The sequence below is a fragment of the Burkholderia sp. MSh2 genome (assembly GCF_000731655.1).
GTDB lineage: Bacteria > Pseudomonadota > Gammaproteobacteria > Burkholderiales > Burkholderiaceae > Burkholderia > Burkholderia paludis.
In genome coordinates, this window is sequence record NZ_JPGM01000009.1 from 1 (window position 1) to 56,855 (window position 56,855).

Below are 56,855 nucleotides of genomic sequence, written 5' to 3' on the forward strand. Positions count from 1 at the left end.
CTCAACGGCCGACCTCGTCAAACCCTCGGCTGGGATACGCCGGAGGAGGCAATGGCCAAGGAGCTGGAAATCAATGGACTTGCTAATCGTTGCACTTGATTTTTGAGACTGCCGTCTATCTATTTCTTACGAGCGGAGAGTCGATCAGTTCTTCAGGGAACCTTTTGGCGGCGTCGGACATTGAACGACTCAGGTCGAAATACGCTCACGAACTTCACCGTGGCGACCAGTCTGTCTGGCACCAGTCTTCGGATACACTACCCTATCCGAACCAGTGCTTGCCAAGCGACGGAACATTGCCGGCATCGTGACGGGAACCCATCATTCTGCGTACTCGATCAAGCTACGTTCGATTTGGCCAATGCGATAAATGCGGGGATCTCCATCTTGTCGCTTGCGAAGGCCGTGGAGTCTTTGCGCTCGGGGCGACGATGCGTTGCCGGCCGTTCCCAATGATGGAGCGCGGTAGCCATGTCATTTACTCTGCCATTCGTCGAATCTGCAGCGCTCGTTGAGCGCTTCAGTGCGGCGGCTCCGGGGAATGGCGGAAGACCGCTGAACCTGAATCGTTGAAAATCGGTGACGCGGAAAGTAGCGATCAATCTCGCAATTCAGACAAAGGGAACCTGGTGTGAGCTACGACTTGGGCTTCTTCACATACAGAGACGGCCAGACACTTCATGATGTCCGAACGGCATATCATGAGGCATGCGCTGGCGACTTGACCAACGAGGGCGTCACCGATGCCACGCTCGAGAGCTTCGTTGCTGCATTAGAGCGGCAGTATCCACAGCTTTCCGCACTGCAAGACGATCAACTGGATGACAGCCCATGGTCATGTGACTTCGACCTTGGAACTCACCATCTTGTAATCAGTATGACTTTCAGCAAAGCCGCGGAGGTGGGTGCTTTCATTCACCGCTTGCTAAGAGACCATTCGCTGGTAGTCTACGATCCGCAGTCGGATAGTGCATTCGTCGAGAATCAACCGTTGGTTTGAACTGATCCCCGGCGCCAGGAAAAGCGTCCGACGCAGCCGTCCGACATCATGGGACGTCTCGCACGATCCAGCTTTCAGGTCTGATTCCGAACTCCGACTCGGCTTCCCGTCTCGCAACCGCGGCATTTTCGTACCAGTGGTCGCCTTCGATTGACCCGCTCTCGTAGGCAAAATAGCGAATTAGCAAAACGCCCAACCCGCATCCCTCGATTTCGACTGCATCGAGATACGGGGAGTCAGCACAGCTGACTCGCGCAAAGTAGATGCGTCTTTGATCGTCGGGATTGAGCGCTTCCATCACAAGGGATATCAATACTGGTGTCCTGCAGGATATATGCTGCGTGGCAAGGCCTGCGCCTGACTATTACGCAGACGGTGCCCAAGACCCTGGGCGCGGTCGGCATTACCCACTGGTGCCCCTGACGGGGTGTCCTTCCCCACGCAGCGAAGACAGTATATCAACCTGGCGAAGCTGGCTGAATGGTTGGCTCGCACGGAACGAACGATCCGATTCGTTGCGCGTGATCGTCCGCTAACCAGTAAGCCAAGAGGCTCCTCCGGGTCGGCTGCGGTCTGCCACATCGGGCGGCAATCGGCCATGAAGAAACACACGGCATACCAAGTCGAACGACCGCTAGTCGCCCCCTCTCCCCACATCGGCTATCGACGCGCACGAACCACACGTGCCGCTCAATGACTCGCCAACGCAAGGCCGAACTCTCGCGACAAAATCGATCGACGGTCTTCCGTCGAAATCACGCGTTGCTCGGTTTGTCCGTTTCGGACGGTTTTCAAGGTGTCGCCGATCAGGACTTTTCGACCGCTCTCATTGTGGAGAATCACCAACATCTTTTGCACGAAGATCGCATCAGGGTGGGTCGAATTCATATAGTTGGCGGGAGCAAAATCGATCCACTCCTGCGGAGACAGGTCGAACGCGTATTGATTCGCCCATTGTCCGTCGACCAGCGCCTTCAGCAGATAATCCCGCTCGCTTATCTTGCTCAGCATGAACGTGTCGGCGTCCTGCCTGACTTCCACGTCGATTGCGTCGAGTCGAAGTGGAGCACGGATCCCATAGCTGCCGAAGCCGAGATCGCACAGCCAGCTTTCCCCATTCAAGGTCAGCACGATGGCCATATGGGTCCTGGGTCGTTTGACCGCATAGAACATCGGTCTTGCCGCGACGAACTGGTAGGTCAGCCCAAGCGCTTGCAGAGCCATCGCGAATATCCCGTTCACCTCGTAGCAGTACCCGCCCCGGTTTCGCTGAAGAATTTTCTCGACGATGTCTTCGGGAACGAGGGAGACAATCTTCTTGTCCTGCACGTCCAGATTCTCGAACGGGACAGAGAACAACTGCCGTCTCATCATTTCGGCGACGGTGGCGATATCGGCCCTCGACGAGGGTGCAAATCCGATCCGCTCGAAATATTGTTGCAGCGTGAAATTCTCGGCCTTCATGTCGTGGTGCCTCCGCAAAAAGAGCATTCATCGTGGCACGCCGACTGGCAACGGCCTATGCACAACACCGACGAATCTGTTACATAACAGATTTGCCTGAGTGGATGGTCACAATGCACGCTACAGAGTCCGCGTTACCTCGCTACCGGCAGCTCGCAAACAGCTTGTTGGACGGAATCGCGCAGGCCGGGCTCAAGGCCGGGAACCGGTTGCCGTCGGTCCGAATGCTCGCGGTGCAGCATGGTGTGAGTCTCACGACGGCGTTACAGGCGTTGCGCTGGCTGGAGACGCAAGGGAAGATCTATGCCCGCCCGCGTTCTGGCTATTTCGTGGCGCGGTCGGCCGCACGCCCGGCAGCGGGCAGGCGGAACACGTGGACCGCTCCTCAGCCGGAGCTGGATGCGCAAGCCAGGGATCATCTCGCCATGGTCGGTTCACCGTGCAGCGTCCAGCTCGACCTCGCGGCGGGCGAGCCGTCTCTCTACCCAATCGACCGGTTTAGCGTCCTGCTCCGGCGTTTCGCCTATCAACAAAACACCCTTGTCGGCTCCTATGTTCGGGGCACGGGTCATCCGGATCTTCGGCGCGAGATAGTCCGCCAGGCGATGCAGTACCCCTGTGACCTCGACCCGGAAGAAGTGGTGGTGACCAACGGATGTACCGAAGCGCTCAATCTTGCGCTCAGGGCGGTAACGCGTCCCGGCGACGTCGTGGCCGTCGAGTCGCCGACGTATTTCGTGCTCTTGCAAATGTTGCGGTCGCTGGAGTTGACCGCACTGCCGGTGCGTTGTCTGCCGAATACCGGCATGGATCTCGGCATGCTGGAAGAGGCGCTCGATCGGGCACCGGTCAAAGCGGTGGTCACCATCGCCAACGCCAACAATCCCGTAGGCAGCGTTGCATCCGACTCCGCCAAGCGTGCGCTCGTCAAACTGCTCAAGGACCGGAACGTTCCCCTGATCGAGGACGACATCTTCGGCGATGTCTGCTTTGGCGAAACCCGGCCACGGCCGGTACGCGCCTTCGACAGCAACGGCAACGTTCTTCTTTGCGGGGGATTCTCGAAAAGCCTGAGTCCGGGATTACGTTTGGGCTGGATCGCGGCAGGTCGATTCACCGAACGGGTAAAGGCGCTGAAGTACGCGACCAGCATGGCGACCGCCGAGCTGCAACAGGTCGCCGTTGCCGAAATGCTCGCGGGCGGCGGCTACGCGCTGCACCTCAGGCGGCTCAAGAAAGCGCTTCAGGATCAGCAAGCGCGTCTTCGCGACACGATTATGCGCAGCTTTCCGGCTGGCACTGAAGTGAGCCGCCCGGCCGGGGGGTTTGTGCTCTGGGTCCGGCTCCCGCAGATCGATGGAAACAGCGTCAGCACGCGGCCGCTGTTCGAACAGGCGCGCCGGGAAGGGATCGGGATCGCGCCCGGACATCTGTTTGGCGAGGGAACCGCTTATGACGATTGCCTTCGCGTGAATGCCGGCTATCGATGGACTAGCGAACTCGGGACGGCGATCGAGCGTCTTGGCACGCTCGCGAAGGCTGCCCGCCCTTCGGACATCGTGATCGACACATCTCGCGCCCGAGGCTGACGGTCGACCGTCTCGCCCCAACGGTGTGAATGAATCGCTCCGGGCCGGACGCCGGCTGGCTCGCGGTGGACCGGCCATTCATTCCGCATCGACAGGTTGAATCCGCCGTCAAAATGTGCCGTTCGACAACCGGTCCTGGATTGGCGACAATCCAGGACGCGTCGCTTCGAAACTAGGGAATGCGCCAACAATGTATCCAGGGATTGTTCGTCACATCACTCGAAGCCTGTTGCTGGCTATCGCCGCGAGCGCGATAGCGGCGTGCAGTTCACCGGCCACGATTGGCCCGCCGATCACGAACTCGCTTGGCGACGGTCGTAGCGGAATCGTGACGTTCGAATCGGTGACTCCCAGGAGCACCGGGGAATTTCTCTCGCATTCCGCCAGCAGCGAAAAGGCCGTCATCTCCGGGGAGTTGAGCATACCCGGCAATGGGCCGCACATCGTACCCGCGGTCATCATCCTGCATGGCAGTAGCGGCGTGAATCGGGGTGAACGGGTTTGGGCTCAGCGCATGAACGCCCTGGGCTATGCCAGCTTCGTCGTGGACAGTTTTACCGGGCGCGGTATCAGGAACACTGAAAAGGATCAGACGCAGCTTTCGATGACCGCCGATATCGCCGATGCCTACGCCGCCTTGCGTTTGCTGGCGACCGATCCTCGTATCGACAAGGAGCGGATCACGGTCATGGGCTTTTCGCGCGGCGGCGTGGCGGCGCTCTATTCATCGCTCGAGCCCTTCCGCCTGGCTGCGACTCAAGGCGATCTGCGGTTTGCTGCTCACGTCGCTTTCTATCCGTCCTGTGGCATCTCTTACGACGCGGCGCATCTGGACGGCTCTCCCGTCCTGATGCTTGTTGGCGGTAAGGACAACTATACGCCGGCAGGCCCTTGTATTGCCTATGCAGCAACGCTCCGTTCGAAAGGCGCGCAGGTCACGCTGAAAGAGTATCCGGATGCCTGGCATGGTTTCGACCGACCCACGCCGTTGCATTCAGTACCACTCGCGACGAGCGCGCGAGAATGCCACGGCTCCTATGATCTCGATCGCCGGAAGTTCACAATGGTTCGGGATGGCCAGACGCTATCCGGCGCCGCCGCCACCGCTGAGTCGAAGCGCTGCCTGACCACGGGCGTCACCCTGGGCGGCGACCCGGAGGCACAGGCGCAATCGCCTGCTGAAGTCGCGGCTTTCCTCAAAGCGGTACTCAAATAGGCGCAAGGCCGCTCAGGATGGCGTGCGGCCTGCCACATCGAGCGGTAGCCGCTCATCACGCGTCACTCGCGACAACCCGTCGAACCGCCGCTTCCGGGCGTGACGACAAAAGCGTCTGTAGCCAGAGCCACGCCGGCCGAAAATGAAACCGGCTGAGACATGCGAACGACGACAACGCCGGGGGCGGCAATCCATCCGGAGGCATCCTTGCCAGTACGGACACCCCGCCCCCTTACGGCGTCATGTCGGCCCCCGTCGGGACCGCCCCGACCATCGGATCGTCCCCTGCGTTTGCAACATTCGCGGCGCGTAGAACCAGCCACATCAAGTGGCCCATTTGTCGCTCGACAACCTTGCCCTTGGCAGTCTGATGAACCACGACCAGATCATTCGCCGGGTCGACCACGACATACTGTCCGTTGTGACCATCTGCCCAGAAGCCGCCTGGCGACAAGTTCATTACGCGGACTCGCCGATCCGGGAAACCGGTCCACCACATATAGCCGTACCCGGAGTGGAGATACGTTTCGGACCAGGCGGTCGTGCTCTCCTGGACCCATGACGCAGGTACCACCGGCGTATCGCGCCACCGCCCGGACCGCAAGAAAAGTAACCCGAATCGAGCCAAGTCGCGCGCAGTCATGCGGAACGGGTAGGCCGGATGCATCGAATCGGCGCCCCGGATATAGCGCCCGTCGCCGGGCCTGTAGTCCTGCATGCCGAGCGGCGTCGCGATACGTTGCTGGAAGCTGTCGAAGATCGAGGTGCCGGTGGCACGCTCGTAAATCGTGCCCAGCACGTTGAAATCCCAATTGTTGTAGTACCAGAAGGTGCCCGGTGCGTGGCTACCCCTGGCCGGCCGCCTTCGCTTTTCGCCTTCGGTCTCGTAGAGGGCGAGGTGATATACGCCGGATCGCGCCTGCAACAGTTGCCGGACAGTCGCTTGCTTTTCGGCATCCGTTAATCCCGGGGGATTGTCGTCGATCCCCAGCGACGCGAGCGTTGCGTCGAGCGTGATCTTTCCTTCCTTGACGGCAATGCCGATCAGCGCGCCAAGCAGGCTCTTGCGCATCGAGTGCAACTCGAGCCTGCGGTCGATATCGCCCCAGCTATCGATCACCACGCCATTCTGAACGACCATGAAGCTCGCGGTGCCAATGCTTGCGGAATAGCGCCTCGCCTCCGACATCAGTTCCGGATTCCAGCCCGCCTGCCCGGGCGTCGTCTGACTCCACTCAACTCCCGGCCAGGTTGGGCTGTCAGGCAATGAAGCGGCAAATAGAGGTGAGTAGCGTACCAGCCAACAGGCGGCCGGTAAGCTCAGGATCGCGCGGCGGCTCAACAAGATGAAATCCTCCGAAGCAGGAAGCGGGTAACCGGCCTGATGCACTGCGGCAAAACGAAGCCCTCCGTATCGTCTCTTGCGACCATCGGGCGTCCCGGCATATTCTGCGCCTGACACCTTCTTCGCTCACAACGACATGAGCCTCAGGAGCGTTGACCGAATATCAGCGCGGACGATGCCGCGTATGACGCCTTGCTCGCGCAGGCTCAGGCATCTCCGCAATACGCGCAGCTCGTCGATGCGGTTCACCGGGAAACCGTGAAATACTCCGGCGTGACCGACGATCACCTGCAGTGCATTAGCCGGGTATTTTGAGTCGGTCGTCAACTGGCGCACGAAAAAAACACATCCAGCCAGCGATTGGCATATCTCCGTCAACCCGATGCCCGGGGCTTCGAGGGGCGTGCTCCACTCAGTTGTAGATCAATGGCTTTTCCAGACCCACTGCTCGCCTGAACTCGGCGAGCGTCGAACATGGGGCCGCAAGAATGTCGTATCGTTTATGGTGGATGAAATCCTTGAAGCGCTTGGCGAACTGTCCGTCGATGAAGTGCATTCCTGTCCGCCGTTCCGGTATGAGTGCACGTGGCAGGATGTTGCTCTGTCATGCACACACGGACGCTGGCTTTTGCACTTCGGAATCAGCAACTAGCAGGTAAGAACAAGCGGCCGCGGAACGCAAGCGTTGGCTTTCGGACAGGCTACGGCGAGAGGCCGGGACTTCAAACCATTCATACATGACGATGACCCACACCAAAGACGTTGCCGCCTTGTGTTCCCGTTTGGACTCAATGACGGAAGGCAAAGCACGGGTCGTTGTGCTGATTGAACTGCTTGGGCGCAGTGGACACGAGCGGCACGAGGACATCGTGTTCGAGCTCGGTCTGATCGGTGATCCTGCCGCCGTAAGCGCAGTGGAGAAAGCGGCCGGAGAACCGTTTCCCTATCTCGAGGAGTGGGGCAATCTCCGCGAGTTCCAACGGAAGTGCGCGTACACACTTGCCCGCATCGGAACTGTCGAATCCCGGGCAGCGTTGGAACGGATGACCGGGCACGCTGACCCAAACCTGCGCGAGTATGGACAGGAGGGCTTGGCGCGCTGGCCTTTACCCTTCAAAGCTCGCTGACCGTCCGGTTTCGGGGAGCCCTTTTCCAGCCTCCTCGGACTCTTTCGGGTGGCGGATTCATCCGGCCACCCTGTCGATTTCGATTCCCGACGGAACAGGATGATGACGGCCGGCAAATTGGAATCGCGCAACGTCGGAAGCGCCTGCAACACACAGCGATAGATCGCCGGGAACATCGACGGAAACTCGAGGATAGCGAGACGAGCCGACGCGCTCTCCGGCCGCCATGACATTGCGGAATCACTGATGTGGCCGGGAAGCCTGCCCGCCCCGCATGAACCGTTTCGCCATTCCCTCGACAACCGCCTGATCGGCGAGGCTGGTCATCGTGGTCGCCGACTCCGACTGCTTTCCGTCTTCGCACACCACGTGCCCCAGTTGCTCCTGCATTGAACCGGCCTGATCGGGCAACTGTGCCGGCGGCTTCAACGGGCCACTGAAGACGACATCGCCATCGATGCCTGAATAGACGAAGTAGTCGATCGTCCAGTCCAGAGAGGCGCAGTCGATAACGCCATGCGTGGTCGTCTGCTGGTAGGTTTGTTTGGCGTATGCCTGACGATCCCTGAAAAGCATTCGCGTCCAGAGTCCGATCTTGCCGTCGGACAAATGACGGATGCTGCTTTTGTCATAGAGCAACGCATGCTCGGCGCCATCGGTCTGCCCCACGATGCGCCAATCCGCCTCGGCATGGACCTGTATCGAAGCGAGCATGGCAACCGTCAGAATGGCAATTTTCTTGTTCAATATATCCGTCCCGGAATGCGTTGATTCGATCAGGGCTGCCGGCAGCGACGAACCCGTTCGACTACCGCTGCACGCGCGTCACGGCAAATCCTGAAGTCCGTCGGCGCGAGGCGATCGCGGCAAAGCGCCTCGACCTGAGCTTTGCCCGGCGAGGCGTGGAAACCCGTGCATCATTGAAGTGGCGATGACACGCGCCGCAGTGGCCCGCGGCACTCACGAGATCGCGAAAAGCCGCGTGGCGGCCCGAGTGTACCAGCGGCGCACACGGGCTCGGGCGAGATTCACGTCCGCCCGTCGCACGCGCTCAATGCGCGAAGCTGATCGGCATGCCGTCGTGCGGATGCGCGACCGCGCCCATCGGATTACCGTAGATCGCACAGAGCATGTCGGCGCGCATCGGTTCGGCGAACGGGCCATGCGCGAGCATGGCTGCCGCTCTTGGGCGCGATGGGTTCGTCGCAGAAGCGGCTCGCCATGTTGATGTCGTGCGGCACCACCACCACGCCGATATGGCGCTCTGCGCTCAGCCGCTTCGACCGATAGCGGCACGGTCGGGCCGCGCACCATCCCGCTCCGCCGCAAGGTGCGTTGAAACAGCACCGATGAGACCGGTTTCCCGCCGCGCCGGCAATGCGTCGGCGCCCGACCAGCCGACGTTTCCATAAAGCGAACAGGATCCTTGTCATTAATTCGCTTTCTACGACGCGACGCCTCTTCTAACCTTGCCGAACCCGATCGCGAGCGGCCGACCCACGGCCAGCGCTCGCGCGGATAACGAGCACAATCGAAACGGAGACATTACGTGTCGCGCGTCAGCCCTCTTGCAACGGCCACGGATTCCCGGCCGACCGGAACCTTCGCGAACCTGCGGTCCATCTTCAGCGGATCGGTAGGCAATCTCATCGAGTATTACGACTGGTACGTCTATTCGGCGTTTTCGCTGTACTTCGCGAAAGCGTTCTTTCCGAACGGCAACCAGACCGCGCAGTTGCTGAACACGGCGGCCATCTTCGCGGTCGGCTTCATCATGCGCCCCATCGGCGGCTGGCTCGTCGGCATGTACGCCGATCGCAAGGGCCGCAAGGCCGCGCTGCTCGTATCGGTGCTGGCGATGTGCGCCGGCTCGCTGATCATCGGCCTGACGCCCGGCTACGACACGATCGGGATCGCCGCACCGGTCCTGCTGATCGTCGCGCGCCTGCTGCAAGGGCTCAGCCTCGGCGGCGAATACGCCAGCTCGGCCACCTATCTGAGCGAGATGGCCGACCCGTCCAGCCGCGGCTTCTATTCGAGCTTCCTGTTCGCGACGCTGTCGCTCGGCCAGTTGTTCGCGATGGGCGTGCTGGTGGTGCTGCAGCAGTGCTTCATGACCACCGCGCAGCTCGAAAGCTGGGGCTGGCGGGTGCCGTTCCTGCTCGGCTCGCTGCTGGCCTGCAGCGCGATCTTCCTGCGCAGCAACATGAAGGAAACGGAATCGTTCGAGCAGCATCGCCAGAGCAAGCGCCGTCACGCGTCGATCGCCGACCTGTTCCGCCACAAGCGCGAATGCGTGATCGTGGCCGGCCTGACGCTCGGCGGCACCGTCGCGTTCTACGCCTATACGACGTACATGCAGAAATTCCTCGTCAACAGCGCGGGGATGAGCAAGGCGGATGCGTCGATGGTCTCCGTGATCAGCCTGCTGGCGTTCGTCGTGATGCAGCCGATCTTCGGCAGCCTGTCCGACCGCATCGGCCGCCGTCCGCTGCTGATCGCGTTCGGCGTGCTCGGCACGCTCTGCACCGTGCCGATCTTCCAGGAACTCCGCGGGGTCCGGAGCACCGGCAGCGCGCTCGCGCTGATCGTCGTCGCGCTGCTGATCGTCAGCCTGTATTCGTCGGTCAGCGCGGTCGCGAAGGCCGAATTGTTTCCGGTCGGCGTGCGTGCGCTCGGCGTGGGCCTGCCTTATGCGATCACCGTCTCGCTGTTCGGCGGCACGGCCGAATATGTCGCGCTGTGGATGAAGAGCATCGGGCACGAAGCGTGGTTCTTCTACTACGTGTCGGCGTGCGTGCTCGTGTCGCTGGTCTGCTATCTGTGGATGCCCGATCCCAAGCGCGTGTCGCGCATCGACGAAGCGTGAGCATGGCGTCCGCTCCCGCCGCCGCCCCGCCCTGACACGGGGCGACGCCCATCCCGTCAGCGGAAATCCGCGTACTGGCGCACCAGCGACAGCATCGACGGAATCAGGCCGCGCACGTCGCCGCGCCGCCACTGGAACGCATAGGGAAGCGGCGTCAGCGGCGGTTCGCTCGTCAACTGCACGAGATCGCCGCCGAAACGCGCGCCGGCCCAGTCGACCGGCAGGAAGCCGATGCCGACGCCTTCGCGCAACATGCCGGCCACCGCGCTCCAGTTGTTGCAGGCGATCCGGCGCGGATGGTTGAGGCCGCTCGCGAGCAGCCAGTCGTCGAGAATGCGCGTCACGCCCGACCCGGACGGCAACAGCACGAGCGCATGACGGGCGACGAGCGCCGGCGTCAGCACCCGCTCGTCGCCGACCAGCGCCTCGGCCGCCATCCACGCGAACCGCGTTTCGGCCACCGGCTGCGACAGCACGCTGCTGCGCGACGAACGGCCCGCGATCACCGCGAAGTCCAGTTCGCCCGCATCCACTTTCTCCTCAAGCGCCGCGCCGACGTCGACGTACGGCTCCAGCGCCAGTTTCGGATGCAGTTTCTGCACGGCCGCGACGAAACGCGGCAGCCACGTCAGCGCCGACAGCTCGCCGACGCCGAACCGCAACCGGCCGCTCAATCCTTCGTCCTTCGCCACCGAATCCTGCAACGCCGCGACCGACTCGAGCACCCGCACGACCGCGGGCAGCAGCGCTTCGCCGTCGTCGGTCAGCACGGCGCGATGGCCGCTGCGATCGAACAGCGTGCGCTCGACAACCTGCTCGAGTTCGTTGATGCGCTTGGACAGCGATGAAACCGACAGATGCAGCCGCTGCGCCGCGGTCGAGAAGTTTGCGCAGGTCGCCGCCCAGTAGAAGGCGTCGAGTTGCTTGAGGGTCGGGGTCGCCATGGTTCTTCGCTTTTATCGAACAAATTCCTTGGAAGATTATCGCTTTTTATGGCGCTCGCGCCTGCATAAAATTCCCGCACCGATTCGAAACAAGGCTGTCGACATGAACTCATCCGCGTCATCCATTCCCGGGAAAAACGACACCGCGGCCGCGACGCGCAAGCCGCCGCGCGTGCTGCGCAAGATGCTGAGCCTGCACGATTTCGAAGCCGGGGCGCGCCGGGTGCTGCCGCGCCCGATCTTCGGCTACGTGAACGGCGCGGCGGAAGACAACCGCACGCGCGACGACAATCGCGCCGTGTTCGACGAATACGGTTTCGTGACGCGCGTGCTGCGCAACGTGTCGCAGCGGCAGCAGACGGTCGAGCTGTTCGGCCGGCGCTATGCATCGCCGTTCGGCATCGCGCCGATGGGCATCCATGCGCTGTCGGCCTATCGCGGCGACGTCGTGCTCGCGCGTGCCGCACGCCACGCGGGGATCGCGTCGATCATGAGCGGCTCGTCGCTGATTCCGCTGGAAGACGTCGCCGCCGCCGCACCGGGCACCTGGTTCCAGGCGTATCTGCCCGGCGACGACGCGCGCATCTCCGCATTGCTCGAACGCGTCGCACGCGCCGGCTACCGGACGCTGGTGATCACGGTCGACATCCCGGTGTCCGCGAATCGCGAGAACAACGTGCGCACCGGCTTCACCACGCCGCTGCGCCCCGGGCCGCGCCTGTTCTGGGACGGCATCACGCGGCCGCGCTGGCTGGCGGGCACCTTCGCGCGCACGTTGCTGACGCACGGCATGCCGCACTTCGAAAACTCCTTCGCCACGCGCGGCGCGCCGATCCTGTCGTCCAGCGTGTTGCGGGATTTCTCCGCGCGCGATCACCTCGACTGGCAGCACCTGGAGCGGATTCGCCGGATGTGGCAAGGCGAGCTGGTCATCAAGGGCATTCTCAGCGTCGACGATGCCGTGATCGCGCGCGACGTGGGCGCCGACGCGATCATCCTGTCCAATCACGGCGGCCGCCAGCTGGACGGCGCGGTCTCGCCGATGCGCATCCTGCCTGACGTGGTCGGCGCACTCGGCGCCGACTATCCGGTCATGATCGACAGCGGCTTTCGCCGCGGATCGGACGTGCTGAAAGCGGTGGCGATGGGCGCACGCATGGTGTTCGTCGGCCGGCCGTTCAACTACGCGGCCGCGGTGGCCGGCGAGGCCGGCGTGCTGCATGCGATCGGCCTGCTGCGCGACGAAGTCGACCGGAACATGGCGATGCTGGGCGTGGATCGCTGCAGTGGCCTGACGCCCGATGTGCTGATCCGGAACACGTGAGCGGCGATGTCCTGCCCTGCGCCGGAAAGCAGGATTGCGCTCGTCGGTGCATGCGCTTCCCGCCTTACCTCAGGCGTCATCGTTCGAGCCGTTGCGAATCGCCGGCTGGCTTGCTGCGCGAGGTCCGGGTGCCGCGCCGCATGTGAGCGGCGTCCACTCATGGATCGACGTGCTCGTTAAGACAACGGGCTGAGGCAACGCCGGTGCGTCGGGACGATCGCAAAGACCATCGCGCTCGCCTCGGGCGCGGCGACTCCACCGTGCTCAATCCACGTTGAAATGAACGCGTACGTCCTGCCGGCTCTCGACAGGACGACCGTCATCGGTCGCCGGAAAGAAGCGCCAGCGGCGCAGTGTCTCCAGCAGGATCTGATTGAGCCGGGGAATAGGCGTCGGCTTCACCAGGTCGATATCGAACGTGCCGTCCGCGTGAACGAGGAAGCGCGCGACCGCGACCGCCTGATAGCCCTCTTCGCGAAGATCGTCGGGCAGCACGGGCAGCGGTTGCGACAGCAGGCGGGCCTGGGCGCTGCCCGACCCGGAAGGATGCGCGGCCGCCGACCCCGCATGCGCGCCCGACGCCGCCCTCACCTCGTCGGGTGCCGGATGCGCCGCTTGCGATTGCGTCGGCGCGACCGGCTGACGGACCGGTTGCGCGTCATGCGGTTGCGCCGCCGTGCGCCCCTTCGCCGGTGCCGCAGGCCGCACCGTCGGCATCGCCCGACGTACCGGGGCCGGCTTCGGCGCAACGCTGTGCACTGGCGCAGGCGGAGCCGCTCGCACGGGTGCAGGCATTTCGACCCACTGCATCTGGAGCGTCTCCGGCGCGTGCGGCATCGGGCCGTCGCCCCGGAACAGCCGCATCGCGTCGACGAGGAACGCGCTCCAGAGTGCGGCGGCACACACGACCGCCACCGCGAACCTGCGCATGGGTCGCTGCGGCCCGGCGTACAGTGGCGAGCCGCGTCTAGTCACGATGGACCGCGACGAGAAAATGCTCGGCCCCGGCCCGCTTCGCTTCAAGCATCGCCTGGACGACGACGCCATGCGCCGCGCCGTCGTCCGCCGCGATGACGACGTCGCGATGGTGTCCGAGCCCATGCGCGACGGCGTCGCCGACGCGCGCGAGCGGCACCGGCTGCCGATCGACGAAGATCTGGTTCGCCCGGTTCACCGCCAGCGTCACGGGCCGGTCCGCCTGCAACTGCCGTGCACGCCCGCGCGGCAGGTCGATGCCGACCGCATCGAGGTGCTGCATCGCGAGCGACGTCAGCATGAACGTCGCGAGCAGGAAGAACATGACGTCGATCATCGGGATGATCTCGATGCGGCCGCGTTTCGACGCGCGCGAGCGACGCAGTTTCATGACGCCGCTCCGGCCCGCTCGCGCGCCAGGCGCAGTTCGGCGAGCCGTTCGTTCGCGAGCGCTTCGAGCTCGTCCATCAGCCCGTCGACGCGACGCGAGAAATAATTGAACGCAAACAACGCGGCCAGCGCAATCACGAGGCCGATCGCGGTCGCGACGAGCGCCTGCGCGACGCCGCCGGACACGCCCGCGGGGCTCACGAGCCCGTCGCCGCCGATCAGCCGGAACGACCGCATCATGCCGACGATCGTGCCGAGCAATCCGAGCAACGGCGCGGCGGTGACGATCGTCTCGAGCAGCCACAGGCCGCGGCTCATGTCGCGCTCGATCTGCTGCGCGGCCGCCTCGACCTTCGCCTCGACGTGCCATAGCGGCGCGTCGCCGTCGTCGAGGATCGCGGCGAGCCGCTGCACCGCATGCCCGCCCGGCAGGTCATGCGACGTGGCGCCCCGCCCGCCCCTGCCGAAGCGCCAGAACACGTACGCACGATCCAGCATGATCGCGAGCGCGACGATCGCAAGCACGCTCAACGGATAGACGACCCAGCCGCCGACGCGCAACGCATCGGCGAAACCTTCCCATTCATTCATCGTGTGTCCTTTCCCGCGCCGGCAACCGGCGGTCAGAAGTGTTTCGACAATCCCGCATAGATCGCGCGCCGCGGGCCGAACTGCGGTGCGCCGACGCCGATCCCCGAGCCGTCGCGCAATTCGTAGACGCGGCCGAACGTGTTGACGACCGACACGCGCGCGTCGAACCGGCCGACGATCGGCTCGTCGAAGCGCTCGACCACGCCGAGATTGACCTGCGTGTACCACGGCAGGCGGTCGGTGTTCGCGAAGCCCCGCCGCAAGCCGCTGCCGACGATGCCGTCGGCGCTGAACGTCGTCCTGCCGAGCGTGTACGCGCCGCCGAACGACGCGGTGATGCGCTGGTCGTGATCGAGGTAGACCCAGTTGTTCGCGATGTACGCGAGTTCGCCGGGCGTGAAGTTGAACTGCGCGGATTCGATGTTCCTGCCCTGCGCGCGGCTGTACGCGACGTTCAGGTATGCGGATACGTCGGCATGCCTGTAGCTCGACGTGAACTCGAGGCCGTACACGCGCCCGTCCTGATAGTTGAACGGCGTGAAGATCAGCGCGTTGCCGAACTGGCCTTCGTCGAGCAGGTCGGACACCTTCTTGTAGTACGCGTCGAGCCCGACCGTCACCGAGGGCGTGAGCCGCTGCGTGATGCCGATGTCGAAATAGTGACTGCGTTCGGGCTTGACCGGATCGTTCTGCGCGCTCGGACTCTGGTTCGTCGTCCCCGCGAAATTGCCGATCGTCGAATCGGATACGAGCTCGAACGCCGGCGGCGTGAAATAGCGCGCATAGCCCGCGTGCAGCACGGTCGACCCGGTCGCCTGATAGACGACGCCGATGCGCGGGCTCAACTGGCCGGCCTGCACGTACTCGTCCATGCGGTCGTAGCGCAGCCCGTAGTTCAGCGTCAGCTTCGGCGTGATCTTCCACTCGTCCTGCGCGTAGAGGCTGAACAGGTAGCCGGACTGGTCGTGCGAATCCGGAATCGTGGTCGGCACGTCCGATAGCTGGTTGCCGTTCGCATCGACGGGAAAGACCGTGACATCGTCGTCGAACACCGCATGCTCGCGCTCGAACATCAGGCCCGCGCGCAACGTGTGGCGATCGTTCAGGCGATACGTGAAGTCGGTCTGCACGCCGTTCGCGCGATTGCTGTGGAAATCGTCGGATGCGACGCCGTTGAAGATCAGGTCGCCCACCGGATCGGCGTTGAATTTCGTGCGCGTGTAGCGCGTGAACAGCGCGACCTGGTAATCGAGGGCGCCGCCGTTCGTACCCTGCAGCGCAAGCACCGCGAAGTTGTTCAGTTCCGCCTGCGTCTCGTCGAGCGCGGCGGAATCGAATGTCGACTGGCCGGCCAGCGTGTATGCCGGCGCGATGCCCGGCGTGTTCGGGATCTCGAATCGATTGCTCGTCGTGCCGAACATCACGCTTGCCCGCGTGAGCGGATTCAGCAGCAACGACATGTAGCCGAACGCGTTGCCCTGCCGCGTGTGGTCGTGCAGCGGATTGCCGTTCGAGGTCGGGGCTTCTATGCCGAGGTTGTTCTCGCCGAGCGTGCCCGAGAAGTAGTAGCTGAACGGGCCGTTCGAGCCGAATACGTCCGCGCTCGTCTGGAGTGTCTGATGGCTGCCCCCGTAGACGTCGATCGTGCCGCCGTTGCCGGTGTCGCCCGATTTCGTGCGGATGTCGACCACACCGGCCGTGCGGTAGCCATATTGCGCGGGTAGCGCGCCGGTCACGAGATTCATCTGCTCGATGATGCGCGAGTCGAGCGACTGGCCGAAGCCGCTGATCGGCTCGGGGATGATGATGCCGTTCAGCCGGTATTGCAGGTTCGCGTGATCGCCGCGTACGTGGAGCTGGCCGAACGAATCGTAGGCAACGCCCGGTGCCTGCAGCAGCACCTGGTTGAGCGGCGTGTTGTCGCCTTGCGGCAACGTGTCGATATCGGCCTGCGAGAACCGGTAGACGCTCGCGCCGGTCTCGGGCTGCAGCCCGTTGCGCGCACGATCGAGCCGTTTCGCGCTGACGGTGACCTCCATCACGTCGGCGCCGCCGAGCCTGACGTCCAGCGCCTCGGGCGCTTGCCCTTCGGCAACCGTTGCGATGCGCGTGTCCGTCGCATAACCGCGCACATCGACCACCGCCGCGTACGTGCCGGGGGCAAGGTGCTCGATCCGGAAGCGGCCGTCGGCGCCCGACTCGGCGCGCGCCACCGCGTGGCCGCCGGCATCCTGAAGCACGATCCGGGCGCCGGCGAGCGCATGGCCGTGGGTATCCGCCACGGTGCCGGCCAGCGTCGCGCCGGCGTCGGCGGCGAATGCACCACCATGACCGGCCGCGGCAAATGCCAGCATGGCGACCTGTGAAAGCAGCGAACGATTGATTTTCATTGTGCGGTTTGGGGTGGAGATCGCGTGTTCTCGCAGAAGCGCATCCAAAAATGCCGCCTCACCGCAATTGATATGATATAACATATCACTTACAGTGCACTCTTTGCCGTCGACGGCAAGGCTGCTGCCGGCACGAGCACGCGGAATGACGGCGCATCGCGCCGGATTCGAGATGATATAACATTGCATTTCTCGTGCACAACCGCCCTGTCGATGGCCGGGAAATGGGCGTCGATCGCGCGTGCGCGCGTCGTCGAAATCCCCGTTTTGCGTGTACTAGACTGTCCTCACGGGCTGGCACCCTGCAGATCGAGGAGATACGCATGAGCACGTGCAACGAACCCCATCATGCCCACCACGACCATCAGCATGGTCCGGGCTGCGGTCACACCGCCATCCGGCATGGCGACCACGTCGACTACCTGCACGACGGCCATCTGCACCATCCGCACGGCGATCACATCGACGAACACAGGATCGAGGTCAGCGCGCAAAACCCGGACCGGTGTACGCCGGGCTGCGGTGGCCACGAGGCAGGTCACGTCCATGGGCCCGGTTGCGGGCACGAAGCGGTACCGCATGGCGATCACGTCGACTATCTGGTCGACGGACACCTTCATCATCCGCATGGCGATCATTGCGACGATCACGGGCCGGTGGAAGTGGCCTGACGGCGTTTTCAACCCGCCGGCGACAGGCCGCGCAGTCCGTGCGATGCGCACAGTGAAGCGGGCAGGCGCGTGAGTTCGCGCGCCGACGCTGTTTAACCGGCACAGCGCGATCGCGCCATCCGCCCGCATCTCGACCCAACACAACCACGCGACACTCGGTCTGACGCGAGAATCGTCGGCGATCGCAGACGCAACCCAAGGCGCTCGAAGCAACCGCGGTACACGGTCAATTTGAAAACAGGTTGATTATTCGAATCAATATTGACGGTTCCCGCGTGAATTTACACAATTTCTCATGGCCATCTTGATGGAATGAGGATTGCGAATGGATCAGCCCAAAGCCTGCATGGTCGCCGCCGATGCGACACCGCGCACCAAGCCCTCAAACTACCCGGAGCCGTTCGCGTCGCGCATGAAGGGACGGCAGAAGCAACCGCTCGGCGATCCGTTCGGCTTGAGCCAGTTTGGTGTGAACCTGACGACATTGAGCCCCGGCGCGGTGTCTGCCCTCCACCATCGGCACTCGAAGCAGGACGAGTGGGTGTATGTCCTCAGCGGCGAGGTCACGCTCCATGTCGGGGAGGAAAGCTATCTGATGCGGCCTGGCATGTGCGCGGGGTTTCACGCGAACGGCATGCCGCACCACCTGCAAAACAACTCGACAGGCGATGCCACGATCATCGAGGTCGGCAGTCGGGTATCTGGCGACGCCGTGAGCTATGCAGCGGACGATCTCGTTGCCGTGATGGGCTCAAACGGGCAGTGGGTCTTCGAGCACAAGAACGGCGAATCCTATTGATCCCGATGCCTGCTTCCGGGGAGTTGCGCGTCCCGAACGGATGCCCAGTATGTGAGTCGGGATGCCGGACAATTGCGCCAGCCACAATGGATATTCGATAATCCACTTGATAAGCGCCCCCGTTTTCGAACAGGAGATCGTCCGTGTCCATGCAGCACATTGCGTCGCTTCCATTCGCGTTCGCGAGCAGCGGCTATTTCGGTGCCGCGGGCACGCTTTTCTTCTACGCGCTGGTCGCCGCCGGTCTTGTCACGACACTGTTCAAAATCGCCAACTTTGCGGGTGTGGGAACGCAGACCGGAACGGCCAGCGTCATGACAAAGCGCGTCGTGCCGGCTCATTGGGCATGGCGACCCACCGGACAGTCTCCGATCGGCGCCTATATCGAAGAGCACGAAATCCTGGATTTGATTATCAAAGACAGGAAGCTGACGTATCGACCGATTCCGTGGATCATGGAGCGCACCACGGCAAATACGACGGAGCCGATTCAGTTCAAGGTCGGTCGATTCAACGGCGCCATCCAGGTCACCAAATTCAAATACCTCTAGTATGGTCCGGCAGGACGCTCCGCCTCAACGATCGTGCCTGCACCGCGCGGGGCGGTAGCCGGCCTGGAAGGCGCATTGGACTCGGCCAACAAAAGCGCCGAAAACAACCCCTTCGACATGACAGGCACCTGCAAGTGTCGCTCGCCGATGCGACCTTGCCCGAGGATGTCGATGACGCCGGCCAATCTGGCCCGGTCTTGCATCGGGCACGCGAGTCAACAGCCGGACGTCCGCCATCGGCGGCAGCGCCGACTGGCCGAAACCGGCGATGAACTCAACCGGCCTTACTGCCATTCTCCGAGATGACAGATCACCCAACCCGGATGGTAGCTATCCATGTCCGTGTGCCCCCAGCACCAGCCGTGCTGGTGAATGGCCTTCATCACCTGTTCGCGCCGCGCGCACGCGCTTCCCGGCGCGTATTGTCCGTCAGGCAGTAGTTGCGGCGCCGGGCCGTTCCGGCATTTGTCGTCGGCCATTTCTTCCTGATGCATCAATGCCTGGACGGCCGGTGGAATGGTGCGGGCCAACGTGGCCTTGTATTCGATGCAGGCTGGCGCCTTGGGGTCGTTGGACTTGCCGGCACACTTGGACTGGAGTTTGTCGATGTTTCTCGACACTTCCGGCGGGTACGTCTCGGCGTGCGCCGTGGCCATACATCCGGCCAGCAACAGGCAGGCGGCAGCAAGAGATCTGATCAAAATCATTTCGCGTAAGACACAATGCGTCCGGTAGCTCAGGAACCGGCGAATTATGGCATGTGCACGTTTTCTGCGATCCGGCGTGCCGGCCGGATCGCCGAGCCCCGGCTGGACGCGACATGCACGGACATCTCATGCCGGCAGCATCCCGGTCCTTGTTGCAGGCGACGCCCCTACGATCCCGGCCTTGAGCTTCTCCTCGACATTCATCTTGCGCAGCCAGGCGTTCGCGGCTCCAGCGCCTTCATCGGCACGATCGGATCGACAAGACGTCCATGCTGCCGCACGTCGAGCGCCGCTCGCAAGACTGGCGCCCTCCCTTTTCAATCGGGTTGACGGCCGAGGAACGGACCAAAGCACCGGGCCAGCCTCGATCGATCCGGGATCAACGCGCAGCGACCGAACGCTTGTCGGTTCGGAGACTCATGCTGGCGAGCATCAGCAAAGCGGGAGCCAATTTATCAAATCCGACAGGCCGGTAGCGGCAGATCCTGAAATCCAACGGTGCGTCATGGAAACCTGAGCCGCAGCGGAACGACGTCGGCAAGCGCAATGGTCGGCGGATTGCCATGCGACGCGGAAGAAGCCGCTTTGGCCGCACGGGTTTGCCGGCGGCCCGAACCTGATTGCCAGACGCTCACTGTCCGGCCAGCCCAATGAAGCATTCACGCCCCCCGTCTGGCGCCGCCCCACCCCCGCCCGCCTTCGCTCAGATACGCCGCTCGCGCATCCGATCGTTGACCCTCTCGCGCACGAACGCCAGGAAAGCGGACGCAAGACGCGAAGGCGGCTGCCGGTCGGACGTGACGATGCCGTATTCGAACGGGATCGCCGGCACGAAGTCATGCACCGAGACTTCGTCGGTCATGTAATCGGTGGAAACCGGATCGATGATCGACACGCCGGCGCCGCGCGCGACAAACGTCGCGATCGCGGCCGACAACTGACACTCGGCGCTCATCACCCGCTCGATCCGCTGCGCGGCGAAGATTTCGTCGATGATGCGGCGCGTATCCAGCTCGCGCGGAAACGAGATGAACTTCTCGCCCGCCAGGTCTTCAGGTGTGATGACCCCTTTGCTGGCAAGCCGGTGCCCTTTGGGCACGATGCATTTCATGTCGGCCTTGAACAGCGCCTCGAGCCTCACGCCCGGCTGCCACGTCGTGTACGTCACGAGGCCGATGTCGCACTGCTCGCTCGCCACGAGTTCGCCGACCAGCCTCGTCCCGTAGATGAGCAGCGACACGGCCACGCCTTCGTGTTCCCGCGTGAAATCGGTAATCCACTCCGGCAGCAGGTTCAAGGCCAGCGCCGGCGCCGCCGCGATGTTCAGCGATCCCCGGGTGAGGGAACGGATCTGCTGCGCCGCCTGGGCAATCCGCTCGACGCCGACAAACGAGCGCTCCACTTCCTGGTAGAGCAGCAACGCGTCCGCGGTGGGGAAAAGCCGGCCTTTCTCGCGCGTGAACAGGCTGAAGCCGATTTCCGACTCCAGATCGAGGATCAGGCGCGTCACGGCCGGCTGCGTGATGTGCAGCATCTCGGCAGCCCGCGTAATCGACTGCCGCAGGATCACCGCCCGGAACGCTTCCAGCTGACGGCTCTTCATCTCCTACCCCATAACATTCATGCATTCATCGCCATGAATTACTGATTTGACGGCATGGTTCTGGCAAACAAAACTACAAGTAACCCGGATCGCACCGGGTGAATCGCAGCATAACATTTCAATATGGATGGAGACTCTGATGCGCAAATGTATCGTCCCGATTCTGCTCGCCGGCGCTTTCGCCGCGCAGGCCCATGCCGAAACGACGCTCTACGTCGGCGCCTTCGGCGGATCCTTCGAACAACTGCTGCGGGAAAAGATCATCCCGCCGTTCGAGAAAGCAAACAACGTCAAGGTGGTGGTCGTCCCCGGCGACTCGACCACGACCATGGCGCGCCTTCAGGCGCAAAAGGGCAAGGAAAGCCTCGATGTCGTGTTTCTCGACGACGGCCCGATGTACCAGGCGATCCAGCTCGGTTTCTGCGACACGCTGACCGACGCCCCCGTCTACCGGAACCTCTACGACGTCGCCCGCTTCAAGAGCAACAAGGCCGTGACGATCGGGATGAACGCCACCGGCCTCGTCTACAACGAGCGGCTGTTCGCGGCGAAGGGATGGGCGCCGCCGACCTCGTGGCGCGATCTTGCCGACCCGCGCTACAAGGGCAAGGTCGTGTTTCCGAACATCAGCAACGGCTACGGCCTGCAGGCCCTCATCGTGCTCGCCCGCCTGAACGGCGGCAGCGAGCAGAACATCCAGCCCGGCTTCGACAAGATGACGTCCTCGATCGCGCCGAACGTGCTGTCGTTCGATCCGTCGCCCGGGAAAATCTCCGAGCTGTTCCAGACGGACAGCATCGCGCTTGCCGCATGGGGTGACGGCCGCACGCAGGCGCTGCGCAACCAGGGCGTGCCGGTCAAGTTCGTGGCGCCGAAGGAAGGCGCGGTGGTTCTGGGTCTGAGCATGTGCCCGGTCAAGCACGACGCACCGAACGAACTCGCGCAGAAGTTCGTGCAGTTCTCGCTGTCGCCGGCCATCCAGGCGATGTACGCGGAAGAAGAAGGCGTCGCGCCGGCCAACAAGCTGACCCATCTGCCCCCGGCGGTAGCCGCGCGCGTCTCCACGCCGGATGCCGTCGCGAAGATGCTCAAGGTCGACTGGGACGTGGTCAACGACAAGCGCGCCGCCTGGACCCAGGAATGGAACCGCAACGTGGAGCGTTGAGCCGCGGCAGGCACCTGAAGGCGGCAGGCGACGCCGCCAGGTGCCCTTTCCCGGTCGCCGGTGTATTTCGAAGGTCTAAAGAGTCATGAGCTATTTACGGATCGAACGCCTGAACAAGCGGTACGGCGAGACTGTCGTGGTCGACGGCCTGAGCATCGACGTCGCGCGCGGCGAGTTCGTCTCGCTGCTTGGGCCCTCGGGCTGCGGCAAGACGACGACGCTGCAGATGATCGCCGGCTTCGTCGAACCGACGGCGGGCGACATTATCCTCGAGGGCCGCTCGCTGGTCGGCGTGCCGCCTGCCAAGCGCGGCCTCGGCATCGTGTTCCAGAGCTACGCGCTGTTTGCCCACATGACGGTCGCGGAGAACGTCGAGTTCGGCCTGCAGATGCGGCGCGTCGACCGCGCCGCGCGCAAGCGCCAGAGCCTCGCCGCGCTCGACCTCGTTCAGCTGGGCCGCCACGCATCGAAGTACCCGCGTGAACTGTCGGGCGGCCAGCGCCAGCGCGTCGCGCTCGCACGTGCGCTCGTCATCGAGCCGCCGTTGCTGTTGCTCGACGAGCCGCTCTCCAACCTCGACGCGAAACTGCGTCACGACATGCAGGCCGAACTGCGCGCCATCCAGCGGAAGGTCGGCACGACGACCGTCATGGTCACGCACGATCAGGCGGAAGCGCTGGCCATCAGCGATCGCGTCGCGCTGCTCAATCAGGGGACGGTGGTCCGCTTCGATACGCCGACCGGCGTCTACGACGACCCCGGCAGCTTCTTCGCGGCCGACTTCATCGGTCGCGCCAACGTGCTGCGCGGCCAGGTCGCCTACGACGGCACGCAGCACGTGCTCAAGGTGGGGCCGGCGAGCCTGCCGCTCGATGCGCCGCACCCGTGCGGCGAGCATGCATTCTCGTTGCGTCCCGAGCGCATCGCGCTGGTCGAGAGCGGCACGGGCCACGTCGACGGGCAGGTCAGCGCGTGCGCGTTTCAAGGCAACTGCTGGTCGGTCAACGTCAGCACCGGGATCGGCGAGCTGCAGGTCCAGCTGGCGAACAGCGGCAACGCAGTGGCACAGGTCGGCGATGCGGTCGGCCTCTACTGGCAAGACACGGCACTGCGCCCGCTCGCGTCGCCTGCCGCGGAGGGCCCGCGATGAGCACTTCCCGCCCCATGATCCCGCCGCTGCGACCGGATGCGAAGCGCCGCCGGCGGCCGGCCGGCCCGCTCCTCGTCGCGCCCGTCTCGCTGCTCTTCGCGTTGCTGCTCATCGTGCCGATGGCACTCGTCGGCATGCTGAGCCTGCAGGGCTTCGACGCGGCGTCGGGCGGCGTGCTCGACGTCTACTCCTGGCACAACTACGTGCAGATCGTCAGCGATCCGTATTATCACGGGATCTTCCTGCGCACGTTCGGGCTTGCGCTCAGCGTCACCGTCGGCACGATCGTGCTGGGTGTCCCCGAGGCGTACTTCATCTTCCGCATGTCGGCTCGCTGGCGGTCGTTCTTCCTGATCCTGACGCTGGGGCCGCTGTTCATTTCGGCCGTGGTGCGCACGCTCGGCTGGTCGATCCTGCTGGACGGTCAGGGCGTCGTCGCCCAGGTGCTGACCGGCCTGCACCTGGTCGATACGCCGCCGCAGATGCTGTTCACGTTTCCCGCGGTGGTGGTCGTGCTGGTGCACGCACTGGTTCCGTTGATGGTGCTGTCGGTCTGGACCTCGCTGCAAGGCCTCGATCCCCAGATCGCCAACGCGGCCGTGTCGCTCGGCGCGAGCCCGTTCACCGTATGGCGCCGCATCGTCCTGCCGCAGACCCTGCCCGGCGTCCTGTCCGGCAGCCTGATCGTGTTCGCGCTGACCGCGAGCGCGTTTGCAACGCCGGCGCTGATCGGCGGGCGACGCCTCAAGGTGGTCGCGACCGCCGCCTACGACGAGTTCCTGCACAGCATGAACTGGCCGGCAGGCGCCGCGATCGCGGTTTGCCTGCTCGTGCTCAATCTCGGCGTCGTCGCGCTCTACAGTCGCGTGATCGAGCGACGCGTCAAGCGCCGTCTTGGAGAGGCCACATCATGAACCGGAACGGTCCTTTCGCACTGGGCTTCCATACCCTCTTCACCGTGTTTCTGATCGCGCCGCTGGCGATCGTCTGCCTCGTCGCGTTCACGCCGGGCAATCTCCTCAGCGTGCCGACCGTGCACTTCTCGACGCGCTGGTTCCATGCACTCGTCAGCGATCCGGATTTCACCCAGGCGTTCGGGAACAGCCTGTGGCTCGCCACGCTCTCGGCCACGCTGGCGGCGATGCTCGGCGTACCGGCGGCGCTGGGCCTGACGCGCTACCGCTTCGCCGGCCGCGACGCGATCCAGTCGCTGCTGCTCTCGCCGCTGATGATTCCGCCTGTCGTGATCGGCGTCGCATTGCTGCAGCTGTTCACGCGCATCGGCGTCTCCGGGTCGTTCGTGTCGCTCGTAATGGCGCACGTGATGCTGGTGTTCCCGTATTGCCTGCGCCTCATCATGGCTTCGCTGGTCGTGACGACGCGGGATGCGGAACACGCCGCCATCTCGCTCGGCGCAAGCGCGTGGACCACCTTCCGGCGCATCACGCTGCCCGCGCTGGTGCCGGGCATCGCCGCCGGCTGGGTGCTGGGTTTCGCAAGCAGTTTCGACGAACTGACGGCGACCATCTTCATCGCGGCGCCGACCACGATCACGCTCCCGGTGCGCATCTACATGAGCATGACGGAGACCGTCGATCCGATGGTCGCGGCCGTCGCCACGGTCATCATGGCCGTCACGCTGGGCCTGATGTTCGCGCTCGACCGGCTCGTCGGGCTCGACAAGGTTCTTATGGGGAAACAGGGATGAAACAGGAATATGACTTCGCGATCGTCGGCGGCGGCCTGGTCGGCATGGCGATCGCCTACGGGCTCGCCAAGCGCGGCCAGAAGACGATCGTGCTCGACGGCGAGGATTCCAGCGTGCGTGCGGCGCGCGGAAACTTCGGCCTGATCTGGGTGTCCGGCAAGGGCCGGAAGCAGGTCGACTACGGTCGCTGGTCGCTCGAATCGGCGCTGCTGTGGCCGGCGTTCGCGGCGGAGCTCGAAGAGGCGTCCTCGCTCAGTCTCGGCTACTCCCGCGCGGGCGGCATCAACATCGCGATGACCGACGAAGCGCTGGCAGGCAGCGTGGATACGCTACGCCATATACACGCCCAGGACGCGCGCCTCACGTACGACGTCCTGGATCGCCGGCAGCTGGCGGAACGCATCCCGGAGATCGGCCCGAGCGTGGCCGGCGCGGTCTACTCGGAAAACGACGGCCACGTGAGCCCGCTCTATACGCTGCGGGCGCTGTTCCTCGCGTTCGAGCGGGCCGGCGGCGACTACGTGCCGGAGGCGCCCGCCCGCTCGATCGAGCGCGCGAACGGCGGCTTTCGCATCGATACCGGCAAGCGCACGGTCGAGGCCGGGCGCGTCGTCCTGTGCGCGGGCCTCGGCAACCGGGAACTCGCGCCCATGGTCGGGCTGAGCGCACCCGTCGTGCCGCTGCGCGGCCAGATCCTCGTGACCGAGCGCGTGCGCCCGTTCCTCAAGTATCCGACGCTCTCGGTGCGTCAGACGGCGGAGGGATCGCTCCTGCTCGGCGAATCCGCGGAGGACGTCGGCATGGACGACGGCGTCACGCCCGAGATCGTCGCGCACATCGCCCGCAAGGCCGTGACGCAGTTCCCGCTGCTGAAAGGGGTCCGCGTCGTGCGCGCATGGGGCGCCCTGCGCGTGATGACGGCGGACAGCATGCCCGTCTACGAGGAATCCGTCACGCACCCCGGTGCGTTCATCGCCACCTGCCACAGCGGCGTGACGCTCGCCGCCGCGCATTGCGAGTTGCTGGTCGGCTGGCTGCTCGGCGGTCAACGCCCTTCTCTTCTGGACTACTTCTATGCAAAACGATTCGCTGTTTAGTCAGATCGACGGCACCAGGCCGCGCACCGTGCGGATCGTCGTCGACGGGCGCGAGGTGGACGTGCCGGAATATGCCAGCGTGGCGGCCGCACTCCTGTACGCCGACGTCACGGTGTTCCGTCATACCCCGGTAGGCGCCGCGCCGCGCGCGCCGTATTGCATGATGGGCGTGTGCTTCGATTGCCTGGTCGAAATCGATGGCATGCCTAACCAACAGGCCTGCATGGTGCGCGTGCGCGACGGGATGATCGTCAAGGCCATGGCCGGCGCGAGGGCACTCGTATGACAATCGAAACTGTGGACCTCATCATCGTCGGCGCGGGCCCGGCCGGCATGGCATGTGCGCTCGACGCGACACGTGCGGGCCTCGGCGTGCTGGTACTCGACGAGAACCCGACGCCCGGCGGCCAAATTTATCGGAACGTCGGCTATTCGCCGCTGCCGGATTCGACGCTGCTCGGTGAAGACTATACCCAGGGCGCCGACCTCGTCGTGCGCTTCCTGCAATCCGGCGTGCGTTACTGGCCCGAAACCCTCGTGTGGCAGATCACGCGCACGCTGGAGATCAGCTTCACGCGGCGCGGCGCCACCACGGTAAGCGGGCAGATCCGTGCGAAAGCCGTGGTCATCGCCAACGGCGCCTACGAGCGGCCCTGCCCGGTCCCGGGCTGGACGCTGCCCGGCGTCATGGGCGTCGGGGCCGCGCAGACGCTTCTGAAGTCGTCGGCCATGCTGCCCGCCGGGCCGGTCGTGCTGGCGGGCAGCGGGCCGCTGATGTATCTGTTCGCGTGGCAGCTCATCCAGGCAAACCGGCCGCCGGCGGCGCTCCTCGATACGACGCCTGCCCGCAACTACTGGCGCGCGCTCGCGGACCTGCCCGGCGCGTTGCGTACGCCGGCGTACCTGCTGAAGGGCCGCCGCCTGCTGAGTGCGATCCGGCGCAGCGGCATTCTGCGGATTCGCCACGTGACGCAACTGTCCGTGGAAGGCGACGGCCGTGCGGAGTCGGTGCGATACACGGCGGGCGGACGCACGTCGACGCTCCCGGCGAACGTCGTCCTGCTGCATCAGGGCGTGGTGCCCAACGTGCAGCTCACGCGTTCGATCGGCTGCGAGCATCGCTGGGACGAAGCCCAGCTTTGCTGGCATCCGCGCACCGACGCATGGGGAGAGACCACGGTGCCCAACCTCTTCATTGCGGGCGATGGCGCCGGGATCCACGGCGCGCTCGCGGCCCGCACCGCGGGTGCGCTGACCGCGCTGACCGTGTGCCACCGGCTCGGCGCGCTGAGCCGCGATGCGCTCGACCGGCAAGCCGCCCCGCTGCGGCGGCATCTCGACCGGCACCGCGCCGTGCGTCCTTTCCTCGACACGTTGTACCGTCCGGCGGACGCCTTTCGCCGCCCGGCCGACGAGACGATCGTCTGCCGCTGCGAGGAAGTCAGCGCGGGCGAGATCCGGGCGATGGCCCGCCTCGGCTGTACCGGGCCCAACCAGAGCAAGTCGTTCTCCCGTTGCGGAATGGGGCCGTGCCAGGGTCGCCTGTGCGGCCTCACGGTCGCCGAACTGCTCGCCGAGGCGCACGCGAAGCCCGTGGCGGAAGTCGGCTACTACCGCATCCGGCCGCCCATCAAGCCGGTGAGTCTCGGCGATCTTGCCGCGTCTCACGTCCCCGATCCCGAAGCAGCCAAACCGACGGAGTTTGCACCCAAATGAATCACACCCCTATCGTCAGAACCGCAGGCAACGCACGCATGAGCAAGATGGTGCGCGCGGGCAATCTTCTGTTTCTCGCCGGACAGACGTCGTCGGGCGCACCGGATGCGCACACGATCGAGGAACAGGCCGCCGAGGCGCTCGGGCGCATCGACGCCTTGCTGGAGCAGGCGGGCAGCAGCCGGCAGCAGTTGCTGTCGGTCACGATCTACCTGAAGGACATGGCGCTGTTCGACCGCATGAATGCCGTCTGGCAGGGCTGGGTCGACCCGCACCACCTGCCGGCCCGCTGCACGGTGCAGGCCACGCTCGGGCTGCCGGAGTTGCTGGTGGAGTTCAGTGCGACGGCCGCGGTCTGACGCGTCGCGTGCTGCCCGGAGGCAAGGCGTCGGCCACGGTTGCCTTGCCTCCGCGTCGAACGACGTCCGCGCGACGGCGAACGGCTTCGTCGCCGCGCGCCGGGCGGAGCCGGCATGACACGCCGACCTGGCCGTGACGCATCGCACGGCCCCCGCCACACCACGCCACGCCACGTCACGTCACGCCATGCCACGCCGCGCCGCGGCGAAGCACCCTTCTCCCTGTCGACAACCTGCCGCAAAACCGGCCGGCGTCGAGCCACGCTTCGTTCGCCACGCCGTCGCACATCACGCAGACGGCCTGACGGAACCCGCTTCGTCATACGCGACGATGTTCAGTCCTTCCGCCGCATCCGGCGCGACGAAGTAGCGCGTGATCCGTTCGAACTCGGCGTCGGTCGCCTGGAACGGATGGTCTCCGCGCGCATTGCGCCGGTGCAGGCGCGCCTTGCAGACCGCATCGTCGACGTCGAGGTAATGCAGCCGGTGGTCGCAGCCGGCGGCCCGCGCCACGTCGAGCCCCCACGCGCGCGCGGCGACGGTGTTGAACGGAACGTCGAGCACCACCGACACGCCGGCCCGCAGCAGCGCGCGGACATGATCGGCAAGCACGTGCCTGACGCGCGCCGCGCAGCGGACATAGTCTTCGATCGACAGGATCTCGTCCGGATAGAGGTGGGCGAGCCAGACGTCCTCGCTGATCGGCACGCTCGGCCCGGCGCTCGCGAGCCGCGCGACGAGGGTCGATTTTCCGGATGCGATCTTGCCGCATACCATGTGGAGCAGCGCGGCATCGTTCGATGCCGCCGCGTGAAACGGCTTCCCGGTCTGCATGTTCAGGTTCTCCATGGCATGCCCGAAAAGCAAAAACCCGCCTTCCGGGCGGGTTTTGACGATATGCATCCTGTCGATCGCTACCCCGCCGGCACACTTGCGGCGTCAATAATCGGGCGGACAGGCGATCGGTTCATGCGTGCCAGCATAGCCAACGGCCGGATCGCGGGCAAGCGGATTCGGGCGGCGTCCGTCCGCCTGCCCGCTTGAGGCCGGCGCGCATTCCGGCCGCCGGCGACGGCGGGGCCGTGCCGTGCGTCATCCGCGCGCCGCGTTCCGGCTCATCGCGTCGAGTTGCCGGACGATCTCCGCACGCAATTCGGCCGGCATCTCGACGCTGTCGAGCAGCGTCGAAATCCACAGCCCGTCGGCCGCGAGCCGGCAGATCATCAGCGTCGCGGCCTGCTCGAGCGGCACCGGATCGGGGCGCGCCCATTCACGCATCGGCACCGACCAGCGCGCGCGCGTGTCCTGGTCGGTAATCATCGACGCGACCAGCACGCGCAGCACATCGGTACTCGCGGCCGGGTGCGACTCGTCGAGCACGGCGTGCACGTAGGCGCGCGCCGCCGCGCCGTCGCCGGCGGAATCCGCCGCCATCCGCGCGGCCATCTGCACGGCGAACCGCTCGGTGGCCTGCCCGAACAGCGCATCCAGCAGCCCCTGCTTGTTCGCGAAGTGGTACTGCAACGCGCCTTTCGTCACGCCGGCCCGCTCGGCCACCGCATCGAGCGTCAACGCGACCACGCCGTGATGCGTCGCGATGTCCGACGCGGCCGCCAGCAGCTGCGCGCGCACCTGGTCCGGCGCTTTTTTTCGCCGCACGCCGGCGGCGACAGCCGGCGCCGCCGCACCGTCAGACGCCCGTGCGGCGGCGGTTTCGGCCGGCCCGACAGGCGCGGACACATCGTGCGAAGCGGGTTCGAGGCGTTTTTTCATGATGCGGATGGTAGCACCCGGGCGTCTCGATATAAACATTCCGGCTGGATGGTATGATCCGCCGCATGAACAAACCCGCCCCCTCCTCCTGGTCCGCGCTCGACACCGCGATCGCCCGTGGACGCGACGCGCTCCTGCGTCTTCAGCAGCCCGACGGCAGCTGGTGTTTTGAACTCGAATCCGACGCGACGATCACCGCGGAATACATCCTGATGATGCATTTCATGGACAAGATCGACGACCTTCGCCAGGAGAGGATGGCGCGCTACCTGCGCGCCAACCAGCGGCTCGATACGCATGGCGGATGGGCGCTGTACGTCGACGGCGACCCGGACGTGTCGTGCAGCGTGAAGGCGTACTTCGCGCTGAAGGCGGCCGGCGACAGCGAACACGCCCCGCACATGGTCCGCGCGCGCGACGCGATCCTGAAGCTCGGCGGCGCGGCGCGCGCGAACGTGTTCACGCGCATCCTGCTCGCGACCTTCGGCCAGGTGCCGTGGCGCGCGGCGCCGTTCATGCCGATCGAATTCGTGCTGTTCCCGAAGTGGGTGCCGATCTCGATGTACAAGGTCGCATACTGGGCGCGGACGACGATGGTGCCGCTCCTGGTGCTGTGCTCGCTCAAGGCGCGCGCGCGCAATCCGCGCAACGTCTCGATCCGCGAGCTGTTCGTCACGGCGCCCGACGACGAGCGCCACTATTTCCCTCCGGCGCGCGGCATGCGCCGGCTGTTCCTCGCGCTCGACCGCACGGTTCGCCACATCGAGCCGCTGATGCCGAAGCGCCTGCGGCAGCGCGCGATCCGGCATGCGGAAGCCTGGTGCGCGGAGCGCATGAACGGCGAGGACGGGCTCGGCGGCATCTTCCCGCCGATCGTCTACAGCTACCAGATGATGGACGTGCTCCGCTACCCGGACGACCATCCGCTGCGGCGCGATTGCGAGAACGCGCTGGAAAAGCTGCTGGTCACGCGCCCGGACGGCAGCATGTATTGCCAGCCGTGCCTGTCGCCGGTGTGGGACACCGCGTGGAGCACGATGGCGCTCGAACAGGCGCGCGGCGTCGCCACGCCGCAGGCCGGCGAGCCGGACGACACGCTGCGCGACCTCGACGCCCGCATCGCGCGCGCGTACGACTGGCTGGCCGTGCGCCAGGTGAACGACCTGCGCGGCGACTGGATCGAGAACGCACCGGCGGAAACCGAGCCGGGCGGCTGGGCGTTCCAGTACGCGAATCCGTACTACCCCGACATCGACGACACCGCGGTCGTCACCGCGATGCTCGATCGCCGCGGCCGCACGCATCCCGACGCGCACGGCCGGAACCCGCATGCGCCGCGCGTCGCGCGCGCGCTCGACTGGATGCGCGGGCTGCAGTCGCGCAACGGCGGCTTCGCGGCGTTCGACGCCGACTGCGACCGCATGTACCTGAACGCGATCCCGTTCGCCGATCACGGCGCGTTGCTCGATCCGCCGACCGAAGACGTGTCGGGCCGCGTGCTGCTGTGCTTCGGCGTGACGAAACGCGCGGAAGAGCGCGCGTCGCTCGCGCGCTGCATCGACTACGTGAAGCGCACGCAGCAACCTGACGGCAGCTGGTGGGGCCGCTGGGGCACGAACTACATCTACGGCACGTGGAGCGTGCTGGCCGGCCTCGCGCTCGCCGGCGAGGACCGGTCGCAGCCGTACATCGCACGCGCGATCGACTGGCTGCGCGCGCGACAGCATGCGGACGGCGGCTGGGGCGAGACGAACGACAGTTATATCGACCCGCGGCTGGCCGGCACCAACGGCGGCGAGAGCACGTCGAACTTCACCGCGTGGGCGCTGCTCGCGCAGATGGCGTTCGGCGACTTCGAATCCGATTCGGTGAAGCGCGGCATCGCGTATCTGCAATCGGTGCAGCAGGACGACGGCTTCTGGTGGCACCGCTCGCACAACGCGCCGGGCTTCCCGCGCATCTTCTACCTGAAGTATCACGGCTATACCGCGTACTTCCCGCTGTGGGCGCTCGCGCGCTACCGGCGGCTCGCGGGCGCCGCGGCTTCGGCAGCGGCCGCGCGCGATGCCGAGGCCGTCGCGGCGACGGACGCAACGCTCGCCTGACCGGTCGCGCGGCGCTTCGCCGGGCCGGCATCGCCCGGCCCGGAATCGGGCTGCCCGGGGGCCGCCGGGTGCGCCGGCGCGTCGATCTGCGATGATGTCGGGCGCGGGATCGCGCGTCGCCGCCGGCGCGCCCCGTTCCCCCAACCCGACGAAGCAGGTCCATCATGATCGACGTTTCCTCCATCACCGATGCGTTCGCCCCGAGCGGCGAGCCGACGCAGTACCGCGTGTCGCCCGAGAAGCTGATTTCCGGCGATCCGCTGCACACGCTCACGCCGGGCTTCGCGAGCCCGTGCGGCCGTTTCTCGACCGGCATCTGGGAAAGCACGCCCGGCTGCTGGCACGTCGCGTACACCGAGGCGGAATACTGCGAGATCCTCGCAGGCATATCGGTGATCACCGACCTCGACGGAAACCGCAAGACCCTGCGCGCCGGCCACCGCTTCGTGATTCCGCCGGGCTTTCGCGGCACATGGGAAGTGGTCGAGCACACGCGGAAGATCTTCGTCGCATACGACGAGCAGCCGCCGGAGTAAGCGCCCCACGCCCGTTGCATGCGCAACAGTGCGCCCCAATTTGCCACGGCATTCCACGGCGATGACACGGCATTGACACACGCGGCCGGTAATTTCCGCTCGTCCCGTCCCGTGTGTCGCCATGCTTGCCCTGCTTCTCGCCGCCTTCTACGAAACCGCCCGCCAGGGAAGCGTGACCGCGGCCGCGAAGCGTCTCGACGTCAGCCAGCCGACGATCACGTCGCGCATCCAGCAACTCGAACGCCACTACGGCGTCGAGCTGTTCCATCGCCGCGGCAATCGTCTCGATCTCAGCGACGCCGGTGCGTCGCTGATGCCGATGATCGGCCAGATGCTGCAGATGGAGAACGACATCGATTTCGCGCTGCGCAACGAGCGCGAACTGCATACGGGCAACCTGCGCGTCGGCACGACCGGCCCGTTCTACATCCTGCCCGCGATCGCCGCGTTCCGGCGCCAGTATCCGGCCGTGAAGATCAGTGTCGAGATCGGCAACTCGCAGCAGGTGCTCGACGCGCTCGTCGATTTTCGCGTCGACGTCGCCGTGTCGTCGCAGCGCGACGACGATCCGCGTTTCGTCCGCCATACGATCGCGAACGATCCGCTCGTACTGGTCGTCCACCGTTCGCATCCGCTCGCCGCGCGCGCGTCGGTCGCGCTCGCCGCGCTGGCCGGCGAGACGCTGCTGCTGCGCGAGGCCGGCTCGCGCACGCGCGCGCTGATGGAACACGTGCTGCGGCACGCAGGCATCCACGTACCGGCGAGCGCGATCGAGCTCGGCAGCCGCGAGGCGATCCGCGAGGCGGTGCAGCACGACATGGGCTGCACGCTGATGCCGCGCGGCGAGGTCGGCCTGCATCCCGAGCTGCGCGCGGTCCCGCTCGCCGACGACATGCCGCCGATGCACGAATACCTCTACTACCTCGACGCGCGCGCCGGGACGCGGCTGATCGCCGCGTTCATGGCCAACGTCGGGGGCCGCGACGCGCGCATGCCGGCGCACGCCTGACGACGCCCGCGCTCAGGCCGTCTCGAACAGCTCCACGATCCGCCAGCCGCGCTGCAGCGCCACCGCCCGCAACCGCTCGTCCGGATTCGTCGCGACCGCATCGGTCACCGTCTCGAGCAGCGGCACGTCGTTGTGCGAATCGCTGTAGAACCAGCTGCGTTCGAAGTCCGACCATGCAAGGCCGAGCGATGCGAGCCACGCGTCGGTGCGCACGATCTTCCCCTCCCGATAGCTCGGCACGCCGCATGGACGCCCCGTATAGCGCGACTCGGGGTGCCCGTCGACGGTCTCGGGTTCGCACGCGATCAGCGCGTCGATGCCGAACGCGCGCGCGATCGGCCGCGTGATGAACGCATTCGTCGCGGTCACGACGCAGCACAGGTCGCCGCGGGCGCGATGATGGCGCACGAGGTCGAGCGCGGCCGGCGCAATCGCGGGCCGCACGACGTCGGCCATGAAGCACGCGCGCCAGTGCGCGAGCCGCTCCCGCGAAAAGCGGGCGAGCGGCGCGAGCATGTCGCGCAGATGCGCGTGGATATCGAGCGTGCCGGCCGCGTAGCCGGCCGAAAAGGCCGCGTCGATGCGGGCGAATTCGGCCGCGTCGACAAGGCCGTGTTCGACCATGAAACGGCCCCAGGCCTGGTCGCTGTCGAACGGAATGAGGGTGAAGTCGAGATCGAAAAGCGCGAGTTGCGTCATCGAATGAAGCGTCGTGTGATCGGGGAGGAATGAAAAACGCGCGGCCCCGCCGATGCGAGGCCGCGCACCAAGGCCGCCGGCGCGGGTCGTGCGCGCCGGCGGCTACCGGGGATGCGACGCCGGCCGCCCGGCCGGCGCCTGTCAGCCGGACACGCCCATCGCCGGATCGCTGATGCCGTCCTTGCCGGTTTCGACGCGGCCCGCGAAGCGGCGCACGAGACCGTTCTCGGCCGACAGCGTGAAGTCGTACCAGCCGCTCGACGCGGCGAGCGTCCAGTACGGCTCGACCTGCATCCCGGCCGGCACCGCGTAGCCCCACGGGCCGTCGGTGCGGTACGCGTTCGACGTGACCGTGACCTGGCTCGCCGCGTTGCCGACGTTCATGATCGTCAGGTACACGGCGTCGTTCGCCGGGTCGTAGCAGACGCGGATTTCCGGCGCCGGGCCGCTCGCGGCCTTCGCGACGTTGCCCTGGAATTCGCGCAGGAAGCCGTTCGGCCCGAGCACCCACAGGTCGTAGTTGCCCGCATCGTCGGCCACCACCGTCCACGAATCCGACAGTTGCTTGCCTGCTTCGACGGTATAGCGGCGCGGCATGCGATCGAGATGCAGCTTGTCGTACACGTGGAACACCGCGCCGACCGAGCCCGTGTTGCTGAACGTGAGCCACAGCAGCCCGCCCGACACGTCGGCGTTCGCGCTCGCATGCAGTTCGTACGGCAGCGCGCGCGACGGCCGCGTGCCCTGCGGCTGCACCGGCATCTGCTGTGCGCCGACCGACGGCACGGGCACCGCGCCCTGCAGGCTCTGCTGCAGATGCTGCGCGTCGGCCGCGGCCTTGGTCGGCGCCGGCAGCGACGTCGTCGGGTTGCCGTTGGGGTTCCTGAAGTTGAACGCCGAGGTCATGTCGCCGCACACCGCGCGGCGCCACGGGCTGATGTTCGGCTCCTGCACGCCGAAGCGCTGCTCGAGAAAGCGCAGCACCGACGTATGGTCGAACACTTCCGAGTTGACCCAGCCGCCCGTGCTCCACGGCGACACGACGAACATCGGCACGCGCGGGCCGGGCCCGTACGGGCGGCCGTCCGGCGCGAGCGGCGACGAATCGCCGGGCGGGTTCGGCAGCGTGAAGTACTCGTACTGCGTGGTCACGGTCGACTTGCCCGCATACGTGCCGTCCGTGTTGCGCGACGGCGGGTTCGGCGGCGGCATGTGATCGAAGAAGCCGTCGTTCTCGTCGTAGTTCACGAACAGCACGGTCTTGCTCCACACGTCCGGGTTCGCGGTCAGCGTGTCGAGCAGGCGCTGCAGGTAGTACGCGCCCTGCCCCGGCGTCGACGCGCCGGGATGCTCGCAGTACGCGGTGGGCGACACGATCCAGCTCACCTGCGGCATCCGGTTCGCCGCGATGTCGTCGGCGAGCGACTGCAGGAACCCGCCGTCGGGCATCGTGTTGCCGATCCCCTTGTACAGCGGCGACAGCGCTTCCATCGCGGGCGTGTACGGCGCGTTCGGCGAGCCGGGCACCGTCTCGTTGACCTTGCGGAACGTCGCGAAGCCGGCGAGCGGGTTGTCGGTGTAGTTGTCCGGCATGTTCTGGTAGACCTTCCAGCTCACGCCGGATGCCTGCAGGCGCTCCGGGTAGGTCGTCCACGTGAGGCCCGTCTTCGACGAAGCGAGCCCGTCCCAGCCGTCGTTGTTCACGACGGCCGTGTTCGAACCCGTCGGGCCGTTCGTGCCGGTCCACAGGAAGATCCGGTTGGAGTTCGTGCCGCCGTGCAGCGAGCAGTGGTACGCGTCGCACACGGTGAACGCGTTCGCGAGCGCGAAGTGGAACGGCAGGTCCGACTGGCGCAGGTAGCCCATCGACGCGTCGCCCTTCGACGCGGGCCACGCGGTCATCCGGCCGTTGTCCCACGCCGAATGCGAATCGGTCCACGAGTGCGCGCCGCCGACCAGCAGCGCATTGCCCTTCGTGCTGTCGAGGTAGAACGGCAGCACCGGGCGCTTGCCGTCGTTCTGCAGCCAGACCGGCGCGCCGCCCGGCTGCGGGATCGTCAGACGGTCGCCGAAGCCGCGCACGCCGGGCATCGTGCCGAAGTAGTGGTCGAACGAGCGGTTTTCCTGCATGAAGATCACGACGTGCTGCACGTCGTTGATCGTGCCGGTCTGGTTGTTGGCGGGAATCGCGAGCGCGCGCCGGATCGCCGGCGGGAACATCGAGAGGGCCGTGCCGGCGGCGGCGGCACGGAGAAACGAACGGCGGTCGATGGAAGTCATGATCGAGAAGGAAGGTCGTCCCGGAAAGGCGCGCGCGTCACGGCGCGCAGCGCAGCTGCGAATTCAGCGACGGCGATTGCAGCGCGGCCGTACCCGATGCGGGGCACGGGCCGGCGCCCGGCATCGCGACGATCGGCACGGGCGCGCTCGCGCCGCCCGCGCCGGCCGGCGCGGCGTTCGCCTTCGCGGCGCTCGCGGCCGCGCCGCCCGAATCGTCGCCGCCGCATCCGACGACCAGCGCGCTCAGCACGCAGGCGGCGAGCGCGACGCGCACGCGGCGCAGGTGAATCGTGTTCATGTCGGCACTCCGTCAGTGAAGGATCGTCGACAGCGGCTTGCCCGAGCCCGCGACCGACTGCAATTCGGTTTCGGTGACGACGCGGTTCCACATCGCGACGTCGGAGAAGCTTTCCACGTTCGGCTTGACCGTCGTGCACGCGTTCACCGTATAGCCGCCGCTGTAGTGGCTGGCCGGATAGCCGCACGCGAGCATGTGGTACTGGCCGGTGCCGTCCTCGTTCACGCCGAAGGTCTTCGTGCCGAGGCCCGGCAGCGCGGCCACCGACACCGTGAGCGGCGTGCTCTGCTTCTGCTCGCCGAGCACCGGGTCGAACGTGTAGGCCGTCATCGTCTTGCCGACGGTGTCGATCACGAACGCCGCGTACACCCACTGGTTCGCGGTCACGTTCATCGTCTTCAGGTCGTTGCGGTTGGAGCCGTCGCCCGCGTTGTACTGGATGTTGCAGGTGCCCGACGGCGCGCCCGACGCCTGCGGGAACAGCCCGATCGCGATGCCCGCGTTCTTGCCGCTCTGCCAGTTCTTGTTCGCGAACACCGGCGTGCCGAAGCCGACCACGTCGGTACATGGGGTCTTCACCCACATGCCGATCGTGAACTGCGCCTGCGTCGCGATATCGGTGTTCTGCACGATCCTGTAGCCGTCGTAGCCGTTCGTGTCGACGATCTGCGTCGTCACCTGCAGCCCCTGTCCGCCGAACGGATCGGCGCTCAGCGACCCGCCGTTCGCGGCGGCCGAGAACGGGCCCATCGTGCCGGCGTTCAGCGCATCGACGGCCGGCAGCGCGCCGAACGGATAATACGACGCGAGGCCGTTCTTCAGCGACGTTGCGAGCGGGGGCGGCGGGGGCGGCGGCGGCACGTACGCGATCCGCGCGATGCTGCCGAGCGGCGCGCCGCCGGCCGTCACCACGTAGTCGAAGCTGTAGGTGCCGGCCGCGCTCAGGCCGAGATTGCTGTCGGTGTAGGTCGTCGTGCCGGCGGGCAGCGTCGCGATCTGCTGGCCCGCGCGGTACACCGCGATCGCGCCGCTCGCGGGCGCGGCCCACGTCAGCACCACGCTGTGGCCGTCGGCGCTGGCCGCACCGGCGAGCTGCGACACCGGTTGCGCGCCGATCAGCTCGCCGCCGTCCATTTCATATGCGGCCGGCGCGGGCAGCGCGCCGAACTGCGCGAGCACGGTCGGCGCGATGTCCGCGATGCTGGCCCGCGTGTGCAGGTCGGCCAGCGACGCCGGCTGCGCGGCGCTGCCCAGCCGCCCGTTGTCGGCCTGGTTCATCGCGACGAAGGTCGTCGATTCGGACAGCAGCGGCAGCCCGTCGCTGCCGCCCGCCGCATTCAGGCCGTGGCCGCCGGTGACGACGACCAGCCAGTTCTCCTTGCCGCGCTTCGCGGTCTCGGCCACCAGCGCGCCGACCGCCGCGTCGAGCTGCCGCAGCGTGTTCGCGTATGCGGATGCGCCGAGGCCGTAGTTCAGCGCCGCGTCCTGCGCCGAGTGGTATTGCGCGACGACGAGCGAATAGCCCTGCTGGATCATCGCGGTGCTTTGCTGCGTGACGCAGTTGTCGACTGCCGCGCAGTTCGCGAGCGTGTCGAGCGAGCCCGCGTTGCGTCCGGCGGCCAGCAGCGACGCGAGCGCCGGCGACCCGACGGCCGCGCCGAGCAGGCCCGCCTTCGCGGTCTTCAGCGCATCGAACGCGGTCGGCGCCTGCAGCGCCTGGTTCGGCGCGTCGGACAGCACCTGGTGACGGTTGCCCCAGGCGCCGGTGAGCAGCGTGGCCCAGCTCGGCGTGTCGAGGTTCGGCTGTTGCGACGGCAGGCCGTTGACACCGCCGCTATACGCGGGCGCGACGTGCAGCTTCGCGAGGTTCGGCAGCGTGCCGCCGGCGATGCCGGCGGTCAGCGCCGCGTAGGTCACGCCGTCGAGCTCGATCACGAGCGCACGATTCGCGGCCGGCTGGCCCGGCGGCGTGCCGCCGTTGCCATTGCCGCTACCGTTGTCGGTGCCGTCCGCCGCGGTCGCCGGCGAGCCCCCGGCGCCGCCCGTGCCGTCCATGTTGCCGCCGCACGCGCCGAGCGCGCCGACCAAGGTCAGCCCGCACAGCAGCCGCGCGAGAGTTGTCTTCCTCATGTTTCCCCCTGACTGGAATGTCCGGACACGCCCGGAAATCTGCCCGGATTCTGCTCAGGGGATGCGATGCGCGTATTTCGTTTTGCAGAAGCACGCCGATACCGCTATCAGCTTTTTTGGGTAGAGCCGGCCGCGCGGCACGGCCGGCCCGCCGCGCGCGCTAGCGCTGGCCGTCGAGCGACCCGAGGATGCCGTAGGCGGCCTTCACGCGATCCTCGATCGGAAAGCTGCGGTTCGCGAGCATCACGATCGCGATCCGCTTCGAGGGGACGAACGCGACATAGGTGCTGAAGCCGCTGGTCGAGCCCGTCTTGTTGATCCACGTATCGGCGCGCGGCGCGAGCGGCGGCTTGATCGCGCTGGCCGGCACCGCGTCGTACAGCATCTTCGGCGCGTTGCCGTCGAGCAGCGTCGGCAGCGCGACCGGATACGGATACTGTTCCCAGATCAGGTCCTGCGTCAGCGGCCCCGCACGGAAATAGCCGGTGTGCGTGCGTTCGAGCGCGCGCTGCAGGCGCGGCGCGGTGCCGACCAGCCCCATGTTCGCCTGCACGAAGCGCAGCAGGTCGGCCGCCGTGGTCCGCACGCCGTACGCCGGCTGCCACAGCATGCCGGCCGTCATCCGGATCGGCTTGCCGTCCTTCGTATAGCCCTGCGCGTAGTCGGCCTGGGCCGCGGCGGGCACGTTGATGTACGTGTGCGTCATGCCGAGCGACGGAAACAGCCGCTGCTCCATCAGCGTCGCGAAATCCTTGTGCATCGCCTTCGCGGTGAGCCACCCGAGCATCCCGATCGCGACGTTCGAGTACGTGCGGTACGTGCCCGGCGCATACGCGGGCCGCCACGCGTCGAGATAGCGGATCAGGCTCGCGTCGTCGTGAATGCTGTCCGGCACCTGCAGCGGCATCCCGCCGGGCGTGTGGGTGCCGAGATTGAGCAGCGTCAGGACGCCGAACGGCTTGCCCTGCAGCGCGGGCAGGTATTTCGCGGCGGGGTCCGCGAGCGACAGTTCGCCGCCCTCCTGCCCGTCGGCCGCGAGGGTCGCGGTCAGCGTCTTGCTGACGGAGCCGATTTCGAACAGCGTGTCGCCGTCGACCGGCTTGCCGGTTTGCGTCGACATCACGCCATAGTCGAACACGTACGGCTTGCCGTCGGCGACGACGCCGATCGCCATGCCGGGAATCGCGAACTGCTTCATCAGCGGCGCGATGTGGCGGGTCACGGTGTCGTGGAGATCGTCCTGCGTGGCGGCGGCCGCGCGGCCGGCCGTGGCGGCGGCGCACGCGGCGACCAGCAGGGTCGCGGCGAAGCGTGTCGCGTTGAATCGCATGGTTGCGGTTCCTTTGATTTCTGATGGTTGCGTGAACAACAGATCCGGCCGCACCGCGCAACGATCACGGCGACCGGCCTGTCGAGGCAGGACTATCTCCTGCCGGCCGTCCGCCAACAATCGACGATATGTTGCGCGAGCCTAAAGAAAAACTTATGAGGTGTGCGCAAGGCCGCGTTGCGCCGGCGCAATCCGCCGCCCCTGGGCCGGACGGCCGGCCATGCCGCTTGTTTCAACCGCGTTCAATCAGCGGCGCGAATCAAGCGATAACGAAAATCGCCAGGAAAAGCGATCGGCCCCGGCACATCCGCATGCGTCGACATGTCGCGCGATTGCTTCACCCGCGCATCTCGCAGTAGACTCGCGAAACCAGAAAAACAAGCGCCATCCCGAGAGAAATAATGAATCGCCATTCGCTGATCGCCCGCTCCCGCATCATGGGCCGCCGCCTGGTCGCGTAATTCGACGCATCGACCGTCCCGCATCGGGAATACGCGACGAAGCCGCGCACCGCCGGCGCGCACGTCCGCCGTTTCATCCATGAGCCGAAAGAACTTTCAGGGTCCCGCGCACACCGCCCGCGCACGCCCTGCCTGACCGGAGAGTGCCCCCGTGACCGAAACCCTGGCCGAATCCGCCTATCGGCCGCGCGATGTCGTCAATGCGCCCGACATCAAGGCGGCCATCGCACGCCGCAGCGTCGAGCGCGGCGATCCGGCCGAGATCCTCGCGTGGCTCGGCAACCACTTCTTCCGGTGGGTCGTCGGCGCGTTCGGGCACGCGCAGCCGCTCGACTCGCTCGCCGCTTACCGCGCGCTCGCCGGCGCCGACCGGCCGGCGCCCGACTGGCTCGTGCGCCGGTTCCTGACGCAGCCGACGTCCGCGGCCGAGCCGCGGCCGCTCTACTTCATCGACCCCGAGCACATGCTGCTGCTCGATCGCGAGCGCGTGCTGGTCGAATTCCTGCGCGCGCGCGCCGGCACGCGGCATGCGCGGAAGCTGCAGCGCATCACGTGCGCGATGGCGTTCGACATGTGGGAACGCGAGCACCAGCGGATGCAGGCGCGCCGCGACAAGGGCTGGGCGCCGAGCAGCGGCCTCGCGCTGCGCGAGGTGCTGCGCACGCCGAACGGGATCGTCTTCGAGTTCGACGGCCATCATGCGGCGCTGCGCGAGGAGCTGGCCTACGAGTCGTACCGCATGCAGCATTGCCTCGGCCAGTTCGCGGATCGCCGCCGGCTGCGCGGCGGATACGGCGAGCAGTACGCGCAAGCCGTGCAGGACGGCCGGCTGCGGCTGTTCACGCTGCGCGGCGCGGGCAACCAGCCGCACGTGACGATCAGCCTGTCGGTCGAAGGCGACGGCCTGCGCATCGGCCAGATCAAGGGCAAGCAGAACCGTCATCCGGTGCGCCGCTACGCCGACGACGTCCGCCGCTTCCTGCGCGCGCTCTCGCCGCGCGGCGAGCGCCATCCCGATTGCGAGGGCATGGGGCTCGTGTTCGAGCCGCAGGCGCCGGGCGCGACCGTCGGCGAATGGACCTTCGTCACCGACCTGCGCTCGCCCGACCATCTGCTGAGCGTGATGAGCGAGAACTTCCACCTGATCGAGCATTTCCCGCAGCCGCCCGCCGTGCTGCAATGGCTGCTGCTGCGCAACGCGCCCTACGCGCTCGACCGGCTGAAGCAGATCGACCCGGCCGTGGCGGCGGCCGCGCGGCACGCGCTGCCGGCCGCCGCGCTGTCCGGTGCGGCGCCGGACGCACCGGCGGCCGGCGCGACGGCCTTCGCGATCGAAGGCATCCCGATCGATCCCGCGCTGTGCGCGGCGCTCGTGTTTCCCGCGACGGCGGACGGGAGCCCGCCATGCTGAAACTGCTGATCGGCGTCGCGGTGCTGTGGCTCGCGCGGCTCCTGTGGCGTTCGCTCCTGTCCGCCGGGCGCACGATGCGCGAAGCCGACGCGGGCCGGGCGGCGGGCACCGACCGCGCGGACCCGGCCCCGCAGGCCACGCCGGTATCGCGCACGCGCACCGACCAGACGCCGCCGAACCGCCGCCGCTGGTCGCTGGCGCTCGCCGACATCCTGCTGATCCGCAACGGGTTGCGCTGCGATTGCGACGACCTCGTCCATGCGCTGCCCGACGCGCAGCGCGACAAGCTCGCCAGCCAGTTGCGGCGCGAACTCGACCTGCCGGCCGACCTGCCCGAGTCGCAGGTCGTGCAGCGCGTGCCGGCGATCCTCGCGGGCTGGATAGGCGGCGTCGGCCGTTCGCACGATGGCTTCTACGAACAGCTCGCACAGGAAGGCCGCGTGCGCGACGCGCTGGCGTTCGACTGCGCGCGCACCGCGTTTCTCGTGCGCTGCATCGCGCTGCTCGGCTGGGCGCCCGAACCGCAGGCGTGGGTCGTGCTGCTGCTCAATGCGCAGCGCGCGCAGGACAGCTTCGACAGCTGGGAAGACTTCGGGCTCGCGTATGCGCGCGCCCGCCAGCACTGGCTGCGCGGCAGCGGCCAGGACGGCCCCGCGTCGTCGCGCGCCACGCAGGAAGTGCACGAGCACCTGCGCGATCCGTCCGGAAACTGGCTTTCGCTGCCGTGGAAGGGCTACCGCATCTTCGATCCCCAAGCCGTTTCGTCATGACCACCGACACCGACATGCCCTCCGCCCCCGCCGACCTGATTCCGCCCGTGAAGCCGCGCTGGCTCATCTGCGACGTCGACACGCTGCTGCGCGCGGGCGAGCATGCCGCGCTCGACGCGCAACTCGACGCGGCGCTCGCCGCGAGCCTGACCGACCGCGCGGCCGAAGCGCGCTACGTCGACGCGTTGCCGGCCGACGCACTGCCCTGCATCGAGGCCGGCGCCGAGGGCCTCGCGCGCCTGCGCGCGTGGCAGGCGGCCCGCCCGCAATCCGCCCATGCATGGCTGTGCGAAGCGCATTACTGGCACCACTGGGCGTCCGAATACCACGACGCCGACTGGGCGGACACGGTGACCGCGGCCGGCTGGATCTGCGCATACGCGTGCGCCACGATGACGATCGTCGCCGCGCTGCGCGCGCTGACGCTCGCGCCGACGATGTGGAGCGCGCCGAACATCGTCTTCGCGAGCATGGCGTCGGCGGTCTACGAGCCCGAATGGCTCGCGCAGCTCGTGCGGCAGCGCCGCTGGCCCGTGACCGAGCTGCACCTGAGCGTCGAGACCGACCTCGGCATCGCCGCCGACGACACGGCCACGCGCGCGGAGCTGCAGCGCATACTCGCGCGGTCCGGGCTGACGCCCGACGTGCCGGTCGCGTGCCCGACGGCCTTTCCGGAAGCGCTGCCGGGCCCCGCGCAGGGCAGGAAACTGCGCAAGGGCAAGTGGTACTGGATGGACGCGACGCTGCATCTTCATCCGCACCAGTACGTCCCGATGCGCACGTTCGTCTGGTACATGCTGCCGCGCTGGGGCGGCTCGCAGGACCAGATTCGCGCGTTCGTCGAATCCCCCGCGTGCGCGCACCTCGACGCGGTCGAGAAGGACCGGCTGCTCCACGAGATCTGGCACGACGAATACCACGGCGAAACGCCGGGTCCGGACGACGACTCCGAGCACGCCCGGCGCGCGATGGCCGCCACGCTGGCGCGGGCCGACGCGGCGCTGCATCCGTATCATCGCTGGGAGACGCAGTACTGGCTGGCCCACGCGCACTACATGCGCGACGAGGCCGCGCAAGGGTATGCACGCCTGCAGGAGGCCGAGCGCCACCAGCCGATCGACGACAACACCGCGATGGAGATCGCGATCCGCCTGACGCTCGATGCCGATCCGCACGGAAACTGGCTGACCGGCGCGATCGAGCGCGCATCCGACGCCCGCGCATGCACGGCGGCCATGATCCTGCGCGGCTACGGACATCGCGCGGGCGCATTGGGCTTCGCCCGCGACGACGCGCGCGGCGCGGCGTGGCTGGCCGCCGCGCGCGCCAACGAACCGGCCTCGCCGGCCTGGAACCAGCTCGCGTATGCGCTATGCAGCGAAGGCCGGCGCAGCGAGGATGCCTTCGCGATCTGCGAGCTCGGCTACGAGGCCGGCGGCGATTCGTGCGAGTACCTGCTCGGCCTGTTCCACGAGGAGGGCGTGCACGTCGGGATCGATCTGCACAAGGCCGCGCACTACTACCGCCAGGCGATGGAAAGCGGCGGCAACATGGGCGCCTACAAGCTCGGCTACGCGTATCACCACATCGCCCAGGCCAGCAGGGACGACGCCGAACGCAAGCGCATGAAGATCGAAGCCGTCGAGGCGGCGCGCAAGGCGCACGACATGGGGCATACCGACGGCCTCGCATGCCTGCTGATGTTCATCGGCGATCTCGACGACATTCCGTCCCGCCATCGCTACCTGGACGAACTGCGCGGTCACGCGGAAAGCGGTCATCCGGCAGCCATGGCCGCGCTGTCGGGCATGCTCTGCGACGGCCGCGACAAGACGCTCTACAACTACCGCGAGAGCGTGCGCTGGATCATGGGCGCCCAGGCCGTCGCGCCCGACGACGAATACGTGCGCAACATGACGCGTGCATACCACGAGGACGGCGTGCTCGGCAGGCTGCTGTACAACATGCATCGCAAGCGGATCAAGGCGCACGAGATCCCCGGCGGCGACAACGCGATGGTGTGAGCGCGGGGCGGGCCGGGTGCGCGCGCGGCGGCCCGCCCGCGAACGTCAGCCCGGCAGCCGGTCGAGGAACGCCAGCATGACCGCGTTGAATCGCGCGGGCCGTTGCAGCGGCGCGAAATGGCTCACGCCCGGCAGGATCGTCAGCGTCGCGCCCGGGATCGTGCGCGCCAGATACGCCGCATGCTCGGGCCGGATGAATTCGTCGTGTTCGCCGAGCACGATCGCCACGGGCACGGCGATCGCCGCCAGATCCCGCGCGCTGTAGTCCGGTTGCGTGCGCATCATTTCGCTGACGGCCGCGACGAACGCGTCGAACCGCTCGGGCGTCGCGGACAATCGCATGTAGTCCTTGCGGTGGCGTGCGAAGCAGCGGTCCAGCAGCGGGCTCGGCGCCAGTTCCTTCGTGCCGCCCGGATCCATGTTGCATGCGAAGAAGAACACGCCGGCCGCGCGTTCCGGCGCGCGGGCGGCCAGCACGAGCGCGATGCACGCGCCGTCGCTCCAGCCGACGAAACGCGCGCGCCCGATGCGCAGCGCGTCCATGACCGCGAGCACGTCCGACGCCATGCGTTCGTAGGAATAGGGGCGCTCGTCGCGCGTGCTGCGGCCGTGGCCGCGGCTGTCGATCACGATCGCCCGGTAGCCGGCCGCGAGCAGCGCCGGCACCTGGTTGCCCCAGTTGCCGCCATGACCGAGGCCGCCGTGCAGCAGCACGACCGGCGGGCCCTGGCCGAACGACGCGTGCCGGATGCGCGCGCCGTCGTGTTCCAGCCAGCCTTCGGCGTCGGCCGCCGGCAGCGGCGGGCCGCCGTGTGCGTCGAAGCGGGCGAGGTCGTCGTCGTCGAGTTCCGCATTCATCGGGCTACCGTCCTGACAAGGGAGACGTGCCTGCGATTGTAATGCGCGCCGCCGACGCGGCAGGATGCGGTCAGGCCTGCGTCGACACCAGCCCGCCCGTCGACGAGCCGCCGGACTTCTCGAGCGCCTGTGCGAGCTGCGAAACCGCGCTCGACAGCGCCGCCGAGATCTCGCTCGCTTCCGCGCTCAGCGACTGCTGCTCGATCGCCGCCGCCGGGTCCTCCTTCGCGCGCTGGCCCGCGCTCGCCATCTGCTGCTCGATCTGGGCCAGCTGTTTCTGCAGCCGGTCGATCAGCTCCTTCAACTGGCTGACCGCCGGGCTGACCGACGACGCGCCGGACCCGCCGAGCGTCTCGCCCGTGGCGCCGGTCGCGCCCTGCGCGCCGGAGGTGCCGGAGGTGCCCGTCGTACCGTTCGTGCCCGTTGCGCCCGACGCATCCGTCGCGCCGCCGGTGGACGATGTTGCGGCGGTCGTAGCCGGCGTCGTCGCCGCGGCGCCCGACGACGCGCTTGCGGTCTGGCTGCCGGTCGCCAACGAGGCGTGCGTGGTCGTGGAGAAGTCGATCTGCATCGTGTCGGTCCGTATGTTGTTGGTCTGTAGTCGTGACAAGAAGGGCAGGAACTGCCTTCCATCGCGTTTACGGCATTCGTCACACGAAACTTGAATGGTGGAGCCGGACCGGTTTCACCGGCGATCGTCGCCGTTCGGCCACGAAAGGGCCAGATTAGGGGTATCGCGGCACTGGTAAAATCGCGGTTTTGCCGGCAAATGGCGCACGCCGTCGCCGGCCCGGCCCCGCCCGGGCGTGCCCGGCATGCCGCGCATGCCGGCGCCGCGGTCGCGGCTTCGCGGCCGCCTTGTCCGCCCGCCTGTACGCATCGCCCGCCGTTTCGAGCGGCCGACGCCGCGCAGCGCGCGCCCGCTTCATCACGCATTCGAGGAACCCACGATGGCCCGCATCGGCGCCTTCTGCATCACGACGTGGCTTGCCGCCGCGATTCTCTACTTCGGCCAGCACTCCGTCGCCATGATCGCGTTGAGCGGTGTCGTCGTCTTCGGCGGATTCGACCTGCTGCGTCCGTAAGCGCGCCGCGCGGCGGCGCCGTGCACGGTCGTGACGGCCGACGCGACTGTGATAGCCTTCCCGCACCATCCATCACGCGTGCGCCTCGCCGGCGAGCAGGAGACGGGAACTTGAATCACGACCTGAACCGCCCCCCGGCGCCCATCGCCTGCAAGGTGTGTGCGGCCCCCGCACGTCTCTGCGGCCTGGTCGATTTTTCGCGCTGCGGCGCCGACATCATTGCCGGGAAGAAAGTCGACCCGTATGCGGGCGTCCCGATCTACTACCACGCGTGCGAGCAATGCGGTTTCACGTGGGCGCCCGCGTTCGACAGCTGGACGCACGACGATTTTGCGCGGCACGTGTACAACGCCGACTACGCGCGCCACGACCCCGAGTATCTCGAGATCCGTCCGCAACAGCACGCCGACCTGCTCTGCAACAGCTTCCCGGACATGCGCGAAAGCCGGGTTCTCGATTTCGGCTCGGGCCTGGGCCTGCTGGAACGGAAGCTGACGTCGCGCGGCTTCGCGGACGTCACGTCGTACGATCCGTTCTCGCACCCCGTTCCCCCCGAAGGCACGTTCGATACGATCCTGTCGTTCGAAGTGTTCGAGCATCATCCGGCGCCGTTCGACCTGTTCGACCAGATCATGCGCTACCGGAAGCCCGGCGGCGCACTGCTGTTCCAGACGTCGCTGATCACCCCGGAGATCATCGCGCGCGGGATCGACCAGTGGTGGTACTGCGTGCCGCGCAACGGCCACATCTCGTTTCACACGACCCGTTCCCTGACGCTGCTTGCGCAGCGCCACGGGCTCGAATACGGCGCGTTCAGTCCCGAGCTGCACGTGGTGTTCGACCGTACGGCGACACCGCGCTGGCTCGCCAGGTTTCTCAATCCTTAACGGCAGGCTCCGGCCACCCGGCATGAAGCGGGCGCCGCGCGCAATCGCGCGGCGCGGCGGCGGCGCGTTGCCGGGACACCGAGGCGCGGTGGCGCGGTGGCGCGGTGACACGGGAACGCGGGCACACCGGCTCCGGTACACGACCGCGCTGCCGCGTTCATCGCGCGCCGCGCCCGTGTCGTCGCGGCCCGGCAGGCCGCCGCGCCCGGTCGAACCGATACCCGCGCGTCAGCGCGGCAGCGTGCGCAACGAGGACGGCCCGCCCGTCAGCGCGATCCGCTTGCCCGTATCGCGCAGCTTGCCGCCTTCCACCGCATACAGCGCCAGTTGCCGTTCGACGTTGAACTGCACGATCACGTGCCGGCTGTCCGCGGTGAACACGATGCCCTGCGCGGCTTCGCCGCCCGGCAATTCGCTCACCTTCACCGCCTGCCCGCCGCGGATCTCGAACAGCAGCACCTTGCCGATCTTGTGGCGGCCGGGGTTGTCGGGCGTCAGGTTCGAGCCGTCCATCGCCTGCACCGCGATCCACTTGCCGTTCGGCGAGATCGCGACGCCTTCCGGCAACGACGGCACCGTCAGATACTGGACCGTGCGGAACGGCACGCGCGACACGTCGATCAGCGCGATCGAATCGGCGTCGCCCGCGAGCGTGCCGGTATAGCCCGGCAGCCCCGCGAGCCCGACGTTGCTGACGACGGCCCAGCGGTTGTCGCTCGACACGTCGATCGTGTAAGGCGCCACGCCCGTGCTCAGGCGCGCGCCGCTGTCGGTCACCTTGCCGTCGTCGACGTTCAGCACCGCGACGCCCTGCTCGTCGCGCAGCGACACCAGCGCATGCTTGCCGTCGTGCGTGAAGCTGATCCCGGCCAGCCGCTTCTTGCCGATCTTCAGGCTGCCGTCGAGCGTCACCTGCGTGCCGTCGATGCGCAGGATCGACACGCTGCCGTCGACGTTCGCGACGAGCGCGAGCCGGCCGGCCCGGTCGATCGCGATCCCCTGCGGATGCGCGCCGAGCTCGATGCGCGTGACCGCCGGCGGCGCGGCGTCGAGCGTCACGACCTGCAGGAACGTGTCGTATACGAGCTGCTTCGCGGCCGTGTCGTAGCGCGTCGGCGCGCCGACGAGCGCGAGCTTCGCGTCGGGCGTGATCGCGACGGCCTGCGGCGGCCCCTGGATGCCGTTCTCGACGTCGACCTGCAGGGCGACTTTCGGCGGGAACGTGCTGGCGTCGAGCAGCGTCAGCGTGTCGGCGGGCGGCGAAGCCAGGTAGGTGTCGCGGCCCTCGACGCGCTGGTACTTGCCGTCGTTGCCGGACACGATCCAGTCGGCGGCGTGCACGGCAACGGCCGTCGTGGCGAGGGTCAGCGCGGCGAGCAGGCGCGCGCTGCGCGGGCGAAAGGAAATCGGTTGCATGTCGGTCGGTTCTCCGGATCGGTTGCGGACGCATTGGAATGGCTCGACCCTGCGGCTCGACGGGTCGGAGCCACCGCATGATGCCCGAAAGCCGGCGTGTCCGGCGTCTCGCGCCCGGTTGCTTTCCGTCAGCCCTCCCATCCGACGACGTCGTCGAGCGGATACACCGGCCGCACGAGCCGCTCGTAGCGGAACAGCCCGTAGTCCGAACCCGTCACGCCGCGGCTGTCGCATTCGACCAGCGCGGCCGCGATCGGCACGAACACCGGCCGGCAATACATGCGCGATTTCAGCAGCAGGAAGCGCGCGCGGCGCGGATCGACCCCGACGCTCTCGAACACGCCGAGATCCCACGGCTCCTGCGTCCGCTCGGTGACGACGAGCGTGGCCGCGCCGGTATCGAGCACGGCCGCGCGGCCCATGTAGGCCCGCTGGCCCGTGTAGGTCGGCCCGGTGATCACGTATTCTCCGTCGGTGAGCGCGCGCACGACGCCGGTCGCCCGAAACGGTTCGCGCCGCACGCCGCCGTGCGACGGCAGCCGGTTGCCGACCGGCACCGTGACGGTCGCGCCAACCCCCGCGTCGATCAGCGCCGCGACGGCCCGCGGGTCGCACAGCGGCCCGCTGACGATGCCGTCGAGCCCGTGCGCGAGCGCGGCCTCGAGCAGATCCATCGTGTCGCACGGGCCGCCCGACATGCAGTTGTCGCCGTGATCGAGCATCAGCACGGGCCGGTCCGCGCCGCGCGCCAGCGCCGCGGCCTGCGCGACCGATTCGGCAAGCGGCGCGCTGCGATAGACGAACGCGTCGCGCGCGTCCCAGATCTGCCGCGCGATGCGCTCGGCCACCGCGTCGGCCGCGGCCCGGTCGCCGTCGGCCACCACCACCACGCTGATGCACGGCGCGGGAATGTCCGCGAGCGAGAAGCCCGGCAGCACCGAAACCGCGAGCATCCCGTCCGCCTCGGCCGCCTGCGCGGCCTCCACCGCGCGCCGCATCGCGCCCTCCGCGCTCGCGCTGCGCAGCGTCGACGTCATCAGCGGCGGCTGCCGCCACGCGAGCACGGGCCGCGCACGGCCGTGGAGCCGGTCGAGCAGCAGGCGCGCCGCATGCTCGCCCGTCTCGTACATGTCGACGTGCGGGTAGGTCTTGAAGCTGACGATCACGTCCGCGTGATCGATCATCTTCTGCGTGACGTTCGCATGCAGGTCGAGCGCGACCGCGATCGGCGCGGCGGGCAGCGCCGCGCGCACGCGCGCGAGCAGGTCGCCCTCGCCGTCCGCGCTCTGCTCGGCGACCATCGCGCCGTGCAGGTCGAGCATCACCGCGTCGCAGCCGGGCGCCGCCGCGACGATCGCGTCGCAGATCGCCGCATACGCGTCGGCCGCGACCGGCCCGCTCGGGTTCGCGGCCGCCGACACGGGCGCGACGATCTCGGCGCCCTCACGCTCCGCCGCATCGATGAACGCGGCCATCGCGGTGCGCATCCCGCGGTTCGCGCGATACGCGTCGTCGCCCCAGTCGGGGCCGTCGCGGCCGAACGCGGCGAGCGGCGTCGGCACCGGCGAGAACGAGTTCGTCTCGTGGTTCATCCGGGCGATCAGGATCTTCATCGTGTCCCTCCCTCCGCGTTCGCGGCCGAATCGCATCGGCCCGCTGTCGTCTCAGCCACCCGCATCGTCGAGTTCCTCGCAATCGGTGAAACGATGAAATGATGAAACGGCGCGGCGCGCCGTCGCCGGAATTGCACCGCGGCCCGCCGGTTCGCTTGCCATCGCGAACCGGAACCGGGGCGCGCGTCGCTCAAGCGTACCCCGTCGTCCCCTTCGTCTCCAGATATTCGACGAGGCCGAACTCCGCATACTCGCGGCCGTTGCCCGAACGCTTGTAGCCGCCGAACGGCGCGGCCGGGTTCCACGGCGGGTAGTTGATATGGACGTTGCCGACCCTTAGCCTTGCCGCGACCCGGCGCGCGCGCTCGAGATCCTTCGACTGCACGTAGGCCGCGAGCCCGTACACCGAATCGTTCGCGAGCGCGATCGCTTCCTCTTCGGTCCGGTAGGTCATGATCGACAGGACCGGCCCGAAGATCTCCTCGCGCGCGATCGTCATGCCCGGCGTGACGTTCGAGAACACCGTCGGCCGCACGTAGAACCCGTCGCCAAGCCCGTCCGGCCGCCCGGGGCCGCCGGCGACGAGCGTCGCGCCTTCGTCGATCCCGAGCCGGATGAAGTGCTGGATGCGGTCGAACTGCGTGCGGCTGACCACCGGCCCGATGCCGGTTTCGGCCGAACGCGGATCGCCGACGACGGTCCGCTCCGCTTCCCGGCGCGCGGCCTGTTCGGCCTGCGCCAGGTGATCGGCATGCACGAGCATGCGCGTCGGCGCATTGCACGACTGGCCGCTGTTGCTGAAGCAGCTGCGCACCCCGCGCGTGACCGCGTCGTCGATATCGGCATCGGGCAGGATCAGGTTCGGGCTCTTGCTGCCGAGCTCCTGGTGCACGCGCTTCACGGTATCCGCCGCCGCCTTCGCGACCTCGACACCCGCGCGCGTCGACCCCGTGAACGACACCATGTCGACGTCGGGATGCCGCGACAGCGCATCGCCGACCTCATGCCCGTAGCCGTGCACGAGGTTGAACACGCCGGGCGGCACGCCGGCTTCGTGCAGGATCTCCGCGAACAGGATCGCGCTGAACGGCGCGATCTCGCTCGGCTTGAGCACCATCGTGCAACCGGCCGCGAGCGCCGGCGCGACCTTGCACACGATCTGGTTGATCGGCCAGTTCCACGGCGTGATCAGCGCGCACACGCCGATCGGCTCGTACGACACCCGCAGCGAGTCGGTCTGCGTGCTGAACCGGAACGACTGCAGCGCGCGGATCGTCTGTTCGAGGTGCGCGGTGCCGACCGCGGCCTGCATCGCGCGCGCGAACGCGATCGGCGCGCCCATTTCCTGGCTGATCGTCTGCGCGACCTCCTCGTAGCGGCGCCGGTAGATCTCGAGCACGCGCCGCAGCAGCGCGACGCGCTCGTCGACCGGCCAGCACGAATACGTGTCGAACGCGCGCTTCGCCGCGCCGACCGCGCGGTCGACGTCGGCCGCGCCGCCGATCCCGAGCTGCGCATACGGACGCGCCGTGCTCGGGTCGATCACGTCGATCGGCTTCACCCCGGCCGGGTCGAGCCACTGGCCGTCGATATAGGACTGTTGTGACGTTCGCATCGAATGCTCCTGATGTGACGGGTGCCGGCGGCGCGCTCAGCGCGTCGCCCGCGCATGGGTGTCGACAAGGATGTCGCGGATCCGCGCGACGAACCACACGATCTCGTCGCGCGACATCACGAGCGGCGGCGAGAACTGCACGATCGGTGTGCCCTCGTGATCGACGCCCGCGCGGCACAGCAGCCCCGCGTCGACGAGCGCGGGTGCGAGCAGCGTCGACACGAACGCCTGCGCGTCGACGCCGGCCGCCCAGCGGCGCGCGGCCTTGTCGGTCACGAGTTCGAGCGAGTAGTGGTAGCCGTCGCCGCGCACGTCGCCGACGCAGGGCAGCTCCAGCAGGCCGTCGAGCGTCCGGCGGAACACCGCCGCGTTGTCGCGGACGTTCTCGAGCACGCCTTCGCGCGCCATGATCGCGAGGTTCGCGAGCGCGGCCGTGCATGCGACCGGATGGCCGCCGTACGTCGCGCCGTGCAGGAACATCTGCTGCGGGCCGTCCAGCACCGTGTCGACCACCGCGTCGCTCGCGATCACGCCGCCGAGCGGCACGTAGCCCGACGCGATGCCCTTCGCGAACGTGATGAGGTCCGGCTTCAGCCCGTAGCGCGCCGACCCGAAATATTCGCCGAGCCGGCCGAACCCGCAGATCACCTCGTCCGCGACGAGCAGCACGCCGTGCCGGTCGCAGATGTCGCGCAGCCCGGCCGCATAGCCGGCCGGCGGCGTCAGGCTGCCGCCCGCGTTCTGCAGCGGCTCGACGACGATCGCGGCGACCGTATCCGGCCCTTCCTGCACGATCAGCGATTCGATCTCGTCGAGCAGGAGCCGCGTGAACTGCGCTTCCGTCTCGCCCTCCGGGCGCCCGTAGCGCTTCGTGTTGCCCACGTGCCGCACGCCCGACATCAGCGGCTCGAAATGCTTGCGGTAATTCGTCATCCCGTTCAGCGCGAGCGCGCCGAACGACGTGCCGTGATAGGCGACCCGCCGCGCGATGAACTTGCGCCGCTGCGGCTCGCCGCGCGACTGGTGATACTGGCGCACGAGCTTGATCGCCGCCTCGTTCGATTCCGAGCCGCTCGACGTGAAGAACACGCGGTTCAGGCCCTCCGGCGCGAGCGCCGCGAGCGTCTGCGCGAGGCGGATCGCCGGCTCGTGGCCGGCGCCCCAGTTGGTCGCGAACGGCAGCCTGACCATCTGCTCGCGGATCGCGTCGCCGATTTCCGCGCCGTGGCTGTAGCCGACCTGCACGCAGTACAGCCCGGCCAGCGCATCGAAGTAGCGCTTGCCGTTGCGGTCGACGAGCCAGCAGCCTTCGCCGCGCTCGAACACGGTCAGCGCGCGGTCGCGATACGCATCGGCGTGCGTGAAGTGCATCAGCAGGTGGCGCTTGCCGAGCGCCTGCAGGTCCTCGTCGAGATTGACGTCAACAGCATTCATGGGTCACTCCTCCTTCAGGGTTTCGAAACCGGCGCGGCCGGCGGTTCAGTGCATCGACAGCGTCGGCGCCGGGCGCGTGAAGCCGCGCGTCAGCCACACGAGCTGGCAGAGTCCGAGCGCGAGCCAGCCGAGGCCGACGTAGAACGTCTGGCGCGACAGTCCCGACCAGAGCCAGACGTTCATCGCGAAGCCGAGCGCCGGCAGCGCGCCGAACGCGATCCAGCCCGCGAAGCGACGATGCTCGGGGCGGCCCAGATAGCTGCGCATCACGCACAGGTTCACGACCGCGAAGGCGACGAGCGCGCCGAAGCTGATCATCGTCGACGCGAGATCGAGCGTGATGAACAGCGCCGACAGCGACACGGCGCCGACCGCGAGCGTCGCGCGCACCGGGGTGTGCAGCCGCGCATGCAGGTGGCCGAACACGCGCTCGGGCAGCACCCGGTCGCGGCCCATCGCGAACAGCACGCGCGTCACGCTCGCCTGCCCGGCCATCGCGCTCGCGAAGCAGCCGGCCACGTACACCGCGACGAACAGCGCCGACAGCGTGCCGCCGCCGATGCGCCGCATCAGTTCGAGGCTGGCCGAATCGAGATCCCTGAACGCGCGCCAGTCCGGGAACACCACGTGGCCGACGTACGCGACCAGCATGAACAGCGCGCCGCTCGCCAGCGTGCAGAGCAGGATCGCGCGCGGCACCGTGCGCGTCGGCTCGCGCGTTTCCTCCGACAGCGTGGTGACCGCATCGAAGCCGAGAAACGACAGGCACAGGATCGCGGCCCCGGCGAAGATCGCGCGCGCATCGCCCGACGACGGCAGCGCGACGGCCATCGACAGCCCTTCGCCGGCCGCCACCCGCGCCGATGCGATGACGAAGATCGCGATGAACACAAGCTGGCTCGCGATCAGGATCAGGTTCACGCGATTGACGAGCCGGATGCCGACGATGTTCAGCCCGGTGACCAGCGCGATGCTGCCGACGATCCACACGCCGGCCGGCACTGCGGGAAACATCTGCTTCATGTAGATGCCGATCGCGAGGTAGCTGATCATCGGGATGAACAGGTAGTCCATCAGCAACGCCCAGCCCACCATGAAGCCGGCCGACGTGCCGAAGTTGCGGCTCGCGAACGTGTAGGCCGACCCGGCGCTCGGCATCAGCCGCGCCATGTACCCGTAGCTGCGCGCGGTGAACAGCATCGCGACCAGCGTGACCGCGTACGCGGCCGTCAGATGCCCGTTCGTCTCGCTCGTGACGAGCCCGTAGGTCGTGAACACCGTCATCGGCAGCATGTAGGCGAGGCCGAAGATCACCAGCGTCGCGAGGCCGAGCGGGTGCGGCCGGCGGCGTCCGTCCGCGTCGTGCCGCATCGCGTGCGCCCCGACGTCATGCGTCGCGGCGGCTGATGCGTATCGGGCAGGGCTGTCGTTGTCCATGCGGTCCTCACGTGGGTGGCGTCGATGACTTCAACACGCGTTCGCCCGGCACGGCCGGCGGGGCGCGAATGAAGGAAAGTGTGGTGCGCCAAAAAATCGGCCACGAATGAGAAATGCGGACGTTATCGGGGGATATTGACGGACACGTCGCACCGGCGATGCATGGATGCTGCTGTGCGGCACTGGCGTTTTGCGGACATTCCGGCTATGTTCTACGCGACCCCGTCGCCGCACCCGCCCCATGGACAGCCGCCCCGACCGCAACCCGAGCCGTGCCGAACGCAGCCTGCGCTCGTCGCTCGGCCTCGCGCGTCCGGCCGGGCGCCAGGAGGACATTCCCGCCACCGTCCATGCGATCGCGGTCGCGCTGGACGAGTGCCGCGTGCGACATATCGACGGAGCCGCGCTGCTCGAAGGCACGGGGCTCGGCGCGGCCGAGGTCGCGTCGCCGAACCTGCACGTGAATCGCGGCCAGGAGCAGCGCTGTTTCCGCAACCTGCTGCAACGCAGCGGCGTGCCGTCGATCGGGCTCGCGATCGGCGCGCGGCTGCACGTGTCGACGCTCGGCCTCGCCGGCTACGCGATGCTGATCAGCGGTTCCGTGATGCAGGCCTTCCGGTGCATGGGGCAGTTTCCGTTGTTCATGGGGCTGTATTTCGATGTACGTATCGATGCGCACGCGGACGGCATGAGCGTGACCATCGGCCGCTACAACGGCGAGCCCGATCTCGAGGTGTTCCAGGTCGACATGTGCCTGTCGAGCCTGCGGCTGATCGTGTCCGATCTCGTCGGCAAGCCGGTCTGGCCCGCGCAGGTGCAGCTCGCACGCCGCACGCCGCGCAACGCGGCCGACTACGCGCGCCATTTCGGCTGCAGGATCGCGTTCAACGCGGGCGACAACCGTCTCGTGTTCACGGCCGTGAACGGCACGGAA

General features: G+C 67.2%; 53 protein-coding genes and 1 pseudogene (1 of these 54 running past the window's edge). 26 read left to right on the top strand and 28 right to left on the bottom strand.

The window, feature by feature from the left end; genetic code table 11:
* The first annotated feature begins 631 nt into the window (after positions 1–631).
* Positions 632–1,000 carry a hypothetical protein gene (locus tag GQ57_RS07330; RefSeq protein ID WP_052001127.1) on the top strand — a complete coding sequence of 123 codons (369 nt, stop codon included), beginning with the start codon at positions 632–634 and terminating at the stop codon, positions 998–1,000.
* A 690-nt stretch (positions 1,001–1,690) separates the two neighbouring features.
* Here GQ57_RS07330 and GQ57_RS07335 read toward each other — a convergent pair.
* The gene (locus GQ57_RS07335) at positions 1,691–2,464 is read right to left on the bottom strand and encodes an arylamine N-acetyltransferase family protein (protein ID WP_034197579.1); all 774 of its coding nucleotides are present in this window, start codon (positions 2,462–2,464) and stop codon (positions 1,691–1,693) included.
* A 113-nt stretch (positions 2,465–2,577) separates the two neighbouring features.
* Here GQ57_RS07335 and GQ57_RS07340 point away from each other — a divergent pair, with 113 nt between their 5' ends.
* Together GQ57_RS07340 and GQ57_RS07345 are read left to right on the top strand one after the other, a co-directional pair.
* Entirely contained in the window at positions 2,578–4,053 is a 1,476-nt protein-coding gene (locus GQ57_RS07340) for an aminotransferase-like domain-containing protein (RefSeq protein WP_034197580.1), read from the top strand.
* Positions 4,054–4,282: 229 nt separating this feature from the next.
* On the top strand, positions 4,283–5,269 hold the full coding sequence (locus GQ57_RS07345) for a dienelactone hydrolase family protein (RefSeq protein ID WP_160257506.1): 987 nt from the start codon (positions 4,283–4,285) through the stop codon (positions 5,267–5,269).
* A 232-nt stretch (positions 5,270–5,501) separates the two neighbouring features.
* Here GQ57_RS07345 and GQ57_RS07350 read toward each other — a convergent pair whose 3' ends face one another.
* Positions 5,502–6,614, bottom strand: coding sequence for a serine hydrolase domain-containing protein (locus GQ57_RS07350; RefSeq protein WP_235215036.1), 1,113 nt, complete (start codon positions 6,612–6,614; stop codon positions 5,502–5,504).
* A gap of 168 nt (positions 6,615–6,782) precedes the next feature.
* Between GQ57_RS07350 and GQ57_RS43620 the strand changes: the two are divergent.
* Positions 6,783–6,914, top strand: a pseudogene (locus tag GQ57_RS43620) (ATP-dependent protease); the annotation flags it as partial.
* 112 nt (positions 6,915–7,026) lie between these two features.
* On the opposite strand, the gene GQ57_RS43000 reads toward GQ57_RS43620, so the two are convergent.
* Complete coding sequence (locus GQ57_RS43000; protein ID WP_160257507.1) at positions 7,027–7,170, bottom strand: hypothetical protein; 144 nt, start codon at positions 7,168–7,170, stop codon at positions 7,027–7,029.
* Positions 7,171–7,351: 181 nt separating this feature from the next.
* On the opposite strand from GQ57_RS43000, the gene GQ57_RS43005 reads away from it, so the two are divergent.
* Positions 7,352–7,741, top strand: coding sequence for a HEAT repeat domain-containing protein (locus GQ57_RS43005; protein ID WP_034197505.1), 390 nt, complete (start codon positions 7,352–7,354; stop codon positions 7,739–7,741).
* A gap of 240 nt (positions 7,742–7,981) precedes the next feature.
* On the opposite strand, the gene GQ57_RS07365 is transcribed toward GQ57_RS43005, so the two are convergent.
* Both GQ57_RS07365 and GQ57_RS44130 read right to left on the bottom strand, forming a co-directional pair.
* On the bottom strand, positions 7,982–8,488 hold the full coding sequence (locus tag GQ57_RS07365; RefSeq protein WP_034197506.1) for a surface-adhesin E family protein: 507 nt from the start codon (positions 8,486–8,488) through the stop codon (positions 7,982–7,984).
* 304 nt (positions 8,489–8,792) lie between these two features.
* Positions 8,793–8,915, bottom strand: coding sequence for a hypothetical protein (locus GQ57_RS44130; RefSeq protein ID WP_268810869.1), 123 nt, complete (start codon positions 8,913–8,915; stop codon positions 8,793–8,795).
* Between the two features lie 375 nt (positions 8,916–9,290).
* Here GQ57_RS44130 and GQ57_RS07370 point away from each other — a divergent pair, with 375 nt between their 5' ends.
* Positions 9,291–10,610, top strand: a complete 1,320-nt coding sequence (locus GQ57_RS07370) for an MFS transporter (protein ID WP_031398166.1) — start codon at positions 9,291–9,293, stop codon at positions 10,608–10,610.
* A 56-nt stretch (positions 10,611–10,666) separates the two neighbouring features.
* Here the strand turns inward: GQ57_RS07370 and GQ57_RS07375 are convergent, their stop codons facing one another.
* Positions 10,667–11,554, bottom strand: a complete 888-nt coding sequence (locus GQ57_RS07375) for a LysR family transcriptional regulator (RefSeq protein WP_031398165.1) — start codon at positions 11,552–11,554, stop codon at positions 10,667–10,669.
* Here GQ57_RS07375 and GQ57_RS07380 point away from each other — a divergent pair.
* Positions 11,553–12,878, top strand: a complete 1,326-nt coding sequence (locus GQ57_RS07380; RefSeq protein ID WP_161788555.1) for an alpha-hydroxy acid oxidase — start codon at positions 11,553–11,555, stop codon at positions 12,876–12,878. The genes GQ57_RS07375 and GQ57_RS07380 overlap by 2 nt on opposite strands.
* A gap of 264 nt (positions 12,879–13,142) precedes the next feature.
* Here the strand turns inward: GQ57_RS07380 and GQ57_RS41425 are convergent, their stop codons facing one another.
* From GQ57_RS41425 to GQ57_RS43295, 5 genes are all read right to left on the bottom strand, one after another.
* The gene (locus tag GQ57_RS41425; RefSeq protein ID WP_081896611.1) at positions 13,143–13,925 is read right to left on the bottom strand and encodes an energy transducer TonB; all 783 of its coding nucleotides are present in this window, start codon (positions 13,923–13,925) and stop codon (positions 13,143–13,145) included.
* A complete protein-coding gene (locus GQ57_RS07390) occupies positions 13,846–14,244 on the bottom strand; it encodes an ExbD/TolR family protein (RefSeq protein WP_034197508.1) in 399 nt (132 codons plus the stop codon). Before GQ57_RS07390 ends, GQ57_RS41425 begins: the two co-directional genes overlap by 80 nt.
* A complete protein-coding gene (locus tag GQ57_RS07395; protein WP_034197509.1) occupies positions 14,241–14,834 on the bottom strand; it encodes a MotA/TolQ/ExbB proton channel family protein in 594 nt (197 codons plus the stop codon). The genes GQ57_RS07390 and GQ57_RS07395 overlap by 4 nt, the downstream gene beginning before the upstream one ends.
* A gap of 32 nt (positions 14,835–14,866) precedes the next feature.
* Complete coding sequence (locus tag GQ57_RS07400; protein ID WP_034197510.1) at positions 14,867–17,224, bottom strand: TonB-dependent receptor; 2,358 nt, start codon at positions 17,222–17,224, stop codon at positions 14,867–14,869.
* Positions 17,225–17,511: 287 nt separating this feature from the next.
* Positions 17,512–18,039 carry a hypothetical protein gene (locus GQ57_RS43295; RefSeq protein ID WP_174923297.1) on the bottom strand — a complete coding sequence of 176 codons (528 nt, stop codon included), beginning with the start codon at positions 18,037–18,039 and terminating at the stop codon, positions 17,512–17,514.
* 181 nt (positions 18,040–18,220) lie between these two features.
* Here GQ57_RS43295 and GQ57_RS07410 point away from each other — a divergent pair, with 181 nt between their 5' ends.
* A complete protein-coding gene (locus tag GQ57_RS07410) occupies positions 18,221–18,694 on the top strand; it encodes a cupin domain-containing protein (RefSeq protein ID WP_031398158.1) in 474 nt (157 codons plus the stop codon).
* A 143-nt stretch (positions 18,695–18,837) separates the two neighbouring features.
* Complete coding sequence (locus GQ57_RS07415; protein WP_152601688.1) at positions 18,838–19,245, top strand: hypothetical protein; 408 nt, start codon at positions 18,838–18,840, stop codon at positions 19,243–19,245.
* A gap of 284 nt (positions 19,246–19,529) precedes the next feature.
* On the opposite strand, the gene GQ57_RS07425 is transcribed toward GQ57_RS07415, so the two are convergent.
* Together GQ57_RS07425 and GQ57_RS07430 are read right to left on the bottom strand one after the other, a co-directional pair.
* Positions 19,530–19,952, bottom strand: coding sequence for a hypothetical protein (locus GQ57_RS07425; RefSeq protein WP_034197512.1), 423 nt, complete (start codon positions 19,950–19,952; stop codon positions 19,530–19,532).
* 703 nt (positions 19,953–20,655) lie between these two features.
* Positions 20,656–21,555, bottom strand: coding sequence for a LysR substrate-binding domain-containing protein (locus GQ57_RS07430; protein ID WP_034197513.1), 900 nt, complete (start codon positions 21,553–21,555; stop codon positions 20,656–20,658).
* A gap of 139 nt (positions 21,556–21,694) precedes the next feature.
* Between GQ57_RS07430 and GQ57_RS07435 the strand changes: the two genes are divergently transcribed.
* The 8 genes from GQ57_RS07435 to GQ57_RS07470 all read left to right on the top strand — a co-directional run bounded on the left by GQ57_RS07435 (position 21,695) and on the right by GQ57_RS07470 (position 28,750).
* On the top strand, positions 21,695–22,720 hold the full coding sequence (locus tag GQ57_RS07435; RefSeq protein WP_052001139.1) for an ABC transporter substrate-binding protein: 1,026 nt from the start codon (positions 21,695–21,697) through the stop codon (positions 22,718–22,720).
* An 85-nt stretch (positions 22,721–22,805) separates the two neighbouring features.
* A complete protein-coding gene (locus GQ57_RS07440) occupies positions 22,806–23,870 on the top strand; it encodes an ABC transporter ATP-binding protein (protein ID WP_034197514.1) in 1,065 nt (354 codons plus the stop codon).
* 14 nt (positions 23,871–23,884) lie between these two features.
* Positions 23,885–24,784, top strand: coding sequence for an ABC transporter permease (locus GQ57_RS07445; RefSeq protein WP_052001141.1), 900 nt, complete (start codon positions 23,885–23,887; stop codon positions 24,782–24,784).
* Positions 24,781–25,578, top strand: coding sequence for an ABC transporter permease (locus GQ57_RS07450; RefSeq protein WP_031398151.1), 798 nt, complete (start codon positions 24,781–24,783; stop codon positions 25,576–25,578). Before GQ57_RS07445 ends, GQ57_RS07450 begins: the two co-directional genes overlap by 4 nt.
* Complete coding sequence (locus GQ57_RS07455) at positions 25,575–26,675, top strand: NAD(P)/FAD-dependent oxidoreductase (RefSeq protein WP_034197515.1); 1,101 nt, start codon at positions 25,575–25,577, stop codon at positions 26,673–26,675. Before GQ57_RS07450 ends, GQ57_RS07455 begins: the two co-directional genes overlap by 4 nt.
* Positions 26,653–26,961: a (2Fe-2S)-binding protein gene (locus tag GQ57_RS07460; protein WP_031398149.1), complete on the top strand. Its 309-nt coding sequence runs from the start codon at positions 26,653–26,655 to the stop codon at positions 26,959–26,961. The genes GQ57_RS07455 and GQ57_RS07460 overlap by 23 nt, the downstream gene beginning before the upstream one ends.
* On the top strand, positions 26,958–28,391 hold the full coding sequence (locus GQ57_RS07465; RefSeq protein WP_034197516.1) for an NAD(P)/FAD-dependent oxidoreductase: 1,434 nt from the start codon (positions 26,958–26,960) through the stop codon (positions 28,389–28,391). Before GQ57_RS07460 ends, GQ57_RS07465 begins: the two co-directional genes overlap by 4 nt.
* On the top strand, positions 28,388–28,750 hold the full coding sequence (locus GQ57_RS07470; RefSeq protein WP_031398147.1) for a RidA family protein: 363 nt from the start codon (positions 28,388–28,390) through the stop codon (positions 28,748–28,750). The genes GQ57_RS07465 and GQ57_RS07470 overlap by 4 nt, the downstream gene beginning before the upstream one ends.
* A gap of 288 nt (positions 28,751–29,038) precedes the next feature.
* Here GQ57_RS07470 and GQ57_RS07475 read toward each other — a convergent pair whose 3' ends face one another.
* The gene (locus tag GQ57_RS07475; RefSeq protein WP_031398146.1) at positions 29,039–29,584 is read right to left on the bottom strand and encodes an AAA family ATPase; all 546 of its coding nucleotides are present in this window, start codon (positions 29,582–29,584) and stop codon (positions 29,039–29,041) included.
* 258 nt (positions 29,585–29,842) lie between these two features.
* The gene (locus GQ57_RS07480) at positions 29,843–30,523 is read right to left on the bottom strand and encodes a TetR/AcrR family transcriptional regulator (protein ID WP_031398145.1); all 681 of its coding nucleotides are present in this window, start codon (positions 30,521–30,523) and stop codon (positions 29,843–29,845) included.
* Between the two features lie 53 nt (positions 30,524–30,576).
* Here GQ57_RS07480 and shc point away from each other — a divergent pair, with 53 nt between their 5' ends.
* From shc to GQ57_RS07495, 3 genes are all read left to right on the top strand, one after another.
* Positions 30,577–32,628 (top strand): squalene--hopene cyclase, encoded by a 2,052-nt coding sequence (gene shc, locus GQ57_RS07485; protein ID WP_034197518.1) that lies wholly within the window; start codon positions 30,577–30,579, stop codon positions 32,626–32,628.
* A gap of 164 nt (positions 32,629–32,792) precedes the next feature.
* The gene (locus tag GQ57_RS07490) at positions 32,793–33,164 is read left to right on the top strand and encodes a cupin domain-containing protein (protein ID WP_052001143.1); all 372 of its coding nucleotides are present in this window, start codon (positions 32,793–32,795) and stop codon (positions 33,162–33,164) included.
* A 121-nt stretch (positions 33,165–33,285) separates the two neighbouring features.
* Entirely contained in the window at positions 33,286–34,173 is an 888-nt protein-coding gene (locus tag GQ57_RS07495; protein ID WP_034197519.1) for a LysR substrate-binding domain-containing protein, read from the top strand.
* Positions 34,174–34,185: 12 nt separating this feature from the next.
* On the opposite strand, the gene GQ57_RS07500 is transcribed toward GQ57_RS07495, so the two are convergent.
* From GQ57_RS07500 to GQ57_RS07525, 6 genes are all read right to left on the bottom strand, one after another.
* The gene (locus GQ57_RS07500; RefSeq protein ID WP_034197520.1) at positions 34,186–34,872 is read right to left on the bottom strand and encodes an HAD family hydrolase; all 687 of its coding nucleotides are present in this window, start codon (positions 34,870–34,872) and stop codon (positions 34,186–34,188) included.
* A 141-nt stretch (positions 34,873–35,013) separates the two neighbouring features.
* On the bottom strand, positions 35,014–37,152 hold the full coding sequence (locus GQ57_RS07505; RefSeq protein ID WP_034197521.1) for a phosphocholine-specific phospholipase C: 2,139 nt from the start codon (positions 37,150–37,152) through the stop codon (positions 35,014–35,016).
* Between the two features lie 37 nt (positions 37,153–37,189).
* On the bottom strand, positions 37,190–37,450 hold the full coding sequence (locus GQ57_RS07510) for a hypothetical protein (protein ID WP_034197522.1): 261 nt from the start codon (positions 37,448–37,450) through the stop codon (positions 37,190–37,192).
* Positions 37,451–37,462: 12 nt separating this feature from the next.
* Positions 37,463–39,580: a hypothetical protein gene (locus GQ57_RS07515; protein WP_034197523.1), complete on the bottom strand. Its 2,118-nt coding sequence runs from the start codon at positions 39,578–39,580 to the stop codon at positions 37,463–37,465.
* Between the two features lie 160 nt (positions 39,581–39,740).
* Positions 39,741–40,910 carry a class C beta-lactamase gene (gene ampC, locus GQ57_RS07520; RefSeq protein WP_034197524.1) on the bottom strand — a complete coding sequence of 390 codons (1,170 nt, stop codon included), beginning with the start codon at positions 40,908–40,910 and terminating at the stop codon, positions 39,741–39,743.
* A gap of 242 nt (positions 40,911–41,152) precedes the next feature.
* A complete protein-coding gene (locus GQ57_RS07525; protein WP_152603213.1) occupies positions 41,153–41,452 on the bottom strand; it encodes a hypothetical protein in 300 nt (99 codons plus the stop codon).
* A 70-nt stretch (positions 41,453–41,522) separates the two neighbouring features.
* Here GQ57_RS07525 and GQ57_RS07530 point away from each other — a divergent pair, with 70 nt between their 5' ends.
* Genes GQ57_RS07530 through GQ57_RS07540 form a run of 3 tightly spaced genes read left to right on the top strand, consistent with a single transcriptional unit; the run spans position 41,523 to position 45,576 of the window.
* Positions 41,523–42,782, top strand: a complete 1,260-nt coding sequence (locus GQ57_RS07530) for a hypothetical protein (protein WP_031398136.1) — start codon at positions 41,523–41,525, stop codon at positions 42,780–42,782.
* Positions 42,776–43,552, top strand: coding sequence for a DUF1266 domain-containing protein (locus GQ57_RS07535; protein ID WP_034197526.1), 777 nt, complete (start codon positions 42,776–42,778; stop codon positions 43,550–43,552). Before GQ57_RS07530 ends, GQ57_RS07535 begins: the two co-directional genes overlap by 7 nt.
* Entirely contained in the window at positions 43,549–45,576 is a 2,028-nt protein-coding gene (locus tag GQ57_RS07540; protein WP_034197527.1) for a DUF4034 domain-containing protein, read from the top strand. The genes GQ57_RS07535 and GQ57_RS07540 overlap by 4 nt, the downstream gene beginning before the upstream one ends.
* Before the next feature lie 45 nt (positions 45,577–45,621).
* Here GQ57_RS07540 and GQ57_RS07545 read toward each other — a convergent pair whose 3' ends face one another.
* Both GQ57_RS07545 and GQ57_RS07550 read right to left on the bottom strand, forming a co-directional pair.
* Positions 45,622–46,434 (bottom strand): alpha/beta fold hydrolase, encoded by an 813-nt coding sequence (locus GQ57_RS07545; RefSeq protein ID WP_034197528.1) that lies wholly within the window; start codon positions 46,432–46,434, stop codon positions 45,622–45,624.
* Positions 46,435–46,504: 70 nt separating this feature from the next.
* Positions 46,505–47,005 carry a hypothetical protein gene (locus GQ57_RS07550; RefSeq protein WP_034197529.1) on the bottom strand — a complete coding sequence of 167 codons (501 nt, stop codon included), beginning with the start codon at positions 47,003–47,005 and terminating at the stop codon, positions 46,505–46,507.
* Between the two features lie 379 nt (positions 47,006–47,384).
* Here GQ57_RS07550 and GQ57_RS44135 point away from each other — a divergent pair, with 379 nt between their 5' ends.
* Both GQ57_RS44135 and GQ57_RS07560 read left to right on the top strand, forming a co-directional pair.
* A complete protein-coding gene (locus GQ57_RS44135; protein ID WP_006405345.1) occupies positions 47,385–47,519 on the top strand; it encodes a hypothetical protein in 135 nt (44 codons plus the stop codon).
* A 110-nt stretch (positions 47,520–47,629) separates the two neighbouring features.
* Complete coding sequence (locus GQ57_RS07560) at positions 47,630–48,406, top strand: class I SAM-dependent methyltransferase (protein WP_034197530.1); 777 nt, start codon at positions 47,630–47,632, stop codon at positions 48,404–48,406.
* Between the two features lie 228 nt (positions 48,407–48,634).
* Here GQ57_RS07560 and GQ57_RS07565 read toward each other — a convergent pair whose 3' ends face one another.
* The 5 genes from GQ57_RS07565 to GQ57_RS07585 form a co-directional block, all read right to left on the bottom strand.
* Positions 48,635–49,822: a beta-propeller fold lactonase family protein gene (locus GQ57_RS07565; RefSeq protein ID WP_031398130.1), complete on the bottom strand. Its 1,188-nt coding sequence runs from the start codon at positions 49,820–49,822 to the stop codon at positions 48,635–48,637.
* A 128-nt stretch (positions 49,823–49,950) separates the two neighbouring features.
* The gene (locus tag GQ57_RS07570; protein ID WP_034197531.1) at positions 49,951–51,435 is read right to left on the bottom strand and encodes a M81 family metallopeptidase; all 1,485 of its coding nucleotides are present in this window, start codon (positions 51,433–51,435) and stop codon (positions 49,951–49,953) included.
* Between the two features lie 190 nt (positions 51,436–51,625).
* Positions 51,626–53,050 (bottom strand): aldehyde dehydrogenase family protein, encoded by a 1,425-nt coding sequence (locus tag GQ57_RS07575; protein ID WP_034197532.1) that lies wholly within the window; start codon positions 53,048–53,050, stop codon positions 51,626–51,628.
* A gap of 36 nt (positions 53,051–53,086) precedes the next feature.
* Positions 53,087–54,484: an aspartate aminotransferase family protein gene (locus GQ57_RS07580; protein WP_034197533.1), complete on the bottom strand. Its 1,398-nt coding sequence runs from the start codon at positions 54,482–54,484 to the stop codon at positions 53,087–53,089.
* A gap of 45 nt (positions 54,485–54,529) precedes the next feature.
* Complete coding sequence (locus GQ57_RS07585; RefSeq protein WP_031398126.1) at positions 54,530–55,921, bottom strand: APC family permease; 1,392 nt, start codon at positions 55,919–55,921, stop codon at positions 54,530–54,532.
* 241 nt (positions 55,922–56,162) lie between these two features.
* On the opposite strand from GQ57_RS07585, the gene GQ57_RS07590 reads away from it, so the two are divergent.
* On the top strand, positions 56,163–56,855 hold the 5' portion of the coding sequence (locus GQ57_RS07590; RefSeq protein ID WP_034197534.1) for an AraC family transcriptional regulator. It continues 402 nt past the right edge of the window; only the first 693 of its 1,095 coding nucleotides appear in the window; its start codon is at positions 56,163–56,165; its stop codon lies off the right edge, out of view.

Coding starts and splice junctions, on each gene's coding strand:
- GQ57_RS07450 (WP_031398151.1), top strand. CDS start 24,781: ATGAACCGGAACGGTCCTTTCGCACTGGGCTTCCATACCCTCTTCACC.
- GQ57_RS07480 (WP_031398145.1), bottom strand. CDS start 30,523: ATGAAAAAACGCCTCGAACCCGCTTCGCACGATGTGTCCGCGCCTGTC.
- GQ57_RS07470 (WP_031398147.1), top strand. CDS start 28,388: ATGAATCACACCCCTATCGTCAGAACCGCAGGCAACGCACGCATGAGC.
- GQ57_RS07395 (WP_034197509.1), bottom strand. CDS start 14,834: ATGAATGAATGGGAAGGTTTCGCCGATGCGTTGCGCGTCGGCGGCTGG.
- GQ57_RS07375 (WP_031398165.1), bottom strand. CDS start 11,554: ATGGCGACCCCGACCCTCAAGCAACTCGACGCCTTCTACTGGGCGGCG.
- ampC (WP_034197524.1), bottom strand. CDS start 40,910: ATGCGATTCAACGCGACACGCTTCGCCGCGACCCTGCTGGTCGCCGCG.
- GQ57_RS07455 (WP_034197515.1), top strand. CDS start 25,575: ATGAAACAGGAATATGACTTCGCGATCGTCGGCGGCGGCCTGGTCGGC.
- GQ57_RS07465 (WP_034197516.1), top strand. CDS start 26,958: ATGACAATCGAAACTGTGGACCTCATCATCGTCGGCGCGGGCCCGGCC.
- shc (WP_034197518.1), top strand. CDS start 30,577: ATGATCCGCCGCATGAACAAACCCGCCCCCTCCTCCTGGTCCGCGCTC.
- GQ57_RS41425 (WP_081896611.1), bottom strand. CDS start 13,925: ATGGCGTCGTCGTCCAGGCGATGCTTGAAGCGAAGCGGGCCGGGGCCG.
- GQ57_RS07460 (WP_031398149.1), top strand. CDS start 26,653: ATGCAAAACGATTCGCTGTTTAGTCAGATCGACGGCACCAGGCCGCGC.
- GQ57_RS07475 (WP_031398146.1), bottom strand. CDS start 29,584: ATGCAGACCGGGAAGCCGTTTCACGCGGCGGCATCGAACGATGCCGCG.
- GQ57_RS07410 (WP_031398158.1), top strand. CDS start 18,221: ATGGATCAGCCCAAAGCCTGCATGGTCGCCGCCGATGCGACACCGCGC.
- GQ57_RS07340 (WP_034197580.1), top strand. CDS start 2,578: ATGCACGCTACAGAGTCCGCGTTACCTCGCTACCGGCAGCTCGCAAAC.
- GQ57_RS07575 (WP_034197532.1), bottom strand. CDS start 53,050: ATGCGAACGTCACAACAGTCCTATATCGACGGCCAGTGGCTCGACCCG.
- GQ57_RS07380 (WP_161788555.1), top strand. CDS start 11,553: ATGGTTCTTCGCTTTTATCGAACAAATTCCTTGGAAGATTATCGCTTT.
- GQ57_RS07445 (WP_052001141.1), top strand. CDS start 23,885: ATGATCCCGCCGCTGCGACCGGATGCGAAGCGCCGCCGGCGGCCGGCC.
- GQ57_RS44135 (WP_006405345.1), top strand. CDS start 47,385: ATGGCCCGCATCGGCGCCTTCTGCATCACGACGTGGCTTGCCGCCGCG.
- GQ57_RS44130 (WP_268810869.1), bottom strand. CDS start 8,915: ATGCTCGCGCATGGCCCGTTCGCCGAACCGATGCGCGCCGACATGCTC.
- GQ57_RS07335 (WP_034197579.1), bottom strand. CDS start 2,464: ATGAAGGCCGAGAATTTCACGCTGCAACAATATTTCGAGCGGATCGGA.
- GQ57_RS07545 (WP_034197528.1), bottom strand. CDS start 46,434: ATGAATGCGGAACTCGACGACGACGACCTCGCCCGCTTCGACGCACAC.
- GQ57_RS07440 (WP_034197514.1), top strand. CDS start 22,806: ATGAGCTATTTACGGATCGAACGCCTGAACAAGCGGTACGGCGAGACT.
- GQ57_RS07580 (WP_034197533.1), bottom strand. CDS start 54,484: ATGAATGCTGTTGACGTCAATCTCGACGAGGACCTGCAGGCGCTCGGC.
- GQ57_RS07430 (WP_034197513.1), bottom strand. CDS start 21,555: ATGAAGAGCCGTCAGCTGGAAGCGTTCCGGGCGGTGATCCTGCGGCAG.
- GQ57_RS43000 (WP_160257507.1), bottom strand. CDS start 7,170: ATGCACTTCATCGACGGACAGTTCGCCAAGCGCTTCAAGGATTTCATC.
- GQ57_RS07505 (WP_034197521.1), bottom strand. CDS start 37,152: ATGACTTCCATCGACCGCCGTTCGTTTCTCCGTGCCGCCGCCGCCGGC.
- GQ57_RS07510 (WP_034197522.1), bottom strand. CDS start 37,450: ATGAACACGATTCACCTGCGCCGCGTGCGCGTCGCGCTCGCCGCCTGC.
- GQ57_RS07400 (WP_034197510.1), bottom strand. CDS start 17,224: ATGAAAATCAATCGTTCGCTGCTTTCACAGGTCGCCATGCTGGCATTT.
- GQ57_RS07585 (WP_031398126.1), bottom strand. CDS start 55,921: ATGGACAACGACAGCCCTGCCCGATACGCATCAGCCGCCGCGACGCAT.
- GQ57_RS07535 (WP_034197526.1), top strand. CDS start 42,776: ATGCTGAAACTGCTGATCGGCGTCGCGGTGCTGTGGCTCGCGCGGCTC.
- GQ57_RS07570 (WP_034197531.1), bottom strand. CDS start 51,435: ATGAAGATCCTGATCGCCCGGATGAACCACGAGACGAACTCGTTCTCG.
- GQ57_RS07515 (WP_034197523.1), bottom strand. CDS start 39,580: ATGAGGAAGACAACTCTCGCGCGGCTGCTGTGCGGGCTGACCTTGGTC.
- GQ57_RS07565 (WP_031398130.1), bottom strand. CDS start 49,822: ATGCAACCGATTTCCTTTCGCCCGCGCAGCGCGCGCCTGCTCGCCGCG.
- GQ57_RS07390 (WP_034197508.1), bottom strand. CDS start 14,244: ATGAAACTGCGTCGCTCGCGCGCGTCGAAACGCGGCCGCATCGAGATC.
- GQ57_RS07435 (WP_052001139.1), top strand. CDS start 21,695: ATGCGCAAATGTATCGTCCCGATTCTGCTCGCCGGCGCTTTCGCCGCG.
- GQ57_RS07525 (WP_152603213.1), bottom strand. CDS start 41,452: ATGGATGAAACGGCGGACGTGCGCGCCGGCGGTGCGCGGCTTCGTCGC.
- GQ57_RS07490 (WP_052001143.1), top strand. CDS start 32,793: ATGATCGACGTTTCCTCCATCACCGATGCGTTCGCCCCGAGCGGCGAG.
- GQ57_RS07495 (WP_034197519.1), top strand. CDS start 33,286: ATGCTTGCCCTGCTTCTCGCCGCCTTCTACGAAACCGCCCGCCAGGGA.
- GQ57_RS07500 (WP_034197520.1), bottom strand. CDS start 34,872: ATGACGCAACTCGCGCTTTTCGATCTCGACTTCACCCTCATTCCGTTC.
- GQ57_RS07540 (WP_034197527.1), top strand. CDS start 43,549: ATGACCACCGACACCGACATGCCCTCCGCCCCCGCCGACCTGATTCCG.
- GQ57_RS07425 (WP_034197512.1), bottom strand. CDS start 19,952: ATGATTTTGATCAGATCTCTTGCTGCCGCCTGCCTGTTGCTGGCCGGA.
- GQ57_RS07550 (WP_034197529.1), bottom strand. CDS start 47,005: ATGCAGATCGACTTCTCCACGACCACGCACGCCTCGTTGGCGACCGGC.
- GQ57_RS43005 (WP_034197505.1), top strand. CDS start 7,352: ATGACGATGACCCACACCAAAGACGTTGCCGCCTTGTGTTCCCGTTTG.